The 55,886-nt window shown below is 71.8% G+C and carries 55 protein-coding genes and 1 pseudogene (1 of these 56 running past the window's edge); 24 read left to right on the top strand and 32 right to left on the bottom strand.

Features of this window, described 5'->3' with window-relative positions:
- On the top strand, window positions 1-404 hold the 3' portion of the coding sequence (locus tag ACIA77_RS33055) for a hypothetical protein (RefSeq protein ID WP_395889955.1). It extends 124 nt beyond the left edge of the window; 404 of the gene's 528 nt are visible here — the last part of the coding sequence; its start codon lies off the left edge, out of view; it ends in the stop codon at window positions 402-404.
- A gap of 60 nt (window positions 405-464) precedes the next feature.
- Here ACIA77_RS33055 and ACIA77_RS33050 read toward each other — a convergent pair whose 3' ends face one another.
- Window positions 465-1,127, bottom strand: coding sequence for a response regulator (locus tag ACIA77_RS33050; protein WP_395889954.1), 663 nt, complete (start codon window positions 1,125-1,127; stop codon window positions 465-467).
- Complete coding sequence (locus ACIA77_RS33045; RefSeq protein WP_395889953.1) at window positions 1,124-2,308, bottom strand: sensor histidine kinase; 1,185 nt, start codon at window positions 2,306-2,308, stop codon at window positions 1,124-1,126. Before ACIA77_RS33045 ends, ACIA77_RS33050 begins: the two co-directional genes overlap by 4 nt.
- Window positions 2,309-2,507: 199 nt before the next feature.
- Here ACIA77_RS33045 and ACIA77_RS33040 point away from each other — a divergent pair, with 199 nt between their 5' ends.
- Together ACIA77_RS33040 and ACIA77_RS33035 are read left to right on the top strand one after the other, a co-directional pair.
- Window positions 2,508-3,173 (top strand): hypothetical protein, encoded by a 666-nt coding sequence (locus tag ACIA77_RS33040; protein ID WP_395889952.1) that lies wholly within the window; start codon window positions 2,508-2,510, stop codon window positions 3,171-3,173.
- A complete protein-coding gene (locus tag ACIA77_RS33035) occupies window positions 3,170-4,429 on the top strand; it encodes an alpha/beta hydrolase fold domain-containing protein (protein WP_395889951.1) in 1,260 nt (419 codons plus the stop codon). The genes ACIA77_RS33040 and ACIA77_RS33035 overlap by 4 nt, the downstream gene beginning before the upstream one ends.
- A 310-nt stretch (window positions 4,430-4,739) precedes the next feature.
- Here ACIA77_RS33035 and ACIA77_RS33030 read toward each other — a convergent pair whose 3' ends face one another.
- Both ACIA77_RS33030 and ACIA77_RS33025 read right to left on the bottom strand, forming a co-directional pair.
- Entirely contained in the window at window positions 4,740-5,453 is a 714-nt protein-coding gene (locus ACIA77_RS33030; protein WP_395889950.1) for a transglycosylase family protein, read from the bottom strand.
- A gap of 368 nt (window positions 5,454-5,821) precedes the next feature.
- Entirely contained in the window at window positions 5,822-6,493 is a 672-nt protein-coding gene (locus tag ACIA77_RS33025) for a Crp/Fnr family transcriptional regulator (RefSeq protein WP_395889949.1), read from the bottom strand.
- A gap of 57 nt (window positions 6,494-6,550) precedes the next feature.
- Here ACIA77_RS33025 and ACIA77_RS33020 point away from each other — a divergent pair, with 57 nt between their 5' ends.
- Both ACIA77_RS33020 and ACIA77_RS33015 read left to right on the top strand, forming a co-directional pair.
- The gene (locus ACIA77_RS33020) at window positions 6,551-6,868 is read left to right on the top strand and encodes a YciI family protein (RefSeq protein ID WP_395889948.1); all 318 of its coding nucleotides are present in this window, start codon (window positions 6,551-6,553) and stop codon (window positions 6,866-6,868) included.
- An 11-nt stretch (window positions 6,869-6,879) separates the two neighbouring features.
- Window positions 6,880-7,311, top strand: coding sequence for a DUF6086 family protein (locus tag ACIA77_RS33015; protein ID WP_395889947.1), 432 nt, complete (start codon window positions 6,880-6,882; stop codon window positions 7,309-7,311).
- A 33-nt stretch (window positions 7,312-7,344) separates the two neighbouring features.
- Here the strand turns inward: ACIA77_RS33015 and ACIA77_RS33010 are convergent, their stop codons facing one another.
- Complete coding sequence (locus tag ACIA77_RS33010) at window positions 7,345-7,917, bottom strand: TetR/AcrR family transcriptional regulator (protein WP_395889946.1); 573 nt, start codon at window positions 7,915-7,917, stop codon at window positions 7,345-7,347.
- 48 nt (window positions 7,918-7,965) lie between these two features.
- On the opposite strand from ACIA77_RS33010, the gene ACIA77_RS33005 reads away from it, so the two are divergent.
- Window positions 7,966-9,384, top strand: coding sequence for a cytochrome P450 (locus ACIA77_RS33005; protein ID WP_395890056.1), 1,419 nt, complete (start codon window positions 7,966-7,968; stop codon window positions 9,382-9,384).
- An 8-nt stretch (window positions 9,385-9,392) separates the two neighbouring features.
- Here ACIA77_RS33005 and ACIA77_RS33000 read toward each other — a convergent pair whose 3' ends face one another.
- The 3 genes from ACIA77_RS33000 to ACIA77_RS32990 all read right to left on the bottom strand — a co-directional run bounded on the left by ACIA77_RS33000 (window position 9,393) and on the right by ACIA77_RS32990 (window position 11,844).
- Complete coding sequence (locus ACIA77_RS33000) at window positions 9,393-10,337, bottom strand: PLP-dependent cysteine synthase family protein (protein WP_395889945.1); 945 nt, start codon at window positions 10,335-10,337, stop codon at window positions 9,393-9,395.
- 81 nt (window positions 10,338-10,418) lie between these two features.
- Entirely contained in the window at window positions 10,419-11,387 is a 969-nt protein-coding gene (locus ACIA77_RS32995) for a GNAT family N-acetyltransferase (RefSeq protein ID WP_395889944.1), read from the bottom strand.
- 19 nt (window positions 11,388-11,406) lie between these two features.
- Window positions 11,407-11,844: a MerR family transcriptional regulator gene (locus ACIA77_RS32990; protein ID WP_395889943.1), complete on the bottom strand. Its 438-nt coding sequence runs from the start codon at window positions 11,842-11,844 to the stop codon at window positions 11,407-11,409.
- 28 nt (window positions 11,845-11,872) lie between these two features.
- Here ACIA77_RS32990 and ACIA77_RS32985 point away from each other — a divergent pair, with 28 nt between their 5' ends.
- Both ACIA77_RS32985 and ACIA77_RS32980 read left to right on the top strand, forming a co-directional pair.
- The gene (locus tag ACIA77_RS32985; protein WP_395889942.1) at window positions 11,873-12,568 is read left to right on the top strand and encodes a methyltransferase domain-containing protein; all 696 of its coding nucleotides are present in this window, start codon (window positions 11,873-11,875) and stop codon (window positions 12,566-12,568) included.
- Window positions 12,569-12,657: 89 nt separating this feature from the next.
- Complete coding sequence (locus tag ACIA77_RS32980) at window positions 12,658-14,334, top strand: phospholipid carrier-dependent glycosyltransferase (protein WP_395889941.1); 1,677 nt, start codon at window positions 12,658-12,660, stop codon at window positions 14,332-14,334.
- A gap of 4 nt (window positions 14,335-14,338) precedes the next feature.
- Here the strand turns inward: ACIA77_RS32980 and ACIA77_RS32975 are convergent, their stop codons facing one another.
- The 10 genes from ACIA77_RS32975 to ACIA77_RS32930 all read right to left on the bottom strand — a co-directional run bounded on the left by ACIA77_RS32975 (window position 14,339) and on the right by ACIA77_RS32930 (window position 24,952).
- Window positions 14,339-16,084 (bottom strand): FtsX-like permease family protein, encoded by a 1,746-nt coding sequence (locus tag ACIA77_RS32975; RefSeq protein ID WP_395889940.1) that lies wholly within the window; start codon window positions 16,082-16,084, stop codon window positions 14,339-14,341.
- A 4-nt stretch (window positions 16,085-16,088) separates the two neighbouring features.
- Complete coding sequence (locus ACIA77_RS32970; protein ID WP_395889939.1) at window positions 16,089-16,868, bottom strand: ABC transporter ATP-binding protein; 780 nt, start codon at window positions 16,866-16,868, stop codon at window positions 16,089-16,091.
- A complete protein-coding gene (locus ACIA77_RS32965; protein WP_395889938.1) occupies window positions 16,858-17,400 on the bottom strand; it encodes a PadR family transcriptional regulator in 543 nt (180 codons plus the stop codon). Before ACIA77_RS32965 ends, ACIA77_RS32970 begins: the two co-directional genes overlap by 11 nt.
- 73 nt (window positions 17,401-17,473) lie before the next feature.
- Window positions 17,474-18,367 carry a LysR substrate-binding domain-containing protein gene (locus tag ACIA77_RS32960; RefSeq protein ID WP_395889937.1) on the bottom strand — a complete coding sequence of 298 codons (894 nt, stop codon included), beginning with the start codon at window positions 18,365-18,367 and terminating at the stop codon, window positions 17,474-17,476.
- Window positions 18,368-18,492: 125 nt separating this feature from the next.
- Window positions 18,493-19,833 carry an MFS transporter gene (locus ACIA77_RS32955; RefSeq protein ID WP_395889936.1) on the bottom strand — a complete coding sequence of 447 codons (1,341 nt, stop codon included), beginning with the start codon at window positions 19,831-19,833 and terminating at the stop codon, window positions 18,493-18,495.
- 122 nt (window positions 19,834-19,955) lie between these two features.
- Entirely contained in the window at window positions 19,956-21,074 is a 1,119-nt protein-coding gene (locus ACIA77_RS32950; protein WP_395889935.1) for a CaiB/BaiF CoA transferase family protein, read from the bottom strand.
- Window positions 21,071-22,240 carry an acyl-CoA dehydrogenase family protein gene (locus ACIA77_RS32945; protein WP_395889934.1) on the bottom strand — a complete coding sequence of 390 codons (1,170 nt, stop codon included), beginning with the start codon at window positions 22,238-22,240 and terminating at the stop codon, window positions 21,071-21,073. Before ACIA77_RS32945 ends, ACIA77_RS32950 begins: the two co-directional genes overlap by 4 nt.
- Window positions 22,237-23,238, bottom strand: coding sequence for a thioredoxin-disulfide reductase (trxB, locus tag ACIA77_RS32940; RefSeq protein WP_395889933.1), 1,002 nt, complete (start codon window positions 23,236-23,238; stop codon window positions 22,237-22,239). The genes ACIA77_RS32945 and trxB overlap by 4 nt, the downstream gene beginning before the upstream one ends.
- A gap of 18 nt (window positions 23,239-23,256) precedes the next feature.
- Window positions 23,257-23,811: a UGSC family (seleno)protein gene (locus ACIA77_RS32935; RefSeq protein ID WP_395889932.1), complete on the bottom strand. Its 555-nt coding sequence runs from the start codon at window positions 23,809-23,811 to the stop codon at window positions 23,257-23,259.
- A gap of 34 nt (window positions 23,812-23,845) precedes the next feature.
- Window positions 23,846-24,952, bottom strand: a complete 1,107-nt coding sequence (locus ACIA77_RS32930; protein ID WP_395889931.1) for a hypothetical protein — start codon at window positions 24,950-24,952, stop codon at window positions 23,846-23,848.
- A gap of 118 nt (window positions 24,953-25,070) precedes the next feature.
- Here ACIA77_RS32930 and ACIA77_RS32925 point away from each other — a divergent pair, with 118 nt between their 5' ends.
- The gene (locus ACIA77_RS32925) at window positions 25,071-25,994 is read left to right on the top strand and encodes a LysR family transcriptional regulator (RefSeq protein WP_395889930.1); all 924 of its coding nucleotides are present in this window, start codon (window positions 25,071-25,073) and stop codon (window positions 25,992-25,994) included.
- 148 nt (window positions 25,995-26,142) lie between these two features.
- Here ACIA77_RS32925 and ACIA77_RS32920 read toward each other — a convergent pair whose 3' ends face one another.
- The gene (locus tag ACIA77_RS32920; protein ID WP_395889929.1) at window positions 26,143-27,753 is read right to left on the bottom strand and encodes a thiamine pyrophosphate-binding protein; all 1,611 of its coding nucleotides are present in this window, start codon (window positions 27,751-27,753) and stop codon (window positions 26,143-26,145) included.
- 194 nt (window positions 27,754-27,947) lie between these two features.
- Here ACIA77_RS32920 and ACIA77_RS32915 point away from each other — a divergent pair, with 194 nt between their 5' ends.
- The 6 genes from ACIA77_RS32915 (at window position 27,948) to ACIA77_RS32890 (ending at window position 36,502) form a co-directional block, all read left to right on the top strand.
- Entirely contained in the window at window positions 27,948-28,928 is a 981-nt protein-coding gene (locus tag ACIA77_RS32915; RefSeq protein WP_395889928.1) for a LysR family transcriptional regulator, read from the top strand.
- Between the two features lie 230 nt (window positions 28,929-29,158).
- Window positions 29,159-30,592, top strand: a complete 1,434-nt coding sequence (locus ACIA77_RS32910; RefSeq protein ID WP_395889927.1) for a cytochrome ubiquinol oxidase subunit I — start codon at window positions 29,159-29,161, stop codon at window positions 30,590-30,592.
- The gene (locus ACIA77_RS32905; protein WP_395889926.1) at window positions 30,589-31,620 is read left to right on the top strand and encodes a cytochrome d ubiquinol oxidase subunit II; all 1,032 of its coding nucleotides are present in this window, start codon (window positions 30,589-30,591) and stop codon (window positions 31,618-31,620) included. Before ACIA77_RS32910 ends, ACIA77_RS32905 begins: the two co-directional genes overlap by 4 nt.
- Before the next feature lie 104 nt (window positions 31,621-31,724).
- The gene (locus tag ACIA77_RS32900) at window positions 31,725-33,587 is read left to right on the top strand and encodes a glycoside hydrolase family 15 protein (protein WP_395889925.1); all 1,863 of its coding nucleotides are present in this window, start codon (window positions 31,725-31,727) and stop codon (window positions 33,585-33,587) included.
- A complete protein-coding gene (locus ACIA77_RS32895) occupies window positions 33,584-34,936 on the top strand; it encodes an NAD(P)/FAD-dependent oxidoreductase (RefSeq protein ID WP_395889924.1) in 1,353 nt (450 codons plus the stop codon). Before ACIA77_RS32900 ends, ACIA77_RS32895 begins: the two co-directional genes overlap by 4 nt.
- A gap of 12 nt (window positions 34,937-34,948) precedes the next feature.
- Window positions 34,949-36,502: a GMC family oxidoreductase gene (locus ACIA77_RS32890; protein ID WP_395889923.1), complete on the top strand. Its 1,554-nt coding sequence runs from the start codon at window positions 34,949-34,951 to the stop codon at window positions 36,500-36,502.
- A gap of 12 nt (window positions 36,503-36,514) precedes the next feature.
- On the opposite strand, the gene ACIA77_RS32885 is transcribed toward ACIA77_RS32890, so the two are convergent.
- Window positions 36,515-37,912: a glucose-6-phosphate dehydrogenase gene (locus ACIA77_RS32885; RefSeq protein ID WP_395889922.1), complete on the bottom strand. Its 1,398-nt coding sequence runs from the start codon at window positions 37,910-37,912 to the stop codon at window positions 36,515-36,517.
- A 96-nt stretch (window positions 37,913-38,008) separates the two neighbouring features.
- Window positions 38,009-38,494, bottom strand: a complete 486-nt coding sequence (locus tag ACIA77_RS32880) for a DUF3237 domain-containing protein (RefSeq protein ID WP_395889921.1) — start codon at window positions 38,492-38,494, stop codon at window positions 38,009-38,011.
- Between the two features lie 68 nt (window positions 38,495-38,562).
- Between ACIA77_RS32880 and ACIA77_RS32875 the strand changes: the two genes are divergently transcribed.
- Together ACIA77_RS32875 and ACIA77_RS32870 are read left to right on the top strand one after the other, a co-directional pair.
- Complete coding sequence (locus ACIA77_RS32875; protein ID WP_395889920.1) at window positions 38,563-39,000, top strand: MarR family winged helix-turn-helix transcriptional regulator; 438 nt, start codon at window positions 38,563-38,565, stop codon at window positions 38,998-39,000.
- Window positions 39,000-39,245 (top strand): hypothetical protein, encoded by a 246-nt coding sequence (locus tag ACIA77_RS32870; RefSeq protein ID WP_395889919.1) that lies wholly within the window; start codon window positions 39,000-39,002, stop codon window positions 39,243-39,245. Before ACIA77_RS32875 ends, ACIA77_RS32870 begins: the two co-directional genes overlap by 1 nt.
- 48 nt (window positions 39,246-39,293) lie before the next feature.
- On the opposite strand, the gene ACIA77_RS32865 is transcribed toward ACIA77_RS32870, so the two are convergent.
- From ACIA77_RS32865 to ACIA77_RS32840, 6 genes are all read right to left on the bottom strand, one after another.
- The gene (locus ACIA77_RS32865; protein WP_395890055.1) at window positions 39,294-39,743 is read right to left on the bottom strand and encodes a cupin domain-containing protein; all 450 of its coding nucleotides are present in this window, start codon (window positions 39,741-39,743) and stop codon (window positions 39,294-39,296) included.
- A gap of 5 nt (window positions 39,744-39,748) precedes the next feature.
- Entirely contained in the window at window positions 39,749-40,684 is a 936-nt protein-coding gene (locus ACIA77_RS32860; RefSeq protein WP_395889918.1) for an NADP-dependent oxidoreductase, read from the bottom strand.
- 22 nt (window positions 40,685-40,706) lie between these two features.
- A complete protein-coding gene (locus tag ACIA77_RS32855; RefSeq protein ID WP_395889917.1) occupies window positions 40,707-41,915 on the bottom strand; it encodes an MFS transporter in 1,209 nt (402 codons plus the stop codon).
- 11 nt (window positions 41,916-41,926) lie between these two features.
- Window positions 41,927-42,565 (bottom strand): HD domain-containing protein, encoded by a 639-nt coding sequence (locus ACIA77_RS32850; protein WP_395889916.1) that lies wholly within the window; start codon window positions 42,563-42,565, stop codon window positions 41,927-41,929.
- Window positions 42,566-42,763: 198 nt separating this feature from the next.
- Window positions 42,764-43,336: a hypothetical protein gene (locus tag ACIA77_RS32845; RefSeq protein WP_395889915.1), complete on the bottom strand. Its 573-nt coding sequence runs from the start codon at window positions 43,334-43,336 to the stop codon at window positions 42,764-42,766.
- The gene (locus tag ACIA77_RS32840; RefSeq protein WP_395889914.1) at window positions 43,333-43,842 is read right to left on the bottom strand and encodes an RNA polymerase sigma factor; all 510 of its coding nucleotides are present in this window, start codon (window positions 43,840-43,842) and stop codon (window positions 43,333-43,335) included. Before ACIA77_RS32840 ends, ACIA77_RS32845 begins: the two co-directional genes overlap by 4 nt.
- 195 nt (window positions 43,843-44,037) lie before the next feature.
- Between ACIA77_RS32840 and ACIA77_RS32835 the strand changes: the two genes are divergently transcribed.
- From ACIA77_RS32835 to ACIA77_RS32810, 6 genes are read left to right on the top strand one after another with little or no spacing between them, the layout of a single operon-like run.
- Complete coding sequence (locus tag ACIA77_RS32835) at window positions 44,038-45,648, top strand: class I adenylate-forming enzyme family protein (RefSeq protein ID WP_395889913.1); 1,611 nt, start codon at window positions 44,038-44,040, stop codon at window positions 45,646-45,648.
- Window positions 45,645-46,520 (top strand): cyclase family protein, encoded by an 876-nt coding sequence (locus ACIA77_RS32830; RefSeq protein ID WP_395889912.1) that lies wholly within the window; start codon window positions 45,645-45,647, stop codon window positions 46,518-46,520. Before ACIA77_RS32835 ends, ACIA77_RS32830 begins: the two co-directional genes overlap by 4 nt.
- Window positions 46,517-47,716, top strand: a complete 1,200-nt coding sequence (locus tag ACIA77_RS32825) for an acetyl-CoA hydrolase/transferase family protein (RefSeq protein WP_395889911.1) — start codon at window positions 46,517-46,519, stop codon at window positions 47,714-47,716. Before ACIA77_RS32830 ends, ACIA77_RS32825 begins: the two co-directional genes overlap by 4 nt.
- Window positions 47,713-48,693, top strand: a complete 981-nt coding sequence (locus tag ACIA77_RS32820; protein WP_395889910.1) for a phosphotransferase family protein — start codon at window positions 47,713-47,715, stop codon at window positions 48,691-48,693. The genes ACIA77_RS32825 and ACIA77_RS32820 overlap by 4 nt, the downstream gene beginning before the upstream one ends.
- 1 nt (window position 48,694) lies before the next feature.
- Window positions 48,695-49,075 carry a hypothetical protein gene (locus tag ACIA77_RS32815; RefSeq protein WP_395889909.1) on the top strand — a complete coding sequence of 127 codons (381 nt, stop codon included), beginning with the start codon at window positions 48,695-48,697 and terminating at the stop codon, window positions 49,073-49,075.
- Between the two features lie 10 nt (window positions 49,076-49,085).
- Window positions 49,086-50,213 (top strand): hypothetical protein, encoded by a 1,128-nt coding sequence (locus tag ACIA77_RS32810; protein WP_395889908.1) that lies wholly within the window; start codon window positions 49,086-49,088, stop codon window positions 50,211-50,213.
- Between the two features lies 1 nt (window position 50,214).
- On the opposite strand, the gene ACIA77_RS32805 is transcribed toward ACIA77_RS32810, so the two are convergent.
- From ACIA77_RS32805 to ACIA77_RS32785, 5 genes are all read right to left on the bottom strand, one after another.
- Window positions 50,215-51,009, bottom strand: coding sequence for an IclR family transcriptional regulator (locus ACIA77_RS32805; protein WP_395889907.1), 795 nt, complete (start codon window positions 51,007-51,009; stop codon window positions 50,215-50,217).
- A 66-nt stretch (window positions 51,010-51,075) separates the two neighbouring features.
- The gene (locus ACIA77_RS32800; protein WP_395889906.1) at window positions 51,076-51,603 is read right to left on the bottom strand and encodes a type II 3-dehydroquinate dehydratase; all 528 of its coding nucleotides are present in this window, start codon (window positions 51,601-51,603) and stop codon (window positions 51,076-51,078) included.
- A gap of 1 nt (window position 51,604) precedes the next feature.
- On the bottom strand, window positions 51,605-52,585 hold the full coding sequence (locus ACIA77_RS32795) for a CaiB/BaiF CoA transferase family protein (RefSeq protein WP_395889905.1): 981 nt from the start codon (window positions 52,583-52,585) through the stop codon (window positions 51,605-51,607).
- On the bottom strand, window positions 52,582-53,610 hold the full coding sequence (locus tag ACIA77_RS32790) for an alcohol dehydrogenase catalytic domain-containing protein (RefSeq protein ID WP_395890054.1): 1,029 nt from the start codon (window positions 53,608-53,610) through the stop codon (window positions 52,582-52,584). The genes ACIA77_RS32795 and ACIA77_RS32790 overlap by 4 nt, the downstream gene beginning before the upstream one ends.
- Before the next feature lie 5 nt (window positions 53,611-53,615).
- Window positions 53,616-54,971 (bottom strand): MFS transporter, encoded by a 1,356-nt coding sequence (locus tag ACIA77_RS32785; RefSeq protein WP_395889904.1) that lies wholly within the window; start codon window positions 54,969-54,971, stop codon window positions 53,616-53,618.
- Between the two features lie 298 nt (window positions 54,972-55,269).
- Between ACIA77_RS32785 and ACIA77_RS32780 the strand changes: the two are divergent.
- Window positions 55,270-55,775 (top strand): annotated as a pseudogene (locus ACIA77_RS32780) (transposase).
- Window positions 55,776-55,886: the final 111 nt, after the last annotated feature.

Genomic DNA, 55,886 nt, shown 5'->3' with positions numbered 1-55,886 from the left:
CCTCGGCGGCGGCCGCGCCCGCGATGCTGGGCGAGGCGAACACCCCGCTGGGCACCGTTCTGACCAACGCCAAGGGATTCACGCTCTACACCTTCGACGAGGACAAGAACGGCAGGTCCGCCTGCACCGACAACGGCTGCAAATCCCTGTGGCCACCGGTCGTCGGCAAGGCGCGAGCGGCCAACGCGGTCAGCTTGCCCGGGCAGCTCGGCACCATCAGCCGGTCCGACGGGATCGAGCAGGCGACGTACAACGGCAAACCGGTCTACACCTTCTCGCAGGACACCGCTCCCGGGCAGACGAAGGGCGACGGTGTCATGGGCACGTGGCACGCGCTCGTGATCACGGGCGGGTCCGTCCCGCCGGTCACCGGGAGCGGCACGGCCTCCACCGGCGGCTACTGACCGCCACCCGGCACCTCCGGCCCGGGTGTGCGCATCGGGGCCACGCCCGGCTGCCGCGGGTCACGGCGTGCCCGGCGTGACCAGACCGGATTCGTACGCGGCGATGACCAGCTGGGCCCGGTCGTGGGCGTCGAGCTTGGTCATGATGCGGGCGATGTGGGTTTTCGCCGTCAGCGGACTGACGTGCAGCTCGCGGGCGAGGTCGTCGTTGGAACGCCCGCGGGCCACGAGGCCGAGCACTTCCCGTTCGCGGCCGGTGAGCGAATCGATGCGGTAGGCACCGGGCTGAGGCAACGGCCGGGCCGCGATGTCGGCGATGAGGCGGCGGGTGATGCGCGGCGCGAGCAACGCTTCGCCGGCCGCGACGACCCGGACGGCCTGGACCAGATCGGCCGGATCGGTGTCCTTGACGAGGAATCCCGACGCTCCGGCGCGCAGCGCCCGGTAGACGTATTCGTCGGCTTCGTACGTGGTGAGGATGAGGACGCGCACGCCGGCCAGGTCCTCGTCACCGGCGATGCGGCGGGTGGCTTCGAGACCGTCGACGCCGGGCATGCGGATGTCCATGAGGACGACGTCGGCGCGATCGCGCGCGGCGAGGCGCACGGCTTCGGCACCGTCGGCGGCTTCGCCGACGACCTCGATGTCGTCGGTGGCGTCGAGGAGCATCCGGAATCCGGCGCGGATGAGGGCCTGGTCGTCGGCGAGCAGGACACGGATCACGAGGCCTCCCAGGGCAGGCGGGCGTGGACGCGGAACCCGCCGCAGGCGCCGGGACCGGTGGTCAGCGTGCCGCCCGCCGCGGTGGCGCGTTCGGTCATGCCGCGGATGCCGTGTCCGGCACCGGGATCCGCGGACGGACCGGGGCCGGTGTCGGTGACGTCGAGGTCGAGGTGGCCGCCGGCGTAGGCGAGCGTGACGGTCGCGGTGGCCGGGGCGGCGTGGCGCAGCGCGTTGGTGAGGGACTCCTGGATGATCCGGTACGCGGCGACGTCGACGGGTGCGGGCAACGGCCGCTCGGCACCGGTGGTGTGGACGACCGTCGGCAAACCGGCGGCGGTCATGGTCGCCACGAGCGACCCGAGCGCGTGCAGACCGGGCACCGGCTGGGTGGGTTCGTCCTGGTCGACCTGGCGGAGCACGGCGAGGATCGCGCGCAGCTCGCCGAGCCCGCGTTTGCTCGCGTCCTTGATCTCGGCGAGCGCCCGGGTGACCGGTTCGGGCAGGCCCGGGTGGGCGTAGGCGGCGGCGCCGGCCTGGACGTTGATGGTCGACATCGTGTGGGCGACGACGTCGTGCAGTTCGCGCGCGATGCGCAGGCGCTCCGCGTCGACCTGGCGGCGGGCTTCTTCGTCCCGGGTGCGTTCGGCGAGCTCCGCACGGGCCTGCAGCGCCGTCAGCCGGCCGCGGCGGTTGGCGACCGCGATCCCGCTGACGACGGCGAGCCCGGCCGTCACCGGGAACACCGGGAACGTGCCGCCGAACGTGCCCAGCGGGTTGACCACCGCGGTGAGCACGCCGAGCGGGACGACGGTGGCGACGCCGGCCAGGATCGCGTCGCGCACCGGCGAAAGCACGGCGACGGTGAAGAGCGCGACGAGCGGGGCCAGCAGCGCCGCACCGTTGACGTAACCCAGCGCCGTGTAGATCCCGACGCCCGTGAGGGAGACGCCCAGAACCGGCCAGGGGCGGCTGCGCCGCCAGGCGAGCGCGAGCGTGGCAGCGGCGACGAACAGGGCGGCCCACCACGGCGGGACGGGCACGGGATGGCCTTGGTACACCTGGTCGTCGGGCTGGATCGGGTACGCCTCGCCGAGGGAACCACCGACAGTGAGCAGCAGCATCAGCACCACGAACAGCGCGTTCCGGAGTCTCCGGGTGCCGGCGCGGGCGGATTCGGCCATGACCAGCAGCGTACGGAGCCCAAGCCCCCGCAGCGTCCCCCGCGCGGGGACCGCCGCCGTACACCAGCCGGAGTACGCCACGCTCCGCGTACTCCGGCTGGACCACGCGAAGTGACCCCGCCGACGGGACGTGCCGCGGGCCTCGCGCCGCGCACGATTCCGGGCATCGCAGGTGAACCCCGAGATCGGAGTGACCGCCATGCCCCGTCCACCCGTCGCCGACCCGAACACGCTGGTGCGGTTCGGAATCCTCGCGCTGCCGCTGGGCAACGCGCTCAAACTCGTCGGCAACCTGGGCACGTTCGACAGCGTCGGCTACGGCGTTCCCGTGTCGGCCGAGGCGGCGATCGCGGCCGGGCCGGGCTTCTTCCTGGGCAACCTGACCGGCAGCATCACCGCCGTCCTGTTCGGACTGTTCGGCGTGCTGGCGCTGTTCGGGTTCCTCGTGACCCGGGCGAGCGAGCGGCTGGTCGTCCCGGCGCTGGTGTGCTCGGTGCTCGGCTCGGGGTTCACGCTGGCGGCGCTGGGTGTGATCACGTACGCGATCCCCGCGCTGGCTCACGCGTACCAGGCCGGTGACCCGGGCGCGATGGCCGTGGCCGACGGGTTCTTCACCTGGCCATCCGGCGCGATGCTGTACCCGGCTGTGCTCGTGCCGATCGGATTGCTGCTGTTCTGCGTCGCACTGTGGCGGTCCACGCCGGTGTCCCGCGCGGCCATCATCACCGCCGCGGTCTCCGGGATGCTGATCTCCGTCCCGGTGCCGATCCACTCGATCCGGCTCGCCGGTGGCGTGCTGGGGCTGCTCGCGGGCGCCTGGCTCGCTTTCGTGGTGCGACGCGATCTTGCCCGGAGCCCGAAATGACGCGCCCCGGCCCGCTGCCGACCCTCGCGGCGCTCGCCGGGCTCGGTGCCGCCGCGATCCAGGCCGCGACCGTCCCGGTGCTGTGGGGCGTCACGCCGGCGTACGCGATTCTCTTCGCCGTCCTCGCCGCCGCCCAAGTCGGTACGCTCCCGCGGCCGCGACCGGCCGCTCTCGCGGCGGGCGCCGGGCTGGTGGTCTGGGTGCTCGATCGCGTGGTGGACGTCCTGCCGGGCCCGAGCCCGTGGCAGGCGGCGGACACGGCGTTGGGAGTCACCGACTGGCTGGCCGCGGCGCTGCAGGCGCTCGCGCTGCTGGGGTTTCTGATCGCCGGCTTCCGGGCATCGCGCCCCGGCCGATCCCGCGCGCTGCGGGTGACGGCGTGGCTGGCCACCGCGCCGGTCGCCGTCCTGGTGCTCGCCATTGCGGCCGCCGGTGTCGTGACCGCGTCGGCCGGCGCGCGGTCGAGCGACGGCGCGAGGACCGTCGAGTACTGCCGTCCGGCCGGGATCCCGCTGCACCTGGACCTCTACCCGCCCGCCGGCCTCCGGCACGCGCCCGTGGCCGTGTACCTGCACGGCGGTGGGTTCATGCTCGGCGACCGCCGACCCGGCGGCGCCGGGGCCGCGCTCGCCAACTCCGACGGCGCGCTCTTCCCGCCGCTGCAACGGGAACTCACCGCCCGCGGCTTCGTCGTGGCGTCGATCGACTACCGTCTGCTGCCGGCCGCGGCCTGGCCCGCGCCGATCGACGACGCCCGGTGCGCCATCCGGTTCCTCAAGGCCCACGCGGGCGAACTGCGCATCGACCCCGCGCGGATCGGCGTGTGGGGCAGCAGCGCCGGGGGCACCCTGTCCGCGCTGCTCGGCACGGCCGCTTCCGCCGACCGGACCAGCTCCGTGGCCGCGGTGGTCGACATGTTCGGCCCAGCCGATCTCACCCACCTGGACGCCGCCGATCCCGCGCAGCGCCTCATCGTCCACATCGGACTCGGTGACGACGCGGCCACCCGGCGCTCGGCCAGCCCGGACCGGTACGTGACGCCGCACGCGGCGCCGACGCTGATCCTCCAGGGTGACGAGGACTTCGTCCGCCCGCAGTCGGCGGAGTTCGCGCAACGGCTGCGGGCCGCCGGCGTGCCGGTCACCTCCGTGCTGGTCCACGGCACCGGCCACACGCTGGACACACCCGGCCAGAGCCCCGGTCCGGCACAGCTGACCACGCTCGTCGCCGACTTCCTCACCACCGCTCTGCGGTGACGGCTCAGGTCCTGGTTGCGGTCAGCTTGGCGCCACTCGCATCCACGACCGGCGGACTGTCCACTTCGTCCATCGCGGCGAACCGCAAGCCGTGGCGGATCAGGACCGCGGGGCCGACGTCCGGGATGAACGCGGTGTAGGCGGGTCGCTGTTCCCATCACCTGGGCCCGCCTACACCGCTACCGGCCGCCGGGTCACTCACCGGCGGCGCCCGAGCGCACCGTCTGCGAGGAGTACCGGCGGCTCGCCATCCGCGTCCGCATCGCCCGGGGGAATGCGATGCCGACGCGAGGGGCGGTCCGTGACCCGGTTACTTCGTGGCGATCTTCTGGCCGACCAGGATCAGGTCGGCGTTCGGGATGAACGCCGCGTTCATCTGCTGCAGCCGCTGGTAGCCGCCGGAAACGCCGGCCTTCTTGGCGATGCCCGACAGGGTGTCACCCGCGACGACGGTGTAGTCGCCGTTCGGGTTCGACCGGGTCGCGGCGGCCGCGGGGGCGGTCTTCGGAGCAGCCTTGGGCTTCGCCTGGGACTTGACCCGCGTCTGCGCCTTCGGCGCGGCCTTGGACTTCTTGGTGTGCGTGGTCGCCGCCTCTTCCGAGGCCGCGCCGCCACCCTGGCCGGCGAAGTTGGAGAACGCGGCGGGGCCGGAGCCGCCGTGGCACTCCCACGGCGCGCTGCCCGACTTGGCGTAGATCCGGTCCGCGACGATCTGCTGCTGGGCCGGGGTGGCCTTGTCCGCGGTCGGGGCGAACTGGCCACCGCCGTTGGCGAGCCAGGTCTTCGTCACGATCTGGAACAATCCGGCGGGGCGGCCGGCGCGCTGGCCCGCCGCGGTGTTGTTGACCACCGTCGGGTTACCGCCGCTCTCGCACTTGACGATGCCGGCCTGACCGGGGAAGGCGTTGGCCGCGCCGGCGCCGGCGATGCCGATCCCGCCGAGCGTGGCGCCCGCGAGAGCCGCGGTCGCGCCGGTGCGCTTCAGAACTGTCTTCGTGTGGCTGGGTTTGCTGTGACGTCCCACGGTGGGTGGGCTCCTTCTCACTCTCACACCGAGAGCCCGTCTTCACGCCCAGGCAGGGTCGCGGGTGTCGGTGGTTCGCGGTGGCTTCCGGCCGCTGATCCTCGGGGTAGATCGCAGGTCACCGCGAAAGCACGTGGAGGTTACGAACGGGAAACGGCGGATGTACAGCGACCGTGGCAATGGACACAGATCATCAATTCGCGTGACTATCGGACGACAGTGCGTCACAGCTTAGACTGGCTATCCGGACAAAAGATCTTGGCTCAACCGCACCGAAAATCGCGCCGAGAAGACATCAATCACACGACACCCCAGGCCGTTGCCCATTTACTCACAGCGAAGTCAGATTGTTGGCAGCTGGCCATCGCTCAGCCGAGACCACGGCTCGCGCGACGGGCCAGCAGTTCCGGCGCGAGGATCACCACGGCGCCGGGTTCGACGCGGACGAGCTCCTCGGCGGCGAGCGTTTTCAGCGCGCGGTTGACCGAAACCCTCGTCGTCCCGATCGCTTCGGCCAGGCCGTGCTGCGCGCCCGGCAGAACCACCCTGGAACCGGTCCCGGCGGCCGTGCGCACGAGCCACGCGGCGGTGCGCGTGGTGGCATCGGCGAAGCTGGTGAGCGCGAGGTTCTCCTGTTGTTCGCGCAGGTGACGGGCGAGGTGCACCAGCACGTGCCGGCGCGCGGCCGGGACGTCGTCGACGACCGCCAGCACCGCACTCGCCGGGACGAGACGCACCGTCGCGCGCGTGGCCGCCGACCACGTGGCCGTGTGCCTGCCCCCGTCGAGCACCGCGGCTTTGTCCACCGCGCACGGCGCCGGGAACTCCCCCAGCCGCAGCCGCCGGCCGTCTTCGGTCTCGTGGGTGGCCGTCAGCAGCCCGGCCTCCACGACGATCAGGTGCCGCGCCGGCCGCCCCCGCGGCGCCACCACTTCCCCGGCCGCCACGGCCCGCACCACCGACCCGGCGGCGAGCCGCGCCCGCCGGCCGGCGTCGAGCGTCGCGAACAGGGGCACGGTCGCCAGCACGTCGGAGGTCATGAACGGCAGTATCACGTGATACAGCGGCCGCCCGCCCGGCGCTTCTACCGTCACCCCATGTTCGTCCTGGAACTCACCTTCGACGCCGACCCCCGCCGCCTCGCCCCCCGCACCGCCCACCGCGCCCGCCTCGCCGCCCTGCACGCCACCGGACGGCTCGTCCTGGCCGGCCCGTGGCGCGACGATTCCGGCGCCCTCCTGATCTTCCGCACCGACCGCGCGACCCTGGACGCGATCCTGGCGGCCGACCCGTACTACACCACCCCGGCGTCACCGTCACCGCCTTGCGCGAGTGGGCGCCGATCGCCGATGAAATCGATCGCCGCTGATCGCGTGGCCGAGTACGGTCACGTCGCCCGCGGCCGCCGAGTGTGAGGGGTCCTCGGATGAGCCAGAACTTCGACATCGACGACCGGACGGTGTGGAACCCGTCGAACGGCGTCGGCCTGCTGTTCGTGCGCTCCTCCGACGCGCTGGCCCCGATCGTCGACCTGCCCACCGGCATCAGTCCCGCGCACCGCGGCGCGAACGCCGACGAATGGGTGATCGACCTGCCGGTCTTCACCGCGTTCGTCGACGCACTCGTCGACCGCTGCCAGCGCTCGACCCACCCGATCCTGCGGTCGTTGCTGGAGGGCTTCCTCGCCACCGCCCTCGTGCTGGTCCACCGTGGCGGGAGTGAGGTCCCGGCGCTGGGGAAACCTCCGGGCCCTGACGCCAGCGACCACTCGGCGTCGGCGGGCGGTCCGATCGATCGCGCTCCGGCGGGCAGGCTGGCCGAACTCCGAGCCGTGCACGACCTGGCGATGCCCGGCTGATCGCGCCGGACCGCCGCGCGAGGCTCGCCGACGTCAGGGGGTGACGTCGACCGCGGCGAAGAGGGTGCGGACGCAGAGGTCACGCAGTTCTTCCTGCGTGACTTTCGGTTCGTCGAGCCAGTCGAGGATCAGCTTGGCGACGAAGGCCAGCCAGCCGCGCACGGCCAGGCGGGTGGTTTCGGTGACGGGGCGCAGCAGGCTGACCGCGGCGAGGATGCGTTCGGCGTTCGCCGCCATGCCGGCTTCGCGGATTTCCCGGATCTCGCGGTCGGCGTCGCCGGCGGTGCGGTAGACGATGCGGCAGCCGTCGGGGTGGGTGCGGGCGAATTCGAGGTAGACGTCGAGCCCGGCGCGCAGCTGCTCGGCCACCGGCAGCGCCGGGTCGGGTTCGCTCATCGCCAGGAGCTGGTCACGCTGCTTGCGGAGGATTTCGGCGAAGAAGTCCTTCTTCGTCGGGAAGTAGTGGTACAGCAGGCCGCGCGAAACCTGCGCGATCTCGGCGACCTCCTCGATCCACACGTCGTCGTACGGCCGGTTCGCGAACAGCCCGGCGCCGATCCCCAGGAGCTGCTCGCGTCGCTGCTGCGTGCTCAGGCGCGTCCGCATCCCCCGAGCTTACTTGACACGGGTTCAGCAGCGCGGGATCGTGGCTCTATTGGATCTGAGTTCAATAGGGGGCAACCGTGGACACCACCCGGGATTCCGCACCGGCCGGGCCGCCTGCCGGTGATCGGCGACCTGATCGGCGCCAACCCGCGCACGCCGCTGCAGGACACCGTGCGCATCGGCCGTCGGCTCGGCCCGATCTTCACCCGCAAGATCTTCGGCATCGAAATCGTCTTCGCCGGCGGCGTCGACCTGGTCACGCAGCTCAACGACGAGACGAAGTTCGGCAAACACGTCGGCCTGGGCATCGAGGGCCTGCGCGCGGTGGCGGGCGACGGGCTCTTCACCGCCCACACGAACGAACCGAACTGGCGGCTGGCTCACGACATCCTGCAACCGGCGTTCTCGGCGGACGCGATGCGCCGTTACCACCCGGTGATGCTGGAGGTCGCGCACGAGCTGACGGACGCCTGGGACCGCGCGAGCGGCCCGGTCGACGTCGCCGCCGACATGACCCGGCTGACGCTGGAGACGATCGGCCGCGCCGGCTTCGGCTACCGGTTCGGCTCGTTCGAGCGCACCGAACCGCACCCGTTCGTCACGGCGATGATCCGCGCGCTGCGGTTCGCACAGCTGCAGAACGTCAAGCTGCCGTTCGTGCGGCGCACGTTCGCCGGGTCGCCCGCGCAGAACCGGGCCGACATCGCGACCATGACGAACCTGGTCGACGAGGTCATCGAGGCCCGCCGCCGCGAAGGCGGCGAGAGCCGGGACCTGCTGGGCCTCATGCTCACCGAAGGCCACCCGACGACCGGCGAGCGCCTGGAGCCGGTGAACATCCGCAACCAGGCCATCACGTTCGTGGTCGCCGGCCACGAGACGACGTCCGGCGCGCTGTCGTTCGCCCTCTACTACCTGACGCGCCACCCCGAACTGCTGGCGAAGGCGCGCGCCGAGGTCGACGCGGTCTGGGGCGAGCGCGAACCGGAATTCGGCGACGTGGCCAAGCTGCGCTACGTGCGCCGCGTGCTCGACGAGGCCATGCGCTTGTGGCCCACCGCGCCCGGGTACGCGCGCGAAGCCCGCGAAGACGTGGTACTCGACGGCAAGTACGCGATGCGCAAGGGCGACTGGGTGCTCGTGCCACTCCCCCTCGTCCACCGCGACCCGGCCGTGTGGCCGGACCCGGAGAAGTTCGACCCGGACCGCTTCGAACCGGCCGCGGTGCGCAAACGCCCGGCCCAGGCGTACAAACCCTTCGGCACGGGCGAGCGCGCCTGCATCGGACGGCAGTTCGCCCTCCACGAAGCCGTGCTGGCCCTCGGCCTGGTCCTGCGCCGCTACGACTTCGAAGCCGACCCGGATTACGAGCTGAAGATCGTGGAATCCCTGACGCTCAAACCGAGCGGATTCACGGTGCGCCCGCGCGTCCGCGACCACGCGGCCGCCACCGCGGCAGCCACGTAGGCATCTTTTCAGTCGCCGAAGAGGCCGCCGCTGAGGTACTTCAGGCCGGTGTCGACCGCGATGGTCACGACGGTGCGGCCGGGGCCCAGTTCGCGGGCCAGGTCGATCGCCGCCACGACGTTCAGCGCGGACGAGGTGCCGGCGAAAACGCCCTCGCGCCGGGCCAGCGGCACGGCCAGGGCCCGCGCCCGGGCTTCGTCGATCGCTCTGGCCTCGTGGTAGGACGACGAGTCGAGGAGGGGCAACGGGCGGCCCGTGCCGATGCCTTCGACACCGTGCGGGCCGCCGTGGCCGGCGGTCAGCATCGGTGAGCTCGCCGGTTCCAGGGCGAGCACGCGGGGCGCGAGGCCCGCGGCGCGGAAGGCCGCCGTGACGCCCGCGAGCATGCCGCCGGTGCCGACGCCGGCGCAGAAGGCGTCGACGCCTCCGGCGCGCGTCTGCTCGACGATTTCGCGGCCCAGGCGGGCGTACCCGGTGAGGGCGTCGGTGTTGTGGAACTGGTCCGTCCACAAAGCACCGTCGCGCGCGACGATGCGGTCCACCTCCGCCCGCATCCGGTCGAACAGGTCGGGGGTGATCCGCCCGGCGTCGCTCGGGACCACGGTGAGCTCGGCGCCGAACGCGCGCATGGTGCGCAGCTTCTCCGGCGAGAAGGCGTCCGACGTGACGATCGACAGCGGATACCCCTTGACGGCACAGATGAAGGCGAGCGAGGAGCCCGTGCTGCCGCCGGTGTACTCCACGACGCGCCGGCCGGGGTACAGCTCACCGCGCCGCTCCGCGCCTTCGATCAGGGCCAGCGCCATCCGGTCCTTGTAACTCGCGGTGGGATTTCCGCCTTCCAGCTTCACGAGCACGTCCGCGGCCCCCTCGGGGACGAGGTGCGCCAGCCGCAGCAGCGGCGTGTCCCCGATGGCGTCGATCGTGGACGACACGATGTCCCTTGGCTTCATCGAAGTCGCCTCCCTCGAACTCCCGCTCCTCTCAAGACACGTCGCGCGAACACCGGTGAACGTTGCGACATCCGGCGGACGTCAGACCTCGAGCGCCCAGCGCACGAACCGCCTCGCCGCCACGAACCGGGCCCGCTCGAAGAGCCCGGCCCCTCCGAAGGGGCGCGAGGAGTCGACGTTCGCGCTGGCGCGGTCGTACCCCTCCGCGGCGGCGCCGCGCAACGCGTGGGCGATCAGCGCGCTGGCGACGCCCCGATTGCGGTCTTCCCGGCGCGTTCCGATGACCATGAAGTGCGCGTCGCGGATGCCGGTGAGGGCCACGTCGCCCTCCCACGTGAGGGTGACCAGTACGCCGGCCGCGGCGCCGCCGGTGCCGTGCCGCAGCAGGAAACTGAGCTCCGGCCGGAAGGTGTGGTTGGTGATCTTGTTCTGCCACGCGTCGAGAGTCATCGGCGCCGCACCCCAGTGGTCCCGGTACGCGGCGTTGCGGGTGGCCAGGAAATCCCCGGCGTTCTCGGGAGACCACGGCTCGAGCACCAGCCCCTCGGGGACCACGACGGCGGGAAGCGCATCACCGAGCGGGTGCTCCACGCGCTGGAAGTAGCGCACCGGCACGAAACCCTGCGACCGCACGAGTTCGGCCACGCCGGCGATCTGCTCGGCCTTGTGGACGTCCACCGCGAGCCGCGACGCCGGGTGGTGGCGGGCGTGCACCGCCTTCGCCGCCGTCACGCCGGCTTCCACGAGCGTGGTGCCGACGCCCCGGCGGCGGTACCCGGGATGGACGCCACCGTCGAGGAAAACGCGGTGGACCTCCTCGGCCGGCGGCTTGAACTGGATCTTCATGAAGCCCACCAGCACGTCGCCGTCGAAGGCGGCGAGGCTCGCGCGCTCCAGGTCCGTGTACGGATCGATCAGCTCCTGGAGGGTGTCCTGCGCGGTGTAGTTCTCGCCGAGCCCGTCCACGGTCTCCATGGCGTTGAGCAGGTCGGCCGACGCTTGGGCGTCCTCGCGGGTGAGCGGGCGCCACGTGAGAGGTCCTTCGAACACGCGACGGACGGTAGCCGCGCTACGAACGGGCTGTCACGTCGTTTTCCGGCGGACCCGCGGTGCGGCTGCCGACCATCTCCACGACGCGGGCCTGGTAGGTCGGGCAGGTCGCGATGTCCTCGTGCGAGCAGTTCAGCGCGGCCTCGACGAGGTCGAGCGCCGACTGCAGCGCCGCGATCCGGTCCTGCAGCGCACTTCGGTTGCGCCGCAGCACGTCTTTGCGGGCGGCGGTGTGGATCGAGCCGAGGAACTCCCCGATGTCCGGCAACCCCAGGCCGGCTCGCTTCATCTCCACGATCGTGCCGACCCGCACCAGATCGGCGCGCGTGTAGCGGCGGCGCCCGCCCTCGACGCGGGCCGGCGCGAGCAGGCCCACGGACTCCCAGTGCCGCAGCACGTGCGCCGGCAGGCCGAAGTGCTCGGCCACTTCGCCGATCGCCATCGGACTTGACTTCATGTCGGCATTAAGTCAAACCATGAGGGGCATGTCCAGTTTGCTCACTGTCCTCGACGCCGGCGACGCGTTGCCCGCGGCCGTCGAGTTGCGCACCCGTTCCTACGAACTGCTCGGCGACGTCACCGGCCGCACGGTGGTCGACGTCGGCTGCGGCGGCGGCCGCGCGGTCGCCGAACTGGCCGGCCGCGGAGCCCGCGCGATCGGCGTCGACGCCGACCCCGAGATGATCGCCGTGTGCCGGGAACGCCTGCCGGGTGGCGAATTCCACGTCGGCGACGCGTACGCGTTGCCGCTCGAAACCGGTTCGGTCACCGGTTACCGCGTGGACAAGGTGCTGCACCTGCTCGACGATCCGGCTCGGGCCGTCGCCGAGGCCCGCCGGGTGCTCGCGCCCGGCGGGCGGGCGGTGCTGCTCGGTTCCGACTGGGACACGATCGCCGTCGATTCGGACGACCCCGAGACCACCCGCCGTCTGGTGCACGCGAAGGCCGACTCGTTCCCGTCGCCCCGCGTCGCCCGGCACCACCGCGCCCTGCTGCTCGACGCCGGTTTCACCGACGTGACCGCCGAGGCGCGCTCCCTCGTGCTCACCGACGACACCGCGCTCGCCCTGCTGCGCCGCATCACCGACGACGAGAGCTGGCTCGCCGAGCAGGCCGAACGCTTGCGGGCGAACCGGATCTTCGTCGCCGTGCCGATGGTCCTCGTCGCCGGACAGGGCTAGGACCGCACCCGCGCCGCGCGAGCGCCGGGGCTTGCCGGACCGGCCGTAAACTCCGGGGGACCTGTTCTCCCGCCTGGAAGGATCCCGGGTTGTCGTCCCCCACGAGCCGGCTGTCGAGCGCGGCCGAGGCGACCCCGGAGCACCGGCCGGGGCGGTTCGCGGGGCTGCGGCGGCACCGGCGATGGGCGTTCGCCGTCGTCGTGGTGGCGCTCCTGGTCCAGATGGCGGCCGCGATGATCACGACGGCGGTGGAGCAGACGCCGACGATCGATGAGCCCGTGTACGTGGGCACGGCGGTCGTCTACCTGGAGCAGCACAGCCTGCGCTACAACCCGGAGCACCCGCCGCTGGGCAAGCTGATCATCGCGAGCGGCCTGGCTTTCGCCGGCGTGCACCTCGACCCGGCCTTCACCGGCGACCAGACGCAGCTCGGCCGGCACGTGCTGTACGAGTCCGGCAACGACCCCGGCCGGCTGATGCTGCTCGCCCGGTTGCCGATGATCGTGCTGACGCTGCTGTTCGGGCTGGTCGTGTTCGCGTTCGCGCGGGATCTGGCCGGCCCGGTCGGCGGGGTGGTGGCGCTCGCGCTGTACGCGTTCTTCCCCGACGTCATCGCGAACGGCTCGCTGGCCACGCTCGACGTGCCGGTGGCCGGGTTCCTGCTGACGGCCGTCTGGCTGGTGTGGCGGGCCCGGCGCCGGCCCCGGCGTTACCTCCCGCTCGCGGGACTCGCCCTCGGCGTGGCGCTCGCGACGAAGATGAGCGCGCTGCCCGCGGTTCCGATGGTGCTGCTCCTGGTCGTGGTGTCCGTCTGGCGCGCGCCGGACGAGCGTGCGCCGAATCGCGCGATCCGCGTCCTCGCGGCGCTCGCCGGGGTCGGGCTGGTCGCGATCGCCGTGGTGTGGGTCGCGTACCTCGCCGTGGATCCGCGGTTGCGCTGGGCGACGCCACCGAACCTGCCTGCCCTTCACGGCCTGCGCGGCCTCGCCGACTGGCTGCCGCTGCCGAAGCCGTACCGCGACGGGCTGCACCTGCAGTTCGGCTTCGAAGACCAGGTGTGGAGCGGCTTCCTCTTCGGCCGCCACTACTACGGTCCGCTGTGGTACTACCTGCCGGCCGCGCTGCTGGTGAAGACGCCGCTGGGCGCGCTGGCACTGTGGCTGGCCGGTGCCGTGGTGCTGCTGGCAGTCCCCGGGCTGCGCCCGGCCGCGCCGTACGTCCTCGTTCCCGCGGCTGTGCTGCTGGCCGTCGCGATGACCGGCAGCCGCGACTTCGGCACCCGGTACACGGTCTTCCTGCCGATGTTCCTGGCCGTCGCCGCCGGCGGGGTGGTCGTCCTGCGTCGCCGCTGGACGCGCGTCGCGGCAGCGGCCCTGCTCGTCTTCGCCGCGGTCAGCTCGGTGCGCGCGTTCCCCTACTACTTGCCGTACTCCAACGAAGCCTTCGGCGGCCCCGCCGAAACCCACCTGCGCCTGCACGATTCCAACGTCGACTGGGGCCAGGACCTGGGCCGCCTGGCCGACCGCCTGCACCAGCGCTACCCCGGCGAGCGCACCTGGCTCGTCTACAAGGGCGCGGGCGTGCCGTCCTTCTACGGCATCGACGCCGCCGACCCGCTCCGCGTCCCCCCGGACCAGGTCCACGGCCTGCTCGCCGTCTCCGACTCGTCCATCGCCAAGGCCGACGCCCACCTCGCCGCGCTGATCGGCAGCAGCACCCCGATCGACGAAGTCGGCCACTCGATCACGATCTTCCGCCGGCCGTAACGGTTCAGGCCGGTTCGAGGGCGCGCCCGGCAGGCTTGCGGGTGTGCACCCAGGCGGGCACGGCGGTCAGGATTCCGGCCGCCAGCAGGATGCCGAGCCCGGCGGCCAGCAGCCACGTTCCCGGCGGCACGACCATCTTCGGGTTGAAGAACGAGTACAGCCCCATCCCCGCCGGCATCCCCACCACCACGGCCGGCACCGCGGGCAGGAGCTGCGCCGTGCACAACGCTGCGACGACCTGGCCGGGTGTGGCGCCGAGGGTGCGGGTGACCGCCAGGGCGCGCCGGGCCTGCACCGCCGTGCTCCAGCCGACGAACACCGTGTTGAGCGCGGACAGCGCCACCAGCGCGAGGGTGACGCCCGCCAGCACCTGATCGGCTCTTCCCTGTACCGCAGTGAGGGCGGGACTGGCCGGTCCCGGAGTCGCGCGGTAGGCGAGCAGCGCGGTGACCGTCACGCTGATCGTGGCCGTGCCGATGGCGGTCAGCACCGCCCGGCCGGGGCGGCGGACGAGCAACCGGACACCGACCAGGAGCGAAGTGGGCAGGTACGCCGTCAGCCCGGTCAGCCGCGGCCGGTGCACCGGTTCGGCGAGCGCGTGCACGGTGCTGGTGCGCGCGGCGCGCACGACGGGGCCGAGCGTCCCGGCCGCGACGACCACGACGGCGAGGAACACCGCGGCCGCGACGATTCCGGCGGACGGCGGCCCCGTGGTGACGAGCAGCCCGGCACTGGGATCGGCCAGCGCGGGCGCGGTCAGGGTGCCGACGGTCAAGCCGAGCACCGCGGCCAGGGCGGTCAGCAGCAGGTACTGCGCCAGCAGCACCGCGGCGACCGTGCGCGGCCCGGCGCCGACCGCCTTGAGCAGCCCCGCTCGCCGGTTTTCCCGCGTGGCGCGGACAGCGGCGAGCGCGGCGAGGGTGACGATCGCGGCCGCGGCGAGCAGCCAGCCGCCGACGACGAGGTCGGGCTCGGTGTCCCTGACCAGGTTCGTGTCCGTCTGCAGGACGGTCTGCCAGGTCCGCACGCCGACCGACGCGTCGCCCCGGCGGTCGTGGGTGAACACGGTGTCGCGCCAGCGGAGGGGCTCGGCAGGGTCGGTCAGTTTCACCTGGACGAAGTACACAGTGGACGCGTCACCCGCCGCCGCGTGCGCATCGGCAGTGGTGAGCCAGATCCGGCCACCGTAGTCGTGCGGTCCGGCTCCCTGGGCCCAGTCGCTCCACGGGTACACCGGGGTGGCCGCGCTGATCGCGAGCCCGACGACCGGATATCGGCGCCCGCTGATCGTGACCGGGTCACCGACGCGCACTCCCAGCGCCTCCGCGAAGCCGCGTTCGAGGACCGCACCACCGGTCCGCACCCAGGTCCCGGACGTCACCAGTGGACGGTCCACAGTAGACGGCGCGCTGTCTCGCCCCTCGACCGACGAACGCGCCGTACGTCCGTGCGCCGCCACGGTGGTGTCGAACGCGAACACCGGGTCGGCCCGCTCGGCCACGCCGGGCGCGTTCGCGAGGCGCGCGGCGAGGTCCGACGGGTCCGCGGCCGTCGTGATGGCCGTGATGTCGGGACCGGCGGTGGCCTCGCGCGTCTTGAGGTACCCCGTCTCGACGGCGCTGCCACTCGCCAGTCCCAGGGTCAGGGCGGCGGTCGCGACGGTGACGGCGAACAGGAACATCACGGCTTCGCCCGGACGGCGGCGCAGGTCTCGTGTCGCCAGTCGCCACATCAGGAGCAGTCGCCCCACGCCGTCAGCCTTCCCAGCTCAGGAGCGCGCCGAGCGGCGTGGTGTCGCCCTGGCCGCCGAGGCGGGTGTCGTCGACGAGCGCACCGTCGCGCAGGGACACGACGCGGTCCGCGGTGGCGGCGACGCGTTCGTCGTGCGTGACCAGCACGAGCGTCTGGCCGGCTGCGCGCAGCTCGGCGAACAGGCGCAGGACGTCGTGGGTCGCGGCGCTGTCGAGGTTCCCGGTGGGCTCGTCCGCGAGGACCACCAGGGGTTCGTTGACCAGCGCACGCGCGATCGCGACCCGCTGCCGTTGCCCGCCGGACAGTTCCCCGGGCAGGTGCCGCGCCCGGCCGGCGAGCCCGACCCGCTCGAGGAGCCCGGCCGCACGGGTGCGGGCGGTGCGCGGCGTGGCGCCGGACAGCAGCGCGGGCAGCTCGACGTTCTCCGCCGCGGTCAGCTCGTCCATCAGCTGGAAGGACTGGAAGACGAACCCGGTGGCGCGGCGCCGAAGCCGGGCCAGCCCCCGCTCGCCGAGCCGGTCGATGCGCCGTCCGCCGAGCCACACCTCGCCGCCGGTGGGCCGGTCGAGACCGCCGAACAGCTGCAGCAACGTGGACTTGCCGCACCCGCTGGGCCCGGTCACGGCGAGCAGCTGGCCGGCCGGCACGTCGAGGTCGACCCCGTCGACGGCCCGCACCAGGCTTTCGCCGTGTCCGTACGCGCGGGACAACCCGACCGCTCGCAGCACCGGCCCGCTGCCGGGCCTCGACCGGCCCCTGACCGGCCGACGTTCACTCGTCATCCACGCTCTCCGCTCTCCCGGTCCGGGCGGACCACGTCCGCTCACACGCCCGCAGCCACCGCAGCTCCGCCTGCCACCGAAGCGCGACGCCTTCCAGCAGCAGCCCGGCTTCCGAGTCCTGGTCCTGCGCGAGCACGGCGCGCTGCACCTCGGCGAGGCTGCGCATCAGCTCCCGCCGCCGCGCGTCCACGAGCGCGACCGGATCCGCCAGCCCCGACTCGGCCGCGGCCACCAGCTTCAGGTGGAACTCCGTCACGTCGCCCTTCGGCCCGGCTGCCTCGGCCATCCACGCGGCCACCCGCTCCTGCCCCGCCGCGGTCACCGCGTACACCTTCCGCCGCGGCCCCCGCACCGGTTCGTCCTCCCGCTCCTGCACGACCAGGCCCGCCTTCTCGAGCCGGGTGAGCGTCACGTAGACCTGGCCCACGTTCAGCGTCTCCCCCCACGGCCCCAGCGCCGCCACCAGCCGCCCGCGCAGGTCGTACCCGTGCGACGGCTCCTTGGCGAGCAACGCCAGCACCACGTCCTGCACGAACACCCCTCCCCGCCGACAGGGTCAATAGATAGCGGTTAGGCAAATGGGTGTCAACCACGCGGGGTGCGGGTTATGACGGCCCGGAACCGTAGGCGCTCAGGACGTGGTCGCGGAACGCACTCACCGCCGGGGTGTCCCCACCTCCCGCCCGCCACACCAGGGCGATCTCCCGAACGACGCCGGGGTCCAGCGGGATCTCCGTGGCGCCGTCCGGGACCGGCTGCTCGTCGGCGGGCAGCAGCGCGACGCCGAGCCCGACGGCGACGAGCCGGCGCACGGTCTCGACGTCCTCCCCGGCGAACGCCTGCCGGGGAGTGAACCCGGCCGCGCGGCAGAGGTCGTCGGTGAACTTCCGGAAGCCGAAACTCTCCTTGAACCCGACGAACCGTTCGCCGGCCAGCTCGCCGATCCGGATCCGCGCCCGCCGCGCCAGCGGGTGACTCGCCGGGATCGCCGCGACGACCCGTTGCTCGCCGAGGACCACCTGCTCGAGCTGCGAGCAGCCGGGCCGGCGGGTCATGAGCGCGAGATCGCACTCACCCGACTCCACCTGGGCGAGAACCTCTTCCCCGGAGCCCTGGGACAGGACGAACCGCACGTCGGGATGCCTGAGGCGGAACCCCCGCAGCAACTCGGGAACCCGCCGTTGTCCCATCGTGTTCAAGAACGCGAAGCTCACCCGGCCACGCCGCGGATCGCGTTCGCCGGCGACCTGACGGCACCCGTCGCGCAGAGCCGCAACGCAGGACACGGCGCTGCGGACGAGATGCTCACCCGCCGCGGTGAGCCGGACCCGGCGGCCGATCTTCACGGTCACCGCTGCGCCGAGCTCGGCGCCCAGCTGCGCAAGCCATCGGCTGGCCGTGGGCTGCGGAATTCCCAGCCGGCGCGCCGCCTCGGTGATGCTGCAGTCCACGTCGAGCAGTGCCAGCAACACCAGCCGCGGTGCGAGTGCTGCCACCATGCTGTCCACTTCGGACCCGGCATCGGGAGGAGACCCGCACGAGCGGGGCCCCGAGCCGGCCGCACACCCTCCTTCGGCCCCGCCGAGCCCGCCCCGCCGGCCGGGGCCGGGCGGCTGCCCCGGCCTCAGGCGCGTTCTCCGGCTCGGGTGCTGCCGGCCGGCTCGGCTTGGGCCGAAGCTCCCTGTTCGCCGGGTGTTTCGCGCCGGCGACGACCGCGCAGGCTGATCGTGGAGATCAGCGTGATCACCGAGAGACCGGCGATGTACCAGCCGAACCAGCTCTCGGCACCGGCGTTCACCAGTGCCGTCCCGATCGTCGAGACCGTGCCGCCGAAGATCGCGATCGAGAGCGCGTAGGGGAATCCCGTGCCGGCCACGCGAACGCGTTGCGGGAACAACTGCACGAGGACGGCCGCCATGATCGAGGTGCCGAACGAGGTGAAGACGAGGCCGATGATCTGCGCGGTGAGGGCTCCGGCGAAGCCCGCGGACATCAAGTGGAGCAGCGGCACCGTGCCGACCGCGGTCGAAATCGCGAACGCGTAGAGGAGCGGACGCGTGCCGACCCGGTCGGCGAGCACGCCCACCACCGGGGCGGCGACGGTGTAGCAGGCCAGGCCGATCAGGCTCGCGATCATCGAGGACGACGCACCGAGGTGGGTCACGAGGGCCGCGTACGTCGGGAAGTAGGTCGTCCAGAGGTACACGCTCCCGCCGATTCCGGCGACCAGTCCCACCACCTGCAAGCTCGGCACCGGGTGCCGGCGGAGCGCTTCGAACAGGCCGGGTTTGGCCGGCGAGTCGCCGTCCGGCGCCGAAGCGAGCGTTTCTTGCGACCGGTGCCGAATCCACCAGGCGACGATCGCGACGACCGCGCCGAGGGCGAACGGGATGCGCCATCCGTAGCTGCGCATCGCTTCGTCGCCGAGAACGCCGGCGAGCGACGCGACCACGCCCAGCGCGACCATCTTGCCGACGCTCGAGCTCACGAACATGAAGCTCGAGAACAACGCCCGCCGGTGGGCCGGTGCGGATTCGACGAGGAAGGCCGCCGCCGCCGTGTACTCACCGCCGGCCGAAAGACCTTGGAGGAGGCGCGCGACGACGAGCACGATCGGCGCGCCGACGCCGATGTGCGCGTACGTGGGCGTGATCGCGATCAACAGGCTCGACGTGCCCATCATCCACACGCTGACGCTCATGGCCGCCCGGCGTCCGTAGCGGTCGGCGAACACGCCGATCACGAGGCCGGCGACCGGCCGGACGAGGAAACCGACCGCGAACACCGCGAACGCACTCAGCAGCGGCACCAGCTGGGAACCGGAGGAAGACGGGAAGAACTGGCCGGCGAAGTAGATCGCCAGGTACGAGTAGATCAGGAAATCGAAGAACTCGACGAAATGACCGGCCGCCCCGGCGACGAGTTGCCGCGCCGGCCGGTCGACCGTGGTACCTGAGCTTGTCATGGACGGTCCTCCTGGGGGAAGGACACTCGGTTGCGCTGCGCGCTCCCCGGTGTCGACGTTGACAGTTCTGGGGTGTGGAGCTGACGTTCCTCGGCTTTTTCGTGCTGGGGCGCTTTCCGCCGCTATGTGGGCAGCGGTGGCGGCACGAGGCGGTAGGTCGCCGCGGTTTTCGACAGCCGGATCGGACAGGCGACTTGCGGGAACGTCGTCCCGGTGTCGGGGCACGTGATCGGGACGACGGCGTCCAGGTCGAGCGCGCTCGCCAGTTCGAACGCCTGCTCCAGGTCGTTGATCGGGCTGCAGGGAACCCCCGCCGCGCGGAGCAGGCCGAACCAGTGGTCGGCCGGTGCGCGGGTCAGGGTCGCTTCGAGTTCCTCGACGAGCTGGTGCCGGTTGGTCACCCGCAGGGGGTTCGTCGCGAACCGCTCGTCGCCGACCAGATCGGGACGGCCGAGGCAGTGGGCCAGTGTCGCGAAGAGTTTGTCGTTGGCGGCGGCGATGGCGAGTGGCCGGTCGGCCGTTTTCATCGTCTCGTACGGAGCGATGCTGGGATGCCGGTTGCCCAGCGCCCGGGGGACGTGCCCGGTCGCGACGTGGGCGGACGCTTGGTTGGCCAGCGCGGACAGCAGCGAGGAGAACAGGTTCACCTCGATGTGCTGGCCCGAACCCGTTTCGTCGCGGTGCCGCAGCGCCGCGAGGATTCCGGTGACGGCGTGAAGGCCGCAGATCACGTCGACGAGGGCGACGCCGGTCTTGATCGGCGTCGCGTCGTCGGGTCCGGTGATGCTCATGAGCCCGCCCGCGGCTTGGACGATCAGGTCGTAGCCCGGCAGGTCCGCTCCGCCCGCCGACCCGAATCCGCTGATCGAGCAGTAGACGAGTCCGGGCAGCGCGCCGGCCAGCTGTTCGTAGCCGAGCCCGAAGCGTTCCATGGTGCCCGGGCGGAAGTTCTGCACGACCACATCGGACTGTTCGATCAGGGCTCGCGCTCGCGCCCGGCCCGCCTCGGTGCCGAGGTCGATGCCGTCCGCCGACTTGTTCCGGTTCGCGCCGAGGTAGTACGTGGCCTGCCCCTCGTACCACGGCGGCCCCCACGAACGGGTCTCGTCGCCCGAGCCCGGGCGCTCGACCTTGATCACTTCGGCGCCGAGATCGCCCAGCAGCATCGTCGCGTACGGGCCCGACAGGACCCGGGTGAAATCGGCGATGCGAAGGCCGTGCAACGCGCCGGTGCCGCTCACTTGAACGCTCCGATCCCGGTCAGGGCCTGACCGACGGTGAGCTGGTGGATCTCGGAGGTGCCCTCGTAGGTCAGCACGGATTCGAGGTTGCCGGCGTGGCGGATCACGGGGTAGTCCAAGGTGATCCCGTTCGCGGCGAGAACGGTCCGGCACTCGCGGGCGATGGCGATCGACTCGCGGACGTTGTTCAGCTTGCCGACGCTGATCTGGTGCGGGCTGATCCGGCCCGCGTCCTTCAGCCGGCCGAGCCTGAGCGCGAGGAGCATGGCCTTGCCCAGTTCGACCGCCATGTCGGCGAGCTTGGCCTGGGTCAGCTGGAACCCGGCCAGCGACCGGCCGAACACCGGCCGCTCGATCGCGTAATCGATGGCGGTTTCCAGGCATTCGCGCGCCGCCCCGGGCGCCCCGAACACGATGCCGTACCGCGCCTCGTTCAGGCAGGACAGCGGCCCGGACAGGCCCTCGGCCTCCGGCAGCACGGCATCGGCGGGCAGCCGGACGTCCTCCAGCACGAGCTGGGAGGTGACCGAGGCGCGCAAGGACATCTTCCGCGTGATCTCGGGTGCGCTGAACCCCTTGGTGCCGGTGGGAACGAGGAAGCCCCGGATCCGCTCGTCGGCCCGAGCCCAGACCACCGCGACGTCGGCGGCCGACCCGTTGGTGATCCACATCTTGCTGCCGTTGAGGATCCAGTCGGCACCGTCCCGCTTGGCGGTGGTGCGCAGGCCGGCGGGGTCGGAGCCGTGGTCCGGCTCGGTCAACCCGAAGCAGCCGATGGCCCGCCCCGTCGCCAGCTCGGGCAGCCACTGTCGTTTGTGGTCTTCCGAACCGAAGCGGTGAACGGCGAACATGGCCAGCGACCCTTGGACCGAGACCAGGCTGCGGATCCCGGAGTCGGCCGCCTCCAGCTCGTGGCAAGCCAGGCCGTACGCCGTGGCGCTCGTGCCCGCGCACCCGTAGCCGTGCAGGTGCATGCCCAGCACTCCGAGTTCGCGAGCGAGATCGCGAATCGGCAGCCGCGCTTGCTCGAACCAGGTCGCCACGTGGGGGCGCACCCGGTCGTCGCAGAATCGCCGCACGGTGTCGCGGATGTCCTTGTCTTCGTCGCCGATCTCGTCGTCGAGCGACAGGAGGTCCCAGGGACGGATGGGGCTCCGGGTGGTCATCGCACACTCTCCGGGGTCAGTACGGCCGGCTCGCCCGCCAGGCTGCGCTCGTGGGCGTGTTCCTCGAGCCAGCGTTCGGCGTCGAGCGCGGCCGTGCACCCGCTGCCGGCCGACGTGATCGCCTGCCGGTACACCGGGTCCTGCACGTCGCCACACGCGAAGACGCCCGGGACGCTCGTCCCCGAGCCGCGACCGGTGCGCACGCAGCCCGAATCGTCGAGCGCCAGCTGCTGCCCGAAGACCGCGGTGTTGGGCAGGTGGCCGATCGCCAGGAACAAGCCGGTGACCGGGAGCACGGCGTCGGCTCCGGCCGCGGTGTCGCGCAGCCGGACGCCCTCGAGACGATCTTCACCGACGAACGAATCGACGACGCTGTTCCAGCGCACGGTGATCTTGGGCTCGCGTTCCGCCCTCTCTTGCAAGATCTTCGAGGCTCGCAGCTCGTCCCGCCGGTGGATGATCGTGACGGTACGGGCGAATCGCGAGAGGAACAGCGCCTCCTCCACCGCGGAGTCTCCCCCGCCGACGACGGCGATGTCGTGCCCCCGGAAGAAGAAACCGTCGCACGTCGCGCAGGTCGACACCCCGCGGCCGATGAGCTCGTCCTCACGCGGCAGTCCGAGCATCCGGGTCCGCGAACCGGTGGCGACGATGACGGATCGAGCGAGGAACGCACCGGCGTCGCCGCTGACTTCCACCGGGAACGGGGACCGGGCCAGGCCCAGCCGGACAGCCTTTCCCGGCACGAGGCGAGCACCGAACTTCGTCGCCTGCTCGCGCAGATCGGCGATCAGCTGCGGGCCCGTCACTCCGCGCGGGAACCCGGGGTAGTTCTCCACGTCGGTGGTCAGCATCAGCTGGCCGCCGGGCTGGTCCGAAGTGGACGACGGTTCGCCCTCCAGCACGACCACGTTCAGCGCGGCCCGCGCGGTGTAGATCGCCGCGGTGAGCCCCGCCGGCCCACCGCCGACGATCAGCACGTCCACTGCTTCTGGCATCTCGGCTCCCCTTCGGTGTCAGACCCGGGCGGCCGGGCGCTCGCCGGTGACCCAGATCGACAGGGCCTGGGGCGCGACTTCGCGGGCCCGGCCGCTCAGCAGGTCCGGGGCGAGGGAGGAAATGGGGTGGGTGATCACGACGGGCTGCAGCTCGTCCATCCCGTGAGCACGCTTCTGCAGGGTCGCCTCGCGCTCGAACTCGGTCGTCACGATCACGGCGGCCGGAAGGCCCCGCAGCTCCATCTGGATGCCGTCGTTGACGCACGAAGACGTGCACGAACCACAGTCACCGATGGCGGTGAGCACGATGTCGTTCTCGGCGGCGATCCGGTCGAGCAAGGCCGGATCGGCGTCGGAGGAGAAGTGGTGCTTGTCGTAGAAGCGCACGCTGTCGAACTTCGCGCCGAGTGCCTCCATCTCCGCCACGGAAAGCCGGAGCAGCTTGGAGGCGTTCCACTTCGTGTTGTTGAGCACGGCCAGCCGGGCGCCCTTGGTCGCGCTCACGCGGGGCGCGGCCGGCTGCGCGGCCGCCTCGACGGTCCCGGTGGGGTCGAAGGTGGTGAAACTGTCCATTTCGGTCGTTCTCCGTTCGGGGTGGTGAAGGGGATCAGAGGCGGCAGGTGCCGTCGGAGCAGTCGGGCCCGTCGGCCGCCTGCGGGAGCTCGCCCCGGGTGCTCGCGATCGGCTGCAGGACCGGCACGGTGGCCCGGCTCCAGCCGGGCAGGACCGCCGAGAAGCGGCCGGCGAGACCACCGGCCACGAACAGGTGCAGATCGTCGGGCGTTTCCACGATCGGGATCGGCGACTCGAGATCCCGGCGGTACCACTTGGGCAGGTTCCGGTTGTAGACCTTGCCGTAGCGGTGGCCGTGGGCGATTTCGCCGAACCGGTTGGCGCTGTTCATCCACAGGTAGCTGCGCACGTCGTGGCGCGTCCAGCCGTGCTTGTTGATGGTTTCGGCGTGCTCCGGGCCGATCACGATCGTGCAGCTGCCGCCGAGCACGCTGTTGTTGTGCGCGATGGTGCGCATGCCGGAGGCGATGCTGTCGAGGATGCCCTCGGGGTCGTCCGACACGTGGTTGGTCACGCTGTGCGGGGCCTCAGCGGCGATCGCGAACACCGTGCTGTCTTCGGGGGCGTAGCCGTGCTCGACGTGGTAGGGCGCCCACGGGCTCGCTTCCTCGTTCTCCGCGATGCAGAAGGTGTACTTGCCCGGGTGCCCGAGCGTGCTCTTGTCGAGGTCCCCCGGGATGCCCCCGCCGACCGCCAGCATGACGAGCCGGATCGCGCGGCCGATCGTGGCGTTGGCCCGGTTGCCGGAACCGAAGACGTTGCCTCCGGAGTTCATGCCGATCTCGGTGCGGATCGGGCCGTTGACCACCAGCAGTGGCGAGGTCACGTGCGTGGTCGCCTGGAGGCCGTTGAGGTTGAAGCGCGGCTCGCAGATCGCGTGCACGGCCGCCTTCACCACCGGCGCGTACTCGGGTTTGCACCCGGCCAAAACCATGTTCACCGCGAGAACCTGGCGCGTGAGCGTGCCCCAGCGGGGCGGAACCCGTCCCTCGACGACCGAACCGGTGCCGCCCAACGCCTCGACCATCTGCTCGACCAGTTCGGGGGTGGGCGGAACGACCGGCAGACCGTCGCTCCACGGCTGGTCGAAGTAGTGCTCGACGAGCTCGGCGGCGCTCCGCTCGTTCTGGGCCAGTGTCATGACTTCCTGCCTCCGCACATCGTCGTTCGGGAACTGCCCTCAGACGCTAGGAGCGGGTTATCATTGCGTCCAGTGAAAGAATTTTCTTAGATCAATTCTTCTGAGGAATGAGGCGGCGATGGAGCTTCGCGACCTGGACGTCTTCCTCGCGTGCGCCCGCACCGACCACTTCGGACGGGCGGCGGAGGCTCGGCACATGTCGCAATCGGCGGTGAGCAAAGCGATCGGGCGCGTCGAGGACGAGCTGGGGATCCCGTTGTTCGACCGGCAAGGCCGGGTCGTCCGCCTCAACCGCTACGGTGAGTTGTTCCGCACGCACGTGGAAGACGCGATGCGCTCGCTGGACGCCGGCCGGACCGCGGTGGCGGACGCGACCGACCCCGAACGCGGAGAAGTCGCGCTCGCCTTCGTCCCGAGCCTCGGGCCGACCTTGATCCCGGGGCTGGTCCAGAAGTTTCGCGCCACCTTCCCCCGCGTCCGGTTCCTGCTCTCCCAGGGCGGAGCGGAGCACGTGGTCGGGATGCTCGAGAGCGGGCAGGTCGATCTCGGTCTCACGTCACCCGATCCGGTCCGCCCGGACGTCGAGTGGACTCCACTGTGGACGGAGCGGCTCGTGCTGGTGACCCCGCCCGGGGACACCACCCCGGGGAAGGGTCCCGCTCGCCTGCGTGACGTCGCGGACCGGCCCTTCGTCGCGCTCAAGACCGGCTACGGGCTGCGCCGGATCACCGACGACCTCTGCACCGAGGCGAACGTCCGGCCGAGGATCGTGTTCGAAGGTGCCGATGTCCCGACCGTGCGCGGGTTGGTGGGCGCCGGCCTCGGCGTCGCGGTCTTGCCGCCCGCCGCGGGACCCGAGCGCCGGTGGAGTCCCCCGGAGACCGATCTCGCGGATGCGGGCGCCGAACGCACGATCGGGATCGCCCGCGTCCGCGGCCGCTACCTTCCCGTCGCGGCCCAGCGCCTCCGGGAGGTGCTGATCGACGAACACGTCCACCTGCTGCGGGCGACGTTCGACGCCTTCGCCTCCGAGGAACGGTGACGGCCACGGCCGTCGTCACGTGATCACCGCCGTCCGGCGGCGACAGCGATCTCGGCGAGCACCACCCGCCCGGTTACCGCGATTTCCGTGGCGAGCGTTTCGTCGGTGCCGTCCATGATGCCGCCGGTCACTCGTGCACTCCTCTGCGTCAGGACGCGATGTCGACCGCCGGATCCAGCCGGATGTCGACGACCAGTGGCCCGTCGAGGTTCTCGACGAGCCCCTCGATCGCGTCGAACTCCTCCGGTTTCCGCACGGAAACCGCTCGCGCGCCGAGTCCTTCCGCCACCCCCCGAACATCGGGCCAGGAGGTGTAGGAATGCGCGGGATCGATGCCGTAGCCCGCCAGTTTGTGGTACTCGGCGCCGTACGCGCCGTCGTTGAACACCAGGACGACGAGCGGAAGTTTTTCGCGGACCGCCGTGGCCAGTTCGGCGGGGTTCATCATGAAGCCGCCGTCGCCGATGGTGCACACAGTCGGCTCGCCGGGGCGGGCGAAAGCCATCCCCAGGGACCCGGCCAACCCCAGCCCGACCGCACCGAAGCCGCCCATCGTGGTGAAAGCGCGCGCGTCGGAAACGTGGAGGTGCCGCCACGCGGCGTTCACGAACCGGCCCATGTCGCTCACCAGGTTCCGGCGCGCGGGCAGGATCCGGTCGAGACGCAGTGCCGCCGTCCTGACGTCGACCGTGTCACCGCCCGACTCATCGGTGAACTCGGCGCCGGGCTCGAACGCACTCACCTCGGCTCGCACCCGCTCGAGCCAAGCCCGGCTGGGCGTGCGCCCGCTTTCGCGCAACGTCGCGGCCATCGCCGAGGCCACCGCTTCGGCGTCACCCACCACGGCCTCGGTCACCGGCGTGTACCAGCCGAACCGGCGGGGATCGTGGTCGATCTGGACGATCTTCTTGCCCGCGAAGAGCTCACCCCGCAACGAGGTGTAGACGTTGAGGCTCGCGCCGAACGCGATGACGCAGTCGGACTCGGCGAGAGCCGCGCTCGCCGGGCCGTGGGCGAGGGTGCCGCAGATGCCCAGATCGCCGGGCTGTCCGCGGAAGAGGTCTTTCGCCAGCACCGAGGCCGCGACTGGAGCGGCGAGAACCCCGGCGAGGTCCACGAGGGCCTCGCGCGCGCCGGATTCGACCGCTCCCCGCCCGGCCAGCACGATCGGCCGGTTCGCCGCCGCGATGAGCCCCAGTGCTGCGTCGAGGTCCGCTTCACCGGGAACGCACCGCTCACCTCGGGCCGGCGCCCGGACACGCTGGAGATCCTCGACGGGCGACTGCAGCAACCCGTGCGGAACGTCGAACACCACCGGCCGGCGTTCGGCCACGCAGCGGCGCAGCGCCCGCTCGAGGTCTCGAGCCAGCGTCTCCGGCCGGTAGACGCGCTCGTGGCCGGCCCCCGCCGCCGCGGCGAAGGCGGGCAGGTCGAGCCGCTGGAAATGGGTCGGCTCCGCCGGGGTTTCGCCCGTGAGCACGAGTACCGGGGTTCGGCTCCGCACCGCCTCCACCACCGCGGTCATGGTGTTGGTCACGCCGGGTCCGTGCGTCACCGTCGCGAACCCGACCCGGCCGGTGGCGCGTGCCCAGCTGTCGGCCATGGCGACCCCGCCACCCTCGTGCGCCGTGCCCACGTACTGCCCGCCGCGCTCCCGGAATTCCGCGACGCAGGCCATGTTCGCGTCGCCCATCACCCCGAACAGCGGACGGACGTCGAGATCGATCAGTGCCGCGGCAAGAGCCTCGTAGAGCTGCATATCACTTCCTCGAGACGGCGGACGTTCGCGGCCGGCGGCGAGCCGGCGATCAGGTCCACCGGCCGGCTTCCCCGACCGTAACCGCCGCCGAGTAGACCGTCCAAGACATGTGTGGTCTTCTCGAATATCCGGTGGATATAACAGTTCTCATCACCAAATCCGACATTCACTACGCAGGTCGATACACTGTGGATATGGCGGACCCTGAGCTGCGGCTGCTCCGGTACTTCGTCGCGGTGGCCGAGGAACGTCACTTCGGGCGGGCGGCCGATCGCCTCCACATCGCGCAACCACCGCTCAGCCAGCAGATCCGCAAGCTCGAGCAGCAACTCGGCGCCGAGCTCATCGACCGCTCCCGACGGCCGATCGAACTCACCGACGCCGGCGAGGCGCTCTTCGCCGAAGCGCGGCTCGCCCTGGTGCACAGCGAACGGGCGTTCGCGGCGGCCCGCCGGGCGGCCACCGGACAGCTCGGGCAGGTGCGCATCGGCGCCCTGCAGGCGGCGGTCAACGGTGTGCTCGCCACCATCATGCGTGCCCACCACCGCGAGTACCCCGACGTCAAGCTCGAGCTGACGGAGCTCGGCAGCCACGAGCAGGTGGCGCAGCTGCTCGCGCACAAACTCGACGTCGGATTCCTGCGCGGTCCCATCGACGAACCGGCTCTCGCCGTGGAAACCCTCATCGAAGATCCCTTGGCCGCGGTGGTGCCCGACGATCACCCGCTCAGCGGGCAAGACCTGATCGACCCCGCGACCCTCGCCCACGAACCGGTGGTGCTCTGGACCCGGGCCGCCGCCCGTACGACGTTCGCCGACGTCGTCGAGCTGTTCCGGCAGCACGACATCCAGCCCCCGGTCGCCGAGGAATCCCCGCGGATCCAGACGATCCTCGCGCTCGTGGCCGCCGGGACCGGAATCGCGCTCCTGCCGACGTCGTTCGCCAACCTCGGCCGGCACGGAGTCCGCTTCATCGCGATGGCCGAACCGCTCCCCCACCGGCCACTCGCACTCGCCTGGCGCTCCGGCGACCGAGCCCCCAGCCTCACGGGGTTCATCGCTGTCGCTCGCAAGACGAAAGCCGGTTACCTGCGGGACCTGATGCTGCGCCACCCCCAGCTCACCACGGATCCCGGTACGGCTCGCGCCGCTCACAGCCGAAAACGCCGTCGGTGAATCGGCAACCCGGGAAGTCGGCGGACCCGCACCGGACACCGGGGCGGTGAGCGCCGTCTTCCCGCGGCGGCCCGGCGACGTCCGGGCGCTGCGGCCGCTCGGGTTTCCGGCCGACGTCATCCCCGCGAGGTGATGCCCGGCGGGCGCGGGAGCCGTCAGGGTCGGGGCATCGCCGCAACCGGCGAACCCTCGGCGCGGCCGCGGTCGTGCCCTGGCAGGCAGAGGTGACCGTGGGCGAGACGCTGACCGGCCTGGCGACCATGGCCGCCGGGGTGAACCCCGTTCCGTGGGCGCGTTCGCAGATGGCGTTCACCCTCGCCTTCCACATCATCCTGGTGCCGCTCGGGGTGTCGTGGGCGTTCATGGTGCTGATCGCGAACTACCGGGCGCTGCGGCACGACGACCGCGCGGCGCTGGTGCTCGCGCAGCGCTGGTCGAAGTACATGGCCGTGACGTTCGCCGTGGGAGCGGTGACGGGGACCGTGCTGAGCCTCGAGTTCGGGCTGCTGTGGCCGCGGTTCATGGGGACCTGGGGTGAGGCCTTCGGCGTGCCGTTCGCGTTCGAGGGGCTGTTCTTCTTCACCGAGGCGATCTTCGTCGCGATCTACATCTTCGGCTGGCGGCGGCTGAAACCGTGGCCGCACTTCTGGACCGGCGTGCCGATCGCCGTCGCCGGGGTGTTCGGCGCGATCTCCGTGGTCGCGGCGAACGCCTGGATGAACGCCCCGTCCGGGTTTACGGCCAACGCGCAAGGCGAGATCATCGACGTCGATCCGGTGGCGGTGATCTTCAACGACGCGATGCCGTTGCAGGCCGCGCACATGGTCGTCGCCGCCTACCTGGTCGGCGGGTTCCTGATCTCCTCGGTGTACGCGGTCGGGATGCTGCGCGGCCGCACCGATCGCTACCACAAACTCGGGTTCCTCATCCCGTTCACCGTCGCCGCCATCGCGACACCCATCCAGATCATCGTCGGCGACACCCTGGCGCGCTGGGTCTACAGCGACCAGCCCGTCAAGTTCGCCGCCATCGAACTGGTGCCGACGACCAGCTCGGACGTGCCCGAGGTACTGCTGGGCCACCTCAACGCGGACGGCACGGTCACCGGCGGCATCCCGATCCCGGGCCTCGCGTCGTGGCTGTCGAACCCTTCCACCGGTCGCTCGACCGTCGTGCAGGGGCTCGACATCGTGCCGCCCGACGCGCGCCCGACGATCCTGGAGGCCAACATCGTCCACCTCGCCTGGGACGTGATGGTCGGGCTCGGGACCCTGCTGTTCCTGCTGGCGCTCTGGTACGGCGCGATCTGGCTGTTCCGGCGGCACATGCCGGCGAGCAAGTGGTTCCTGCGCGCCGCGGCGTGCACGGGCGTGCTCTCGGTCGTCACGATGGAGGCCGGGTGGGTGGTCACCGAGGTCGGCCGCCAGCCGTGGATCGTCTACAACCTGATGAAGGTCGAGGCCGCCGCGACGGGGAACACGGGCGTCTGGATCACCTTCATCGCCGTGCTCGTGCTCTACCTCGCGCTCGGTGTCACGACGATCGTGGTGCTGCGCTCGATGAGCCGGCGGTTCCGCCGCGCCGGCGGATTCGTCGAGCTGGACGCGCCGTACAGCCCGGCGAAGAAACCCGAGCCGGCCAAGACCGGGGAGCCCGAGCCGTGAGCACCGCCGTCGCGGCCGTGCTGCTGATCGCCATCGCGACCTACGCGGTGTTCGGCGGAGCCGACTTCGGCGCAGGATTCTGGGACCTGACCGCCGGCGGGCCCGAGCGGGGTGCGGCGCCACGCCACCTGGTGGAGCACTCGATCGGCCCGGTGTGGGAGGCCAACCACGTCTGGCTGATCTTCATCCTGGTCGTCACGTGGTCCGCCTTCCCCTCGGCGTTCCAGTCGATCACCCTGACCGCGTTCGTCCCGCTGGCCATCGCGGCGTTCGGGATCGTGTTGCGCGGCGCGAGCTTCGCGTTCCGCAAGACGGTGGTCACCGTCCGGTTCCGCCGTGTCTTCGGTGGCGCGTTCGCGCTTTCGTCCGTGCTCGTGCCGTTCTGCTTCGGCGCGATCGCGGGCGGCATCGCGTCCGGTCACGTGCCGGCCGGCGGGGAGGCCGGTGATCCCGTCGACAGCTGGCTGAACCCGACCTCGATCGTGACCGGGGTGCTGGCGGTCGTGCTGGCCGCGTACCTGGCGGCGGTGTACCTCGTCCGGGAGGCCCGGCTCGCGGACGACGCCGTGCTCGTGGCCTACTTCCGCCGCCGCGCCGTGGTGACCGCCGTGGTCGCGGCCGTGGCGGCGGTGATCGGCTTCGTCGTCCTGCGCTCGTCGGCCTCGCCCGTCTTCGACCGCCTGCTCTCGTGGGCGCTGCCCTGGGTCGTGCTCAGCGTGCTGAGCGGGTTCGGCGCTCTGGTGCTGCTGATCCGCAATTCCCCCCGCGGGGCGCGAGTGCTCGCCGTCGTCGCGGTGGCGTCGGTCATCGCCAGCTGGGGTTTCGCCCAGTGGCCGTACCTCCTGCCGCCGACGCTCACCGTTTCCGCTGCCGCCGCGCCCACCGGAACCCTGGCCGCGCTGGTGGTCGTGACGGGCCTGCTGGTTCTGCTCGTGGTTCCCGGCTTCGTGCTGCTCTACGTGCTCGACCAGCGCCGGCTGCTGCCCGAGGAAGGCGTCGAGGACGTCGCCGGCCCCGAGGCCGGCTGAGGCGTGCCGCAATCACCCGCGAAGGGTGATTGCCGCGCAGCCCGGTCCCCCGATCGTCGAAGCAGGCGCGCGCTTTCGCGCGTCACGACTGTGAAGGAGCCTCCGTGAGTTCCACGACGTCGCCCTTCCCGCCGATCGCGGACTACGCGTTCCTGTCGAACTGTCACACCGGTGCGCTGGTCGCACCGGACGGCTCCGTCGACTGGCTCTGCCTGCCCGCGTTCGACGCCCCGAGCACCTTCGGCAACCTGCTCGACCGCGGAGCCGGCTCGTTCCGGTTCGGTCCGTACGGGATCAACGTGCCCACCGCACGCGCCTACGTGCCCGGCACGAACGTCATGACCACCGCCTGGCACACACCGCGCGGCTGGTTGATGGTGCACGACGCCCTGACGATGGGTCCGCGGCGCGCCCGCGACACCGTCACGCCCCACACGAGGCCGCCCGCCGACTACGACGCCGACCACCTGCTCGTGCGCACCGTCGAATGTCTCGAAGGTGCGCTGGAGGTCGAACTGGTCTGCGAGCCGGCGTTCGACTACGGGCGGGTGCCGGCGGTCTGGACCATCGTCGGCGACGACGACCACACCGCCGACGCGACCGGGGCCGGGCAGACCTTCCGGCTGAGCACCGACATGCTCATCGGCATCGAGGGCGGCGCGGCGCGGGCTCGGCACGTGCTGGCCAAGGGCGACAAGGCGTTCTGCGCACTGTCGTGGGCCGAGGGGCTGGCGTCGCCCAGCGACGTCGAGGACGCGCAGGCCCGGATCGACGCGACGATCCAGTTCTGGCGCACCTGGCTCGCCCGCGCCCGCATCCCGGACCACCCCCTGCGCCACCCCATCGAGCGCTCGGCGCTCACCATCAAGGGCCTGACCTACATGCCGACCGGCGCGACGGTCGCGGCGCTGACGACATCGCTGCCCGAGTCACCGGGCGGTGAGCGCAACTGGGACTACCGCTACACCTGGATCCGCGACACGACGTTCACGCTCCAGGCGCTGCACTACCTGAACCTCGACTGGGAAGCCGACGAGTTCATGCAGTTCGTCGCCGACCTCGACCCGAACACCGACGGTGGCCTGCAGATCATGTACGGCATCGACGGACGCCGGGATCTGACCGAGTCCACTCGCGACGACCTGAGCGGTTACGAAGGTGCCCGGCCGGTGCGCGTCGGCAACGGCGCGTTCGACCAGCGCCAGAACGACGTCTTCGGCGCGGTCCTGGACTCGTTGCTGCTGCACACCGCCAGGAGCAAGCACCTGCCGCGCCGGCTCTGGCCGCTGGTCCAGTCGCAGGCAGCGTGTGCGACCGCCGCGTGGCGCGATCCGGACCAGGGCATCTGGGAGGCCCGCGGCAAACCGCAGCACTACGTGTCGTCGAAGCTGATGGGCTGGGTGGCACTCGACCGGGCCGCCAAGCTGGCCAACATCCGCGACGACGACAAGCTCGCGAGCCAGTGGCGCTCGACGGCGGACGAGATCCGCGCGGACATCCTCGAGCACGGGGTGAGCGACCGCGGCGTGCTCCGGCAGCACTACGACACCGACGCGCTGGACGCCTCGACCCTGCTCGCGGCCCTCTTCGGGTTCCTGCCGGGCACCGACGAACGGATGCGCAAGACCGTCGACGCGATCGACCAGGAGCTGAGCGAGAACGGCTTCGTCCTGCGCTACCGGACCGACGAAACCGACGACGGGCTGTCCGGCAAGGAGGGCACGTTCCTGATCTGCTCGTTCTGGCTGGTCTCCGCGCTCGCCGTGGTCGGCGAGATGGGCCGGGCGACGAACCTGATGGAGCGGCTGCTGCGGATCGCGTCGCCCTTGGGCCTGTACGCGGAGGAGTTCGAGGTCGACCGGGCGCGGCACCTCGGGAACTTCCCCCAGGCGTTCTCCCACCTCGCCCTGATCCAGGCGGCCAGCCGGATCATCCTGTCCGACTACCTGAAGGAGCTGTCGCTGTGACCGGGCCGGGAGCCGAGAGCCGGGACGTCGTGGTGCTGGGCGGCGGGCTGGCCGGCGTCGCGTGCGCGCAGCGGCTCGGAGACGAGGGCATCGGGGTGACGCTCGTCGACCGCAACGACTACCACCAGTTCCAGCCGCTGCTCTACCAGGTCGCCACCGCGCAGCTGCCCGCGGAGGACATCGCCCGTCCGCACCGGGTGATCTTCCACGACCTCCCGACGGTCGAGGTCCGCACCGCGCACGTGACGGACCTCGACGTCGCGAACCTCAGCCTGACGCTGTCGGGCGGCGAGCAAATCAGCGGCTCGCACCTCGTGATCGCGGCCGGCGCGCAGCCCGAGTACTTCGGGGTCCCCGGCGCCGCCGAGCACGCGTTCCCGCTCTACTCGGTGGCCGACGCCGAGCGGCTGCGGCTGCACGTGCAGGACCTGCTGCGCGCGGTCGCGGCCGGGGAGCTCGACCAGGACGCCCTCGACATCGTCGTCGTGGGCGGCGGGCCGACCGGCGTCGAGATCACCGGCGCGCTCACCGAGCTGATGACCGCCCTCGCGACCATGGAACGGATCCCGGCGTCCGGGAAGATCTTCCTGATCGACCGCGGCAGCAAGCTGCTCGGCGCGCTCTCCGACCGGTCGCACGAGTACGCGTACGAGCGGCTCACCGAGCAGGGCGCCGAGCCGCGCCTCGACACGGGGGTCGCGTCGGTGCACGCCGACCGGGTGGAGCTCGACGACGGCAGCGCCATCCCCACCCGCACCGTCATCTGGGGCGGGGGCGAGTCGGCGGCGCCCGTGGTGCAAGCCGCCGCCGGGCTCAAGACCGGCCGGGGCGGGCGGGTCGACGTGCTGCCCGACCTGACGGTCGAGGGACTTCCGGGGGTGTACGCGGTCGGCGACGCCGCCAACATCCCGGCACACCACGGAGCGACGCTGCCGCAGCTGGGCTCGGTAGCCCAGCAGTCGGGTGAGTGGGCGGCCGCCAACATCCTGCGCGAGCGAAGCGGGCAGCCGACGAAACCGTTCCACTACAAGGACAAGGGCATCATGGCCATGATCGGTCGCAACGCCGCCGTCGCCGAGGTCGGCAAGCACCGCCACCAGGTCGACGGCCCGCTGGCGTTCGCGGCCTGGCTCGGGGTCCACGCGATGCTGCTGAGCGGCGTGCACAGCAAGGTCGACGCGTTCATGTCCTGGGCCTGGGACTACTTCGAACGCGACCACGCGGCGATCGTCGAATGGTCCGCGAAGCCGAAACGCATCGTCTGGGAAGACGACACCGCCGATGCCCCGCACATCTCAGCCGGGCGCGCGGCGCGCGGCGGCTCGGCGACGACAGCCGGCAATTCCTGAGGAGGAAACGGCATGGCCGAGCACTACGACGTCATCATCGTGGGATCGGGGGCCGGTGGCGGCACCCTGGCGCACCGGCTCGCGCCCTCGGGAAAGCGCGTCCTGATCCTCGAACGAGGCGACTGGCTGCCGCGAGAAGCGGAAAACTGGGACGCCGAAGCCGTGTTCGTCGACAACCGCTACATTTCACCCGACCAGTGGTTCGACGCCCGGGGCAAACCGTTCCAGCCGCAGGTCCACTACTTCGTGGGTGGGGCGACGAAGTTCTACGGAGCCGCGCTGTACCGGCTCCGCCGCCAGGACTTCGGCGAGCTCCGCCACCACGGCGGCGTCTCGCCCGGGTGGCCCATCGGGTACGACGAGCTGGAGCCGTACTACACGCAGGCCGAGCAGCTCTACCAGGTGCACGGCAATCGGGGCGAGGATCCGACCGAACCGCCGGCGTCCGCGCCGTACCCCTTCCCGCCCGTGTCGCACGAACCGCGCATCCAGCGGCTGTTCGACGACCTGACCGCCGCCGGCCTGCACCCGTTCCACGCGCCGTCGGGGATCATGCTCGACGAGGCCCGGCCCGCGTTCAGCACGTGCATCCGCTGCGCCACGTGCGACGGGTTCCCGTGCCTGGTGCACGCGAAATCCGACGCCGAGGTCATCGCCGTGCGGCCGGCCATCGAACACGACACCGTGACGCTGATCCGCAACGCGCACGTGCGCCGGCTGGAGACCGACGAATCCGGGCGGACGGTGACCTCGGTCGTCGCCGACGTGGACGGTGCCGAGCAGCGCTTCTCCGCCCACGTCGTCGTCGTGTCGGCGGGCGCGGTCAACTCGGCCAAGCTCCTGCTCGCGAGCGCGAACGACCGGCATCCGGGCGGCCTCGCCAACGGGTCGGACCAGGTCGGGCGCAACTACGTGTTCCACAACAGCCGCGCGTTCCTCGCGATCTCGACCGAGAAGAACGACACGCGGTTCCAGAAGACGCTGGGGCTGAACGACTACTACTTCGGCGACGACGACTTCGCGTTCCCGATGGGCAACGTGCAGATGGTGGGCAAGTCGTCCGCACCGATGTACCGCGGTGAAAAGCCCATCGCGACGGCACTGGCGCCGACGTTCGCGCTGCGCGACGTGGCCGAGCACGCGGTCGACTTCTGGCTGTCCGTCGAAGACCTGCCCCAGCCCGGCAACCGGGTGACGCTCGGCCGGGACGGGAACGTCAAGCTCAGCTACACCCCGAACAACCAGGAACCGATGGAGCAGCTGTACCGCAGGGTGAAAAAACACCTGAACCACCTGGGGCTGCACCCGCACCACCTGATCCCCCGGGACGTCTACATGAAGAACGACGTGCCGGCTGCGGGCTGCGCGCACCAGGCCGGCACGGTGCGGTTCGGGCGCGATCCGGCGACCTCCGTCCTCGACACCGACTGCCAGGCGCACGAAGTCGACAACCTCTACGTCGTCGACACGAGCTTCTTCCCGAGCATCGGCGCGGTCAACCCGGCGCTGACTGCGATGGCGAACGCCCTGCGCGTGGGAGACCACCTGCTGGCGCGCCTCGGCTGAGCCCGCTCGCCGCTACGTCCAGGGTGCCCGCCAGCCGCCGAAGCCGGCCGTGATGTGCGCGCCCGCTTCCGGACCCCAGCTGCCGGGCTTGTAGCTGTGCACGGGCGGCGGTGCGTCGAGCAACGGCTGCATGACCCGCCAGGCCTCCTCGACGCTGTCCTGGCGCGAGAACCGGATGCTGTTCCCGATCATCGCCGCGTGCAGCAGGGTCTCGTACGGCGTCGGACCCTCGCCGCCCTCCTGTGCGAACTCCATGTCGAGCTCGATCGGCGCGAGCCCGGCCAGGTCGGCGCGGTGCGCGTCGACCTGGATGCGGACCCCGGTCGACGGGTCGAGCCTCAGGACCAGCTGGTTCGGCTCCGCTGTCCCGGACAGCCCGAAACCCAGCCGGGGCGGACGTTTGAACACCAGCCGCAGCTCGGTCTGCGTCACCGGCAGCCGCTTGCCGGTCCGGATGAAGAACGGCACCCCGGCCCAGCGCCAGTTTTCGATGTCGAGCCGCAGCGCCGCGTACGTCTCAGTGGCCGAATCGCGGGCCACGCCGTCGATGTCGAGGTAGCCGTCGTACTGGCCGCGCACGTAGTGAGCCGGATCGGCCTCCGCCACCGCCCGGAACAGGCCGACCTGCGAGTCTTTGAGCGTCATCGGGTCGCCTCGCGAGGGCGGTTCCATCGCGGCGGCCGCGACCACCTGCATGAGGTGGTTGACGACGACGTCCCGCAGCGCGCCGACGGGGTCGTAGAAGTGGCCGCGGTCCTCGACGCCGAAGCTCTCCGCCATGGTGATCTGCACGCATTCGAGGTAGTTGCGGCTCCACAGCGGTTCGAGGATGGCGTTCGCGAAGCGCAGGTGGAGAATCTCCTCCAGCCCCATCTTCCCGAGGTAGTGGTCGATCCGGAACAGCTGGGACTCGTCGACGTACTGGTGCAGCTCGTCGGCCAGGTCGCGCGCGGACTGGCGGTCGTGCCCGAACGGTTTTTCGATGACGAGCCGGGCGCCGCCGGTCAGCCCGGCCTCCGACAGCCCCTTGACCACGCGGCCGAACAGGAACGGCGGGATCTCCAGGTAGAACACCGGAGTGGCGGCGCCGTTCACGGCGGCGCCCACCCGTTCGTAGGTGCCCGGATCCGTGAAGTCGCCGCTGACGTAGGACAGCTTCGCGGCGAACCGGTCGAAGACCTCCTTGTCGAGTTCTCCCGTCGCCTCGATCGACGACCGGGCCCGCTCGACCAGCCGGTCGAGCCCCCAGTCGTCGGCCGCCACGCCCACGACGGGACACGTGAGCAGGCCGCGGGCCTCGAGCCGGTAGAGCGAACGGAAGGTCATCACCTTCGCCAGATCGCCGGTGATGCCGAAGACGACCAGTACGTCCGCCGGCCGTGCGTCAGGCCCCTTGGCTGTCGCTGTCATCCCTACCTCCACCGCGGTCACGACCGTGTCGGGTCGACACGATGACGCGTGGGAGCACAGTTGCGCGTCGCCCGCTCCGGATGACTCCGGGCCCGGCTACCGCACCTCGAAGACGTCGATCTTCGCCGAGGACCGCGCGCGGGCGCCGTGCGCGACGGTGACCACGCGGTTCAGCCAGGCGACCCGCGGGGCGCCGGCGTCGAAGAAGCGGCACTCGCGGAAGTAGTACGACGCCGGATCGACCTGCTCCCCGGCCGCCGGCCGCGCCGGCACCTCCGCCGGGCCGTGCCGCAGGCCGCGGCCGGTCAGGTCAACCAGGTCACCCTCGTCGGTGCGGAGCGCGGCGCGCACGTCGATCTCCGCCACGCCGTCGGGCCGGACCAGCTGGAAATCCGCCCCGCCGGGGAGCACCTCACCGCTGAGGCGCTCGCCGGTGAACGTCCCGCCGAGGACGTCGATCAGGCGGCGCTCGCCGTGCGGTCCGTTGTAGACGGTCTTCGGCGCGGCGAGCCGGACGTCGAGGGTGAACAGGGGCGCGAGCTCGAGCACGGGTGGTTCCTCCGGGTGACGGCGGTTGATCAAGGCCGTATACTACTCGTGCACGAAAGTTTCGTACACGAGAAGTCGAGCCCGCGAGGAGGGAGAATCCCGTGTCCCGCCAAGGTGGACTGCGGCGCAACCACGTGATCATGCTGCGCCGGGCGGTCCAGGTCACCACCGCGTGCTGGCAGGAGCGCATCACCGAGCTCACCCCGCCCCAGTACACGGTCCTGCTCGCGCTGGCGGACAACCCGGCGGCGAGCCTCACCGACATCACCGCGCTGACCATGATCGACTCCGCCACGCTCACGCCCCTGGTCTCGCGGCTCGCGGACCGCGGGCTGCTGACCCGGACGACGGATCCGGCCAGCGCGCGGCGGAAACTGCTGAGTCTCACCGGCGAAGGCACTGAAGTGCTCAAGCGGGTCAAGCCCCGGGCGCGCGCCGCGGAGAAAGCCAGCCTCGAAGCGCTGAGCGGCGACGAGCGCGAACAGCTGCTGTCGCTGACGACGAAGGTCGTCGACCACCACCGGGAGCGGACCGCGTGATGACCGAGTGCCGCGGCGCCGACCCGCGGGAGATCGCCGAGGAAGCCGGCGGCGGTGGCACCCTCGAGCGCATCGTGACCGACGCGGTCAACGACCACGTCGCGCCGATCCGCCGGCGCCGCGCCGAGTTCGCCCGGGACCCGGCGCCGGTGTCCGCGCTCCTGCCCGACGGCAACCTTCGCGCGGCCGCCACCGCGGAGGCCACGCTCGCGCAGGCGCGTGAAGTGATGGGCACGGTGTACTGACGCGCGCACCGAGGGAGGCGGGGGCTTGCACTCCCCCGCCGCCTCCGCCTACTGCGGCAGGTCGTCGACCTTGAGCTGTTCTCCCGTTGTGGCGACGAAAACCACCAGCAGCTTCGCCGGTTCGGTCGTGCTTGTGTTCTCGGTGGCGACGTGGTGGGCGCCCGGCGGCTCGGTCCAGTTCTCGCCCCGGTGGTAGGTGTGCGCGGGCTCGCCTTCGAGCTCGCTGCGGACCGCGCCTTCGAGCACGTAGGCGTAGACGAAGGCGTCACCGTGGCGGTGCGGTACCGCGCTCGCACCCGGCGGGAAGCTCACGACCGCCGAGGTGAAGGTCTTACCCGGCACGTTCGGGAGAGCTTTTTCCAGCAGCGGCGCCAGGGTTTCCGACGGCTTCGTCGAAACCGTCGCCGGCGCCGGGGCGGCCTGGGGCTGTGCCGAGGCGCCGCAGCCCGCGATCGTGGCCGCGATCGCGGCGGTCAGCAAGCCACCGGCGATCCGCATTCCGTTCACGACCGCGTCACTCCTTCTTCCGCCACCCGGATGATGGTCTTGCCGGGGACGCGGCGGTGGCGGCTGAACGCGGCGGCCGCCTCGGCGAGCGGGCGCACGTCGCCGACGAGGGGCTTCAGCCGGCCGTCGCGCACGCGCTGCGCCAGGTCGGCCAGCCGGGCGCGATCGGGTTCGACGACGAAGAAGACCGCGCGCCCATGCTCCGGCTGCACGGCCGGGGGCATGGCGATGGTCACCACGGTCCCGCCGGCTCGCAGCAGGGCAGTCGACCGCTCCAGGACCTCACCACCGATCACGTCGAGCACCACGTCGACCTCGCCGGCGCTGTCCAGGGACTCGGTGTCCAGGTCCAGGAACACGTCGGCCCCGAGACCGAGCGCGACCTCGCGGTCGGCCGCCCGGCCGGTGCCGATCACGCGGGCACCCACCTCACGGGCGAGCTGGACGGCGATCGACCCGACCCCGCCGGCGGCACCGTGGATGAGCACGGTCTGCCCGGTCGTGAGCCCGCCGTGGTCGAACAGGCCCTGCCACGCGGTCAACCCGGAGATCGGCAGCGCCGCCCCCACGGTGTGGTCGAGATCCGCCGCGAGCGGGGCGAGGTTGCGCGCCTCCACCGCGGTGTACTCGGCCAGCGACCCGTCGCGCGCCCAGTCGGCCAGCCCGAACACCCGCTGCCCGACCGTCAGGCCCGTGGTGCCGTAACCCAGCTCCACGACGACGCCGGACAGCTCGTGCCCGGGCACGCTCGGCGTGCGATCGCGGCCCGCGCGATCCGTCCACGTCGCGGGCCACTCCAGCTCCCCCGGCGTGAAACCGGCGGCGTGGACCCGCACGATCACGTCGTTCTCGGCGGCGTGCGGGTGCGGCACGTCGGTCAGGGTGAACCCGCCGATCCCGGCGGCACGGTCTCGTACGGTGATGGCTTGCATGAAACTTCCTTTCTCGATCGGGTCAGTGCTGGTGTGCGGTCGCGACCGGCCGCGGCCCGGCGACCCGGCGCCGGGCGGCGTGGACGGTGGCGCTCACCGACAGCACGCCGATGAACGCGAGGTACAGGTAGGCCGTGGTCTCCAGTCCCCACGACGGCGCCACCAGCCCGGCGGCGAGGGACGGGAGGCTCAGCGCCGCGTAGCTCACCACGTAGGCGGCGGAGAACACCGCTGAGCGCGTCGCCGCGGAGGTCGCTGCGCTGATGCTGCGCAGGGTGCCGTTGAACGTCAGGCCGACGCCCAGCCCGGCGATGATCGAGCCGGCGAGGAACACCGCCGTGGAACCGAAGACCAGCGCGGCCGCCAGCGCCACCGCGCCTGCGCTCAGCAGCACCGAGCCCAGCCACGTGGCGGCCCGCGCCGGGAGCCGCGCCGCCCACAGTCCGCCGACGCTGTTGGCGAGGAACAGCACCGCGATGCCGAGCCCGCCCGCGGCGCTGGAGCGCACGTTCAGGACGTCGTGGACCAGGGACGGCGCGAGCGCGAGGAACAGCCCGGTGACCGACCAGCCCGCGACGATGGCGGGAACGGCGGCGAAGAACTCGGCCCGCGATTCGCGGGGGACGCCGACCCGCGGCCGCAGCGTTCCGGTGCGCCGGACGACCGGCTCCGGGATGGCGACGACCAGTGCGGCGACGACCACGAACACGACGGTCAGCACCGGGAAGATCACCGCGTCGGGGCGGGCACTGACCTGCACGAGCACGCCCGTCACACCGCCGCCGACGGCCAGGCCGAAGCTCGTGCCCACGGCGGTCATCGTCGGGCCCCGGTGCGGCCGGTCCGCCGGTGAGAACTCGACCAGCCCGGCGGCGAGGGCGCCCGTCGCCGTCCCGGTGGCGACGCCCTGCACGATGCGCGCGACCACCAGGGAGCCGACGCCGCCGGCCGTCCAGAAGATCGCGGTGCCGGCCGCGGCCACCAGGAGGGCCGCGGCCAGGACCGGCTTGCGCCCGACGTGGTCACTCAGCGAGCCGACCGTCAGCAGGGCACCGACCAACCCGGCGACGTACACGGCGAAGACGACGGTGAGAACCGTGACCGAAAAACCCCACCGCTGCAGGTAAAGCGGGTAGATCGGCGACGGGGCGCTCGTCGACGCCATCAGCAGCACGGTGGCGAAGACGAGCAAGCCGAAGGAAGCACCTCGGCCGAAAGCTCGAGTGTTCATGGTCGTTCCGGTCAGCTCGCCCAGGCGGCGCCGCGGACGCGGTCGATCATGGTGGCGCGCTGGAAACCGGGGACGAAGTGCTCCAGGACGTCGGAGTTCACGGTGCCGTAGGTGGTGTCCGGACGGTGCTTGAGCCCGTCGACGAACGCCTGCAGGAACTCGTTCTTGAAATCACCCCGTGGATGCGCCGCGAGGATCTCCTCCACCTGCCGCGGGTCCAGCGTGTCGAGCCCGAACCCGAGCACGTCGGTCAGCACCCCGAGGTGCGTCGTGGCCACCTCCGGCCCCATCCGGGCCGGGATCCCCGGCGTGGTGTGCAGCGCGATCGCCGTCCACACCGTCTCCGCGTCCGCCGCCGAAAACCCGTGCTCGAGCAGGAACTCCCGGCCGTGATCCGCCCCGTCGACCTCGAACCGCTGCTCCGCCTCGGAAAACGCCTTCGACAGGCCGGTGTCGTGGAACATCGCGGCCAGGTAGAGCAACTCGGCATCCGGCTGCACACCGAGCCGCTGCGCGTGCAGCTCACTGAACAGGAACACGCGACGCGAGTGGTGGTAGATGAGCGGGCTGGTCGTCTCCCGGACGAGCCGCGACGCTTCGGCGACCGCCGCCGTCTCCGGAATTTCCACACCCGCGATGAACTCTGACATGGCTTCTGCGCTTTCCTCTGCTGGCGACCGGACTTGCTGTCCGGCTCCCATGCTGCTCCGCAGCGCCGCTTCCGCACCGCCTTCATCCGGCCACGAACCACTCAAATCGCGACGCCGCTTCCGCCGCGGTGGGCCGGTACCCGCACGCGCCTCGGCGGTGCGTCCCCGGGCCGCGAAGCCACCACCGTGGCCCGTTTTCTAGATCTTCGCGACCGGCAGCCCCATCGCTGCGCACGTCGTCCCGTCCCCCGGGAACACCCCGACGGCACCGACCGCCGCGCGGTCGATGTCGACGACAGCGGGCGTCAGCACACACGCGACGAGCGGCGGAACGACCCGGGGCAGACCCGGCTGCTGCCACTGGTAGTAGTCCTCGGCCCAGGCGGTCTTGCAGATCTGCACGCCGGCGGCCGCGGCGTCACCGCGGCCGTCCCCGCCGGCGCCGCTGATGCCGAAGGCGACGTGCTGGTTGGGTTCGCTGCTGGTGATGTCCGCCGTTCGGTAGCAGTAGGCGATCTCGCGCTCGAACGGCGCCACGGTGGTGACCTGCCCGGGCGCGGTCGGGGTCACCACCTGCGGCGTGCCGCGGGTGAGCAGTGCCGTCGCGCCGAGCCCGACGAGGATCACGGCGACAGCAGTGCCGGCCAGAGCCAGCCTGGTGCGGCGCCGGACCACACGCGCGCCCTCCGCCTCGATCGCCTCGAAGTCCAGCGACACCGGCGGTTGATCGCTCCCCAGTGCCCGCTCGAGCAGTTCCCGTTCCGTCGTCATGGCAGCACCCTTTCCGCCGGATCGAGCGTGGCCGGGCCGGACGACAGCAATGTCCGCAACGTGGCCAGGGCGCGAGCGGACTGCGACTTCACCGTCCCCTCGCTGATCTTCAGCGTCGCCGCGGTCTCGGCGACCGAGAGGTCGCAGTAGAAGCGCCGGACCAGCACGGCGCGCTGCCGCGGTCCGAGCGTGGCGAGCGCGGCGCGGACGTCGGCACCGTCTTCCGGGGACGCCTCGCGGTGCGGCCGTTCGGGAGGTGTGGTCAGCACTTCGCCGCGGCGGTGCGGCCGGCGGGCGGCACCGATCACCAACCGCGCCATGACCTTGCGCGCGTACGCCTCGATGCCCGCCGGCTCCAGCCGGTGCCAGCGCTGGTACAGCCGCACCAGCGTCACCTGCACGATGTCCTCCGCCAGCGCCCAGTCCCCGCACATCAGGAACGACACCCGGCACCACAGCGGCGCACGGTCTCTCGCCACGTCGGTGAAGCTCTGCCGATCCGCCACGTCACCACCCCTCGTTCACGCCCCCATACGGCGCGAGGACCCGGCCAGGTTGCACGACCGCCCGAAGATCTTCCCCGGCGCGCGGTGACCGCCGGGTGCGCGGCGGCCGGGCTGACCTTGACGGTCCCGAACCGGGCCGAGTACGTTACAGATATTCGAAACTGTTTTCGAGAATACGAAAGCGGTGGTGTCGCGATGGCCGTCGTCCCCGAGGCGTGCGCTGTGCCGGACCTGCTGCGGGACAACGCGGCCGCGGTGCCGGGCCGGGAGGCGCTGGTGGTCGGCGGGACCCGGCTGACCTACGCGCAGCTTCAGAGCCGCGTCGAGGACGCCGCGGGGGCGCTGGCCGGGCTCGGTGTGGGCGACGGTGACGTCGTGGCGCTGCTGGCGCCGAACGTCGCGGAGTGGGTTCCGGTGGCGTTCGGGGCGCTGGCGCTCGGGGCGCGGGTGGACGCGTTCAACACGTGGGTCAAGGCGTACGACATCGACTACCTGGTGCGCAGCTCCGGGGCGTCGGTGCTCGTGCTCAGCGACCGGGTCCGCGGCAACGACCTGATCGGCGAACTGCGGACCCTCCTGCCCGAGTTGGACGACGAACACTGGCACAGCGAAGCGTTTCCGGCCCTGCGGCGCGTCGTCGTGCTCGGGGACGACGTGCCGGCCGGCGCGGTGGCGTGGGAGGACCTCGAAACCCGCGAGCCCCCGGCGCTCGACCTCGCCGGCCGCGCGACAGAACCGGCGTTCGTCCTCTACACGTCGGGCTCCACGAAGAACCCCAAGGCCGTCCCGCTGTGCCACCGCGACCTGATCCTCAACGGGTTCCACATCGGCGAGCGCATGGGCCTGACCGCCGAGGACCGCGTGTGGTTCGGCTCGCCGCTGTTCTGGAGCTTCGGCTGCGCGAACGCGCTGATGGCCACCATGACGCACCAGGCGACGTTCGTCCTGCAGGAACAGTTCGAACCGGTCGCTGCCGCCGAGCTGATGGCAGCCGAGCGGGTCACGGCGGCGTACCTGCTGCCCGCCATGGCCGACGCGCTGGCCACCGGCGCCGCCGAGCGCGTGCGCGGGATCGCGTCGCTGCGCACCGGGCTCACGATCGGCCGGCCCGACGAGGTCGAGCGCGCGATCACCGAGCTCGGGATTTCCCGGCTGTGCAACGTCTACGGCTCCACCGAGACCTACGGCAACTGCTGCGTCACCGACCACCGAATGCCGCTCACCACCCGGCTGACGACGCAGGGTGAGCCGCTCACCGGCGTGCGGGTCCGCGCCGCCGACCAGGAGACCGGCGCGGTGCTGCCCGCCGGCGAACCGGGTGAGCTGCAGGTGCGCGGCCGCCTGATGCCGGGGTACCTCAACGACGACGAGGCCAACGCCGGCGCGTTCACCGCCGACGGCTGGTTCCGCACCGGCGACCGCGGTGTCCTCAACCCGGACGGCACGGTGTCGTTCATCGGGCGCATCACGGACATGATCAAAACCTCCGGCATCAACGTCTCCCCCGCGGAGGTCGAAACCTTCCTGTCCGGACACCCGGACATCGCGGAATCGGTGGTGCTGGGCGCGCCGCACCCGAGCCGCGACGAGGTGGTGGTGGCGTTCGTCGTCGCGCGCGGCGAGCGGCTCGGCGCCGCGGACGTCGTCGCGCACTGCAAGAAGCACATCGCGGGCTACAAGGTGCCGTGGGCCGTGGCGATCGTGCCGGAGCTGCCGAAGACGGGCACCGGCAAGCTCGTGCGCCGCGCGCTGCGGGCCGAAGCGGAGAAACTGGTGCAGGACAAGCTGAAGGCGGACGTGGCGTGACGGGCAACTGGGGCCGGTGGGGAGCCGGCGACGAGACCGGCGCGCTGAACCTGGTCACCCCCGAGGTCACCCGCCGCGCCGCGGGGCTCGTGCGCTCGGGCCGCACGCTGAGCCTCGCCCAGCCGCTGGGGCCGGGCACCGGGTCTCCCCCGCACCGGCCGGGGCCGCAGCGGTTCATGAACCGCGACGCCGGCGACTACGCGCTCGGCGCCCGCTCCCCCGGCGGTTTCCGGTTCGCCGAGGACACCGTGCAGCTGCCCACGCACAGCGGCACCCACGTCGACGCACTGGCGCACGCCTGGTCCGGCGATGCGATCTACAATGGACACTCCCAGTCCTCGACGCGCACCACGCGCGGCGCCCAGCGCTGCGGCGCCGAGAAACTCGGACCCGTCGTAACGCGCGGGGTACTCGTGGACCTCGTCGCCGCGGCCGGTGGCCCGCTCGCCGCCAGCGCGCCCGTCGGCGTCGCCGAGCTGCGCCGCGGCATCGCGGAATCCGGCGTCGTCCCCGAACCCGGCGACGCGGTCCTGATCCGCACGGGCTGGCTGGAATCGCACGACGACGGTGCGGACTACTTCGCCGACGAGCCCGGGATCACCGAAGAAGCGGCGCGGTGGCTGGCCGGGCACGACGTCGCTCTCGTCGGCGCCGACAACTACGCCGTCGAGCAGCAGGTGGCGGCCAGCGGTTTCCCCGCGCACCTCGTGCTGCTGCACCAGCACGGCGTGCCGCTGCTGGAGAACGTCGCGCTGGCCGGACTCGGCGAAGCGCTCGCAGCCGAATCCCGCTCGACGTTCCTGTTCGTGTTCGCCCCGATCCCCCTCGTCGGCTCGACCGCCGCGCCAGTCACCCCGGTGGTCGTGCTGTGACCCTGACCGACGTGCTGAAACCCGGTGACCTGGTGGTGGTCGCGCAGGGCACCGGCGAACCCACTCCCCTGCTCGAACAGCTCGTGCGCGCCCAGGCGACGCTGCCCGACCTCGAAGTGTTCGTCGGCCTCAGCCACAGCGGCGCGCTCACCGAACCGGGCGCGGCCGGGCTGCCGCTGGTCTCGTTCGGCGCGATGGGACCGCTCGCCCGGCTCGCGGCGAACGGCACGGTGTCGGTGATCCCGTGCCACTTCCGCGACGTCCCGCGCGCGCTGCTCAGCCGCAACCCGGACCAGCTCGTGGTCGCCCTGCAGGTCTCGAGCGCCGACGATTCGGGCCACCACAGCCTCGGGCTGGCCGTCGACTACACCTACGAGCTGCTCGGCCGCGCCCGCGCCGTCGTCGCCGAGGTCAACGACCGCGTGCCGCATTCGACCGCGCCGCGCGTGCACTCCTCCCGGTTCACCGCGACCGTCCCCACATCGCGGCCCCTGCCGTCGGTCACGGCCGGCGCGACGGGCCCGGTGCACACCGCGATCGCGCGGTACGTCGCCACGCTCGTGCCCGACGGCGCGACCATCCAGCTCGGCATCGGCACGCTGCCCGCCGCCGTCGGTGCGGCCCTGGCGGCGAAACGCGACCTGGGTGTGCACTCGACGCTGGCCAGCACGTGGCTGCTCGACCTCGCCCGTGCCGGCGCGCTGCGTCCCGGCGCTGTCGTGATCAGCGAGGCCGCGGGTTCGCAGGAGCTCTACGACTGGGTGGTCGCCTCGGGTGTGCGGGTGCGGCCGGTGAGCGAGCTCGCCGAGCCCGGCGCCTTCGCCCGCATCGACCGCTTCGTCGCGATGAACTCGGCGCTCCAGGTGGACCTCACCGGTCAGGTCAACGCGGAAGAGCTCGGCTCCGGGTACGTCGGCGGCATCGGCGGCCAGCCGGACTACCTGCGCGCGGCCCAGCACTCGGCCGGCGGCTGCTCGATCGTGATGCTCCCGGCCACCACCCAGGGCGGCAAGTCGTCGCGCATCGTGCGCCGGCTCCACGCCGGGGCCGTGACGACCCCCCGGTCCCAAGTGGACGTCGTGGTGACCGAGCACGGCATCGCCGACCTGCGCGGCAGGAGCCTCGCCGAACGCGCCGAAGCACTGATCGCCGTGGCCGGCCCCGGCCACCGCCCCTCACTGCGGGAGACGCCGTGACGACCACAGTGGACACCCGGCTGCACGACTTCCTGGCCGACCGGCTCGGCGCACCGCCGAAGATCACCGGCCTGACGCGGGTCGGCGTCGGCCGCTCGCGCGAGAACTGGGTGTTCGACCTCGTGCACCCGGGCGGTGAACGCGAACCGCTGATCCTGCGGCGCGACCCGGACGGCGGTCTCGTCGACACCGACCGCGGCACCGAATTCGCCGTCCTGCGCGCCCTCGAACCGAGCGGCCTGCCGGCGCCGCGGGCGCGGTGGCTGGACTCGGACGGCACCTGGCTGGGCAAACCGTCGCTGATCATGCGCCGCGAACCCGGCGACTGCGACTACCGCGTGGTCAACGGCGACCGGCCCCTGGCCGAACGCGCGAACCTGGCCCGGCGGTTCTGCGAGCTGCTGGCCGAAGTGCACGCCGTCGACTGGCGCACGGGCGGGCTCGGCGGCGTCCTCGAGGACCCGGGCGAGCAGGCCGCGCGGCACGAGCTGACCCGGTGGGAAACCGTGCTGCGCGACGACCAGCTCGAAGCCCTCCCGGAGCTCGACCTCGCTCTCGGCTGGCTGCGGGCCCACGCGCCAGCGGCCCAGCGGACCGTGCTCGTGCACGCGGATTTCAAGCCCGGCAACATCCTGCTCGAAGGCGACCGCGTCAGCGCCCTGCTCGACTGGGAGCTCGCGCACCTCGGTGATCCACTGGAAGACCTCGGCTGGGTCACCCAGCCGCTGCGCGGCCGCGAGCACCTCATCGACGGGGTGTGGGAGCGCGCCGATCTCGTCCGCCACTACGAGGACGTGACCGGCACCGACGTCGACGAAACCGCGCTGGCGTGGTGGGCGGCGTTCGCCACGTTCAAAACCGCGGTGATGCAGGTCAGCGGACTGCGCGCGTTCCTCGACGGCCGCAGCGACGAACCGTACCGCCCCACCCGCAAGGTGCTGGGCACGCTGCTGGCCGCGCTCGAGGAGAGGAGCTGAGATGCGCCCGACCATCGAAGACCAGCTGAGCGGCGCGCGGCGCCTGCTCGACGACGTCGCCGCCGACGCCGGGCTGTCGCGGGATTCGCGGGAGAACCTGACGAACGTGCGCCGGCTGCTCACGCAGATCGGCCGGTCGTGGGCCGCGCTGCTGCCGTTCTACGTCGAGGACAACGCCACCCTGACGCGGTTGCTGACCCGGCACGGCGTGCCCGTCCCGGACGACGAGCCCACGGGCTTCGACGTCGCCGCGGCCGCCACGCGCAACGCCGAACTCAGAGCCCACCTCTCGCACGTCGTCACGAACGTGGCGCCGGGCACCGAAGCCCGGCGCGAGATCACCGAGTACCTGGTCCGTCGGATCGAAACCGACCCGAGCTGAGGAGGTGGCCGTGAGCGACCTGACCGTCGGCGACGAGCACTTCGCCGAGCAGTTCCCGTTGTCCCCGCTGGACGACTACCTGATCCACCAGACACCGGACCCGATCCGGGTCATGTGGACCGGCGACCCGCGCGCGTACGAGCGCTACTGGATGATCAGCCACGACGCGGCCGGCGAGGTCATGGTCGCGACCGGTGGCAGCTTCTACCCGAACCTGGATCGCGCCGAGGCTTACGCGATCGTGAACGTCCGCGGCCGGCACACGAGCGTGCGCAGCTTCCGGGCGCTCGGTGCCGACCGCGCGGACCTGCGCGTGGGCCCGATCGCGCCCGAGATCGTGCGCGGACTGCGGGAGTGGCGGTACGTGCTCGAACCGAACGACTGGGGCGTCAGCTACGACCTGACGTTCCGCGACACCACGCGGCAGGTGTTCCGGGAACCGCTGTCCGACTCCGCCCACGGCACCCCGCCCGGCCGGCGCACCGACGTGACCACCGGGTTCGAGGGCTTCGGCACGGTCAAGGGCTGGGTCGAGGCCGACGGCACCCGCGTGGAACTCGGTCCCGGCTCGGCGGGCACGCGGGACCGGCACTGGGGCACGGGCCGCGGTGTCGGCGGGCCGGCGATGTCGCTGGGCGGGCGGTTGCACGTCGGCGTCTCGGGCAACGCGTTCGTGCCGTTCGAAAACTGGACGCTCTGGGGCGATCGCGTGTACTACCCGTTCGGCGACAGCCGCCCGGGCGCGACGCGGGTGGCCAAGCCGGCGCGGCGATTGCGGTTCGAAGCCGGCACCGACATCTTCACCGAAGGCGTCGTCGAGTACCGGCTCGGCACCGGCGAGGTGAAGGAGCTGCACTACGAACACCTCGGGCACCAGACCGCGTACCTGCGCTGCGGCATGTACGGCGGCACGCCGGAGAGCGGGATCCACCAGGGTTCCTACGACGGACCGGAGCTGACCGAGGGCGAGACCTACGACCTGGCCGACCCCGCGACGCGGATCGGGCTGCGGGGGCTCGACGAGCACCTGTGCCGCGTCACGTGCGACGGAGAGAGCGTGCTCGGGGTCTACCAGACGATCGACCCCGTGGCGTACCAGCGGTGCAAGGAAGGCAGGCCGGGCTGGGACTTCCTGTAGCTCAGCCCGAGACGCGGCGGCCGCGGCGGGCCAGGTCCGCGCCGCCGCGGCCCAGGTCCGCCTCGATCGCCGCGGCGGCCCCGAAAGCCTTGTCCAGCAGCAGTTTCTCGTGCGCGTCGTCGATCTGGGCCAGCGGCACCGAGATGTGGATCGCCGCGGTGATCTCGCCGTACGCGTCGCGGACCGGGAACGCGTAGCCGACGACACCGGGGATGGCTTCCTCGCGGCTCACCGAGTAGCCGGCCTGCCGGATGGCGTCCAGCTCGCGGTCGAGGTCGGCTTCGGTGATCAGCGTGTGCTCGGTCAGCCGCGGCCGCGGTTCGCTGATCAGCCGCCGGTGCAGCGGCTTGTGGAACGCGGCGAACAATTTGCCCACGGCCGTCGCGTGCAGGTACAGCGACTGGCCGAGGCGGATGTCGACGGCGATCGGCCGCGTGCCGGGGAACCGGTCGATGTAGGACACCCGCGTGCCCAGGCGCACGGCGAGGTACACGTCCTCCCCCGTGGCGCGGGTCAGCTCCTGCAGGGCGCGGCGGGCGACGTCGCGCACCTCCAGCCCGTCGACGATGCGGATGCCGAGCCGCACCGCGCGCGAGCCGAGGGAGTAGCGCAGGTCGTCCGACACCGCGACGACGTCCGTCGCCGCCATCCGCTGCAGCAGGTTGTGCGCGCTGCTGGCCGGCATGCCGAGACGTTTGACGATCTCGGTGAGCGTCATCCCCTCCGGGTGCCCGACGAGGAGTTCGAGCGTGTCGAACACCCGGGAGAACCGTTCCGCCCCTGCGTCGGCTGCCACGCACCCCTGCCTTTCGTCGCTGGTCGATCCCCTCGAAAAAGCGTAGCCGATCGCCGCCGGTGAGGATCAGTGCCGACGCGCGCCGCCCGCGAGGAAGTCGGCGTCGTCGAGGGCGAGGGTCAGCGCGAGCAGGGCGCCGAGGTAGCTGTACTGGCGCAGCCCCATGACCAGGCCGGTCGCGGTGTAGGTGAAACGCGACTGCTGGACGAGGTGGGGTGGTGTCACGCCGGCGAAGTGGCGGGCGGTGTTGGCGAAGTGGCATTCGACGACCGGTTTGCCGGTGTCGTCGAGCGCGTGGCGGGTCGCCTCGCCGTAGGTGGTGAGGCCGGCGGGGTTGATGACATACCCGTCGACCTCGCGGGCCGTGCGGTGGATGAAGTCGAGGATCTCGCCCTCGTGGTTGGACGCGAACGGCGTGACGGCGACGCCGAGCTCGTCCGCCATGTCCGCGACCAGCCGCTGCAGGTCGGCCAGCGACTTGATCGGCCCGTAGATCGTTTCCGACCGGTGACCGAGGTTGGGCATGTTCGGCCCGTCGATCACGCCGAGGCCCCACCGGTTGGCTTCGGGGGCGCGGAACCGGGTGAGGGACACGTCAGGGCTCCTTCCGGACGATCAGCTCCAGCGGCAACGGGGTGTGGCGCGCGGCGGGACCGCCGTCACGGCCGCGGGCAAGCAGCTGAGCGACGGTGTCCGGATCGCCCGTGGCGTCGGCGGGGCCGAGCGGGAGGTCGTGCTCGTGCGCCAGGGCGACGAGCTCCGCCACGGTCCGGTTCGCGAACGCGGTCTCCAGGCGGGCCCGGATCGCTCGGGCGTGGTGACGCCGATCCGCGTACGTGGCCAGCTCGGGATCATCGCGCCAGTCGGGCCAGCCCACGGCAGCGCACAGGCGCTGCCACATGTGGTCTTCCAGCAGCGCGAGCACGACCGAACCGTCCTGCGCCCGGACGATGCCGTAGGTCGCTTCGGGTTCGGTGACGGCGAGCGGTTTGACCGAGTTCCACGCCGTCGCGACGTCCAGCATGGACAGATCGAGGAAGGCGCCGCCTCCGGCGTGCCAGGCGGCCGTGATCGCGAGCGCGGCCGTGGTGGCCGTGCCCAGGTCCACCCACGGCACGCCGATGCGGTCGGATTCGCCGGTGTCGCGCAGGATCCCGGCCATCGCCTGCAACGACAGGTCGTGGGTCGGGTGGCCGGCGAGCGGGCCGGTCTGGCCCACGCCGCTGATGGAGCAGTAGACGACGCCGGGCCGCACTGCCCGCACGGCTTTCTCGTCGCAGCCGAGCCGGGTCGTGACTCCGGGCCGGAAGCCTTCGACGAACACGTCGGCCGTGGCCGCCAGGTCGAGCAACCGGGCTCGGTCCTCTTCGGACTTGAGGTCGAGGACCACGCTGCGCTTGCCGGCGTTGACCCGCTCGAACATCGGCGGGTCGAAGCGGCGGGCCGGGTCGCCGCCGGGTGGTTCGACCTTCACCACGTCGGCGCCCAGGGACGCGAGCAGGAAGGTCGCGTACGGACCAGGCAGCTGCTGGCTCAGGTCGAGCACGGCCATGCCGCGCAGTGGCGCGCCGCTCACGGCCGGACCACCGCCCGTCCGATGAGGACACCGGATTCGGCGGCCGCGTGCGCGGCGGCGATGTCTTCGAGCGGGAACTCGCGCGGCGGCACCGGCGTGACCCGCCCGGACGCGGCGAGTTCGACGACTTCGAGGAGTTCCTCCCGGTTCGCGTGGGCCGAGCCCGACACGTCGAGTTCTTTGAGGATCATCAGGCCCAGCTGCAGTTCGACGGCCTTCGGGTCGGTGTTGCCGACGATGGCCAGCCGACCGCGCGGAGCGAGGGACCGCACCGACAGCACGAACGTCGGAGCGCCCGTCGTCTCGATGGCGGCGTCCACCCCGCGCGGCCGGCCGAGCTCCGCGGCCGCGGCGCGCACCCCTGGCGCGCCCGCCGAAACCGGCACGACGGCGTCGGCACCGGATTCCCGCAGCGCCTCGGCTTTCGCCGCACTGCCCGTCACGGCGATCACCCGCTGGCCGAGGGCAGCGGCGATCCGTACCGTGTGGACACCGACGCCACCGCCGGCCCCGGTCACGAGCACGACGTCGCCTTCCCCGACGCGGGCGCGGCGCAGCGCGTGCAAGCCCGTGCCGAGGGCGCAGGAGAGGATCGCGCCTTCGGCGTCGCCGACGGAATCCGGCAGGGCGACGGTGTTGAGCGGGCCGGCGAGCACGTATTCGGCGTAGCCACCCGGGAGGTCCTCGCCGTAGAACCCCGGCCCGGTGCGGCACGTGTTCGTGTGCCCGGCCCGGCACTCGGCGCACGAGCCGCACGGGAACCGCTGGACCAGCGCGACGCGCCGGCCGAGCCACGCCGGATCGCCCTGCGGGCCGAGGGCTTCGACGCGGCCGGCGATTTCGTGCCCGAGCACCTGCCCGGGTTTCGCCGCCAGGGATCCCTTGCGCGCCAGCAGGTCGTGGCCGCAGATGCCGCAGGCGGACACCCGCACGAGGAACTGGTCACCGGTCGGCTCGGGCACCGGGCGTTCGCCCGGCACGAGCTTTTCGGGCCCGCCGGGCGCGGCGAGCACCGCGGCACGCATGAGGGTCACGGCACCACCGCTTCGGAGACGCCCGGCTCGCCGATCCTCGGCGCCGGGCCGGACTTCGTCGCGTCGACGTCGAGGCTCAGGTCGCGCCCGCCCGTCTCCGGCAGCCACCGCAGCAGGATCAGCCCGCAGATCAACGCGACGCCGACGAGCAGGATGCCCGGCGCGTAGTCCAGACCGGTCGACACCACGAGCGCCGCGGCGACGAGCGGCGCGAACCCGGACGGCGCGCCGACCCCGAGGTTGAACCCGAGCGCACCGCTGGTGAGCCGGGTGGAGGCCGGGAACATCTCGATGAGCACGAGGGAGGTGTTCGCGTTGATCGGCGCCTGGAAGATCGCGAACACGATCAGCGCGAGGATCACCACCACCGGCGAACCGTGGGCCAGGGCGACGAACACCGGGATGCCGAACACGACGTGGCCCAGGCAGCCGAACAACAGGGTCCGCCGCCGGCCGAACCGGTCGGACAGGCGGCCCGCGACCGGGCACAGCACGCAGTAGATCGCGAGGCCGATCGAGGTCAGGATCGTGGCGCGAGTGCTGCCGACATGGGCGGTCGCGATCAGGTAGTTCACGACGTAGGTGCCGAGGAAATACAGCCCGACGCCGCAGATCCAGGAGAACGCGAACGTCACCGAGATCGCCTTGGCCTGGTCGCGGCGCAGCGCGTCCTTCAGCCGCGCGCGGGGCGCGTCGCTCTGCGCGAGCTGCTCGAAGATCGGCGTGTCCTCGAGCCGCTGGCGCACGTACAGCCCGACGGCCGCGAGCGGCGCGGCGACGAAGAACGGCACGCGCCAGCCCCAGCTGTCGAGGGCGGCCGCGCTGAGCGTGAGCTGGAAGACCAGCGACAGCAGGGCACCGAAGATGAGCCCGAGCGCGGCGGCCATCGACGGGAAGCTGCCCGGGATGCCGCGCCGGTCCGACGGCGCGGTCTCGATCAGGTAAGCCGAGCTCGCACCCCACTCGCCCCCGACGGCCAGCCCCTGCAGGCAGCGCAGGAACACCAGCAGGACCGGCGCCGCGAGCCCGATCGACGCGTACCCCGGCAGCACGCCGATCAGCGTCGTGGCCACGCCCATCACCGCCACGCTCGCCGACAGCGACACCTTCCGCCCCGCGCGGTCCCCGATCAGCCCGAACAGCACCCCGCCCAGCGGCCGCACCGCGAACGCCACCCCGAACACCGCCAGGGACTTCAGCAGCCCGACCGCCCCGGACCCGCCGGGGAAGAACTCGTGCCCGATCGCCACGGCGAGAAACCCGTACACGCCGAAGTCGAAGTACTCCAGGAAGTTCCCGATGATGCACGCGGCGGCCACCCGCCGCCTGCCCGCAGCCGTGGTGGTTCTCATCGCAGTCGCCATCGACCCCGAGTCCCTTCGATTCGAAATACCGAAAGAGTTTTCTGTAACTCGAATGGGGTGACGGTACTTCGCGAGGGGCCGCGCCACAAGGGCCGGACTTGCCGCACCCGCCGCCGGGCGTCACGGGGAGCCGCCACCGCGCGACGGCGGGGCGGTGAGCAAGAAGGCGCAGGACGCGGCAAACCGAACGGCGCGGCTGGGGCGCGTCCTGTTAGTGGTTGAGTTGTGGGTCCGGTAGTTGTGCCCGGTGGTTGGTCGGGGGTGAGCTGGCGGACAAGCGTGGGCGGTGATCGAGCCATTGCTGCAGCAGCGGCGCGGCGACCGGCGATAGCGGGATCACCGCCAGGTGATCAACGCGATCCTGTGGAAACTGCGTACCGGCGCCCCGTGGCGTGACCTGCCCGAACGCTATGGACCCTGGCAAACTGCGCATGATCGGCTGCGGTTGTGGACCAAGGACGGCACCGGGCACCGGATCCTCGACACGGTGATCGTCAAAGACGACGCCGTCGGCGACCTCGAGTGGATCGTCTCGGTGAGGCGATGCGGCACCGGCGGATCACCTTCGTCAGCCCGCAGCGCAATGACCAGACCGCCCGCCGCGCGGCGCAAGACTCCCGCGGCAGGCTACCACCGGCCTTCGACGCCCAGGTCTACAAGCAGCGCAACGTGGTCGAACGCTGCTTCAACCGGCTCACACAGTTCCGTGACCTCGCCACCCGCAACGCCCAACGCGCCGCCTACTACCGAGCCGAACTCACCATCGCCGCCATCATCCTCTGGCTCCGATGACTTGCAGGACACCTCCTAGTACTGCAACAACACTTCGTTAGGTAGTCACCGGCGTGTCGGTTAGGCTCTGGTTCGACGGTCGTGTAGTTGATCTTGTGTGCTGGAGATGGT

It is taken from the genome of Amycolatopsis sp. NPDC051903, from assembly GCF_044452505.1.
Taxonomy (GTDB): Bacteria; Actinomycetota; Actinomycetes; order Mycobacteriales; family Pseudonocardiaceae; genus Amycolatopsis.
This window is presented reverse-complemented; position numbering and strand designations above follow the sequence as displayed.

Excerpts from the sequence above, each read along its gene's own strand:
- ACIA77_RS32985 (WP_395889942.1), top strand. The coding sequence starts at position 11,873 with ATGTCCAGTTTGCTCACTGTCCTCGACGCCGGCGACGCGTTGCCCGCG.
- ACIA77_RS32785 (WP_395889904.1), bottom strand. The coding sequence starts at position 54,971 with ATGAGAACCACCACGGCTGCGGGCAGGCGGCGGGTGGCCGCCGCGTGC.
- ACIA77_RS32970 (WP_395889939.1), bottom strand. The coding sequence starts at position 16,868 with ATGACGAGTGAACGTCGGCCGGTCAGGGGCCGGTCGAGGCCCGGCAGC.
- ACIA77_RS32890 (WP_395889923.1), top strand. The coding sequence starts at position 34,949 with ATGGCCGAGCACTACGACGTCATCATCGTGGGATCGGGGGCCGGTGGC.
- ACIA77_RS33015 (WP_395889947.1), top strand. The coding sequence starts at position 6,880 with ATGAGCCAGAACTTCGACATCGACGACCGGACGGTGTGGAACCCGTCG.
- ACIA77_RS33040 (WP_395889952.1), top strand. The coding sequence starts at position 2,508 with ATGCCCCGTCCACCCGTCGCCGACCCGAACACGCTGGTGCGGTTCGGA.
- ACIA77_RS32870 (WP_395889919.1), top strand. The coding sequence starts at position 39,000 with ATGACCGAGTGCCGCGGCGCCGACCCGCGGGAGATCGCCGAGGAAGCC.
- ACIA77_RS32865 (WP_395890055.1), bottom strand. The coding sequence starts at position 39,743 with ATGCGGATCGCCGGTGGCTTGCTGACCGCCGCGATCGCGGCCACGATC.
- ACIA77_RS32990 (WP_395889943.1), bottom strand. The coding sequence starts at position 11,844 with ATGAAGTCAAGTCCGATGGCGATCGGCGAAGTGGCCGAGCACTTCGGC.
- ACIA77_RS32860 (WP_395889918.1), bottom strand. The coding sequence starts at position 40,684 with ATGCAAGCCATCACCGTACGAGACCGTGCCGCCGGGATCGGCGGGTTC.
- trxB (WP_395889933.1), bottom strand. The coding sequence starts at position 23,238 with ATGCCAGAAGCAGTGGACGTGCTGATCGTCGGCGGTGGGCCGGCGGGG.
- ACIA77_RS32960 (WP_395889937.1), bottom strand. The coding sequence starts at position 18,367 with ATGGTGGCAGCACTCGCACCGCGGCTGGTGTTGCTGGCACTGCTCGAC.
- ACIA77_RS32955 (WP_395889936.1), bottom strand. The coding sequence starts at position 19,833 with ATGACAAGCTCAGGTACCACGGTCGACCGGCCGGCGCGGCAACTCGTC.
- ACIA77_RS32835 (WP_395889913.1), top strand. The coding sequence starts at position 44,038 with ATGGCCGTCGTCCCCGAGGCGTGCGCTGTGCCGGACCTGCTGCGGGAC.
- ACIA77_RS32920 (WP_395889929.1), bottom strand. The coding sequence starts at position 27,753 with ATGCAGCTCTACGAGGCTCTTGCCGCGGCACTGATCGATCTCGACGTC.
- ACIA77_RS33025 (WP_395889949.1), bottom strand. The coding sequence starts at position 6,493 with ATGACCTCCGACGTGCTGGCGACCGTGCCCCTGTTCGCGACGCTCGAC.
- ACIA77_RS33020 (WP_395889948.1), top strand. The coding sequence starts at position 6,551 with ATGTTCGTCCTGGAACTCACCTTCGACGCCGACCCCCGCCGCCTCGCC.
- ACIA77_RS32790 (WP_395890054.1), bottom strand. The coding sequence starts at position 53,610 with ATGCGTGCCGCGGTGCTCGCCGCGCCCGGCGGGCCCGAAAAGCTCGTG.
- ACIA77_RS32885 (WP_395889922.1), bottom strand. The coding sequence starts at position 37,912 with ATGACAGCGACAGCCAAGGGGCCTGACGCACGGCCGGCGGACGTACTG.
- ACIA77_RS32815 (WP_395889909.1), top strand. The coding sequence starts at position 48,695 with ATGCGCCCGACCATCGAAGACCAGCTGAGCGGCGCGCGGCGCCTGCTC.
- ACIA77_RS32845 (WP_395889915.1), bottom strand. The coding sequence starts at position 43,336 with ATGACGACGGAACGGGAACTGCTCGAGCGGGCACTGGGGAGCGATCAA.
- ACIA77_RS33035 (WP_395889951.1), top strand. The coding sequence starts at position 3,170 with ATGACGCGCCCCGGCCCGCTGCCGACCCTCGCGGCGCTCGCCGGGCTC.
- ACIA77_RS33000 (WP_395889945.1), bottom strand. The coding sequence starts at position 10,337 with ATGAAGCCAAGGGACATCGTGTCGTCCACGATCGACGCCATCGGGGAC.
- ACIA77_RS32930 (WP_395889931.1), bottom strand. The coding sequence starts at position 24,952 with ATGACACTGGCCCAGAACGAGCGGAGCGCCGCCGAGCTCGTCGAGCAC.
- ACIA77_RS32945 (WP_395889934.1), bottom strand. The coding sequence starts at position 22,240 with ATGACCACCCGGAGCCCCATCCGTCCCTGGGACCTCCTGTCGCTCGAC.
- ACIA77_RS32855 (WP_395889917.1), bottom strand. The coding sequence starts at position 41,915 with ATGAACACTCGAGCTTTCGGCCGAGGTGCTTCCTTCGGCTTGCTCGTC.
- ACIA77_RS33010 (WP_395889946.1), bottom strand. The coding sequence starts at position 7,917 with ATGCGGACGCGCCTGAGCACGCAGCAGCGACGCGAGCAGCTCCTGGGG.
- ACIA77_RS33045 (WP_395889953.1), bottom strand. The coding sequence starts at position 2,308 with ATGGCCGAATCCGCCCGCGCCGGCACCCGGAGACTCCGGAACGCGCTG.
- ACIA77_RS32915 (WP_395889928.1), top strand. The coding sequence starts at position 27,948 with ATGGCGGACCCTGAGCTGCGGCTGCTCCGGTACTTCGTCGCGGTGGCC.
- ACIA77_RS32935 (WP_395889932.1), bottom strand. The coding sequence starts at position 23,811 with ATGGACAGTTTCACCACCTTCGACCCCACCGGGACCGTCGAGGCGGCC.
- ACIA77_RS32925 (WP_395889930.1), top strand. The coding sequence starts at position 25,071 with ATGGAGCTTCGCGACCTGGACGTCTTCCTCGCGTGCGCCCGCACCGAC.
- ACIA77_RS32850 (WP_395889916.1), bottom strand. The coding sequence starts at position 42,565 with ATGTCAGAGTTCATCGCGGGTGTGGAAATTCCGGAGACGGCGGCGGTC.